61 protein-coding genes (2 of these 61 only partly in view) are annotated in these 55,943 nt (G+C 59.2%); 24 read left to right on the top strand and 37 right to left on the bottom strand.

What is annotated here, in order from left to right:
- Positions 1 to 836 carry the 5' portion of a helix-turn-helix domain-containing protein gene (locus FIU92_RS09200; protein ID WP_152458283.1) on the bottom strand. 370 nt of this gene lie to the left of the window's left edge, so 836 of the gene's 1,206 nt are visible here — the first part of the coding sequence; it begins with the start codon at positions 834 to 836; the stop codon falls past the left edge of the window.
- A gap of 129 nt (positions 837 to 965) precedes the next feature.
- Positions 966 to 2,189 (bottom strand): 5-aminolevulinate synthase, encoded by a 1,224-nt coding sequence (hemA, locus tag FIU92_RS09205; protein ID WP_152458284.1) that lies wholly within the window; start codon positions 2,187 to 2,189, stop codon positions 966 to 968.
- 325 nt (positions 2,190 to 2,514) lie between these two features.
- Between hemA and FIU92_RS09210 the strand changes: the two genes are divergently transcribed.
- Positions 2,515 to 3,900 carry a dipeptidase gene (locus FIU92_RS09210; RefSeq protein ID WP_152458285.1) on the top strand — a complete coding sequence of 462 codons (1,386 nt, stop codon included), beginning with the start codon at positions 2,515 to 2,517 and terminating at the stop codon, positions 3,898 to 3,900.
- Between the two features lie 153 nt (positions 3,901 to 4,053).
- Here the strand turns inward: FIU92_RS09210 and lpdA are convergent, their stop codons facing one another.
- Complete coding sequence (gene lpdA, locus FIU92_RS09215; protein WP_152458286.1) at positions 4,054 to 5,448, bottom strand: dihydrolipoyl dehydrogenase; 1,395 nt, start codon at positions 5,446 to 5,448, stop codon at positions 4,054 to 4,056.
- A 213-nt stretch (positions 5,449 to 5,661) separates the two neighbouring features.
- Here lpdA and FIU92_RS09220 point away from each other — a divergent pair, with 213 nt between their 5' ends.
- Complete coding sequence (locus tag FIU92_RS09220) at positions 5,662 to 6,096, top strand: hypothetical protein (protein ID WP_152458287.1); 435 nt, start codon at positions 5,662 to 5,664, stop codon at positions 6,094 to 6,096.
- A 44-nt stretch (positions 6,097 to 6,140) separates the two neighbouring features.
- On the opposite strand, the gene FIU92_RS09225 is transcribed toward FIU92_RS09220, so the two are convergent.
- From FIU92_RS09225 to FIU92_RS09240, 4 genes are all read right to left on the bottom strand, one after another.
- Positions 6,141 to 6,716, bottom strand: a complete 576-nt coding sequence (locus FIU92_RS09225; protein WP_152458288.1) for a DUF924 family protein — start codon at positions 6,714 to 6,716, stop codon at positions 6,141 to 6,143.
- Positions 6,717 to 6,825: 109 nt separating this feature from the next.
- Positions 6,826 to 8,097 carry an MFS transporter gene (locus tag FIU92_RS09230; RefSeq protein ID WP_152458289.1) on the bottom strand — a complete coding sequence of 424 codons (1,272 nt, stop codon included), beginning with the start codon at positions 8,095 to 8,097 and terminating at the stop codon, positions 6,826 to 6,828.
- Positions 8,098 to 8,208: 111 nt separating this feature from the next.
- On the bottom strand, positions 8,209 to 9,255 hold the full coding sequence (gene queA / locus FIU92_RS09235; protein WP_152458290.1) for a tRNA preQ1(34) S-adenosylmethionine ribosyltransferase-isomerase QueA: 1,047 nt from the start codon (positions 9,253 to 9,255) through the stop codon (positions 8,209 to 8,211).
- A 42-nt stretch (positions 9,256 to 9,297) separates the two neighbouring features.
- A complete protein-coding gene (locus tag FIU92_RS09240; RefSeq protein ID WP_254705282.1) occupies positions 9,298 to 12,684 on the bottom strand; it encodes a DUF3971 domain-containing protein in 3,387 nt (1,128 codons plus the stop codon).
- A gap of 68 nt (positions 12,685 to 12,752) precedes the next feature.
- On the opposite strand from FIU92_RS09240, the gene FIU92_RS09245 reads away from it, so the two are divergent.
- The 6 genes from FIU92_RS09245 to aqpZ all read left to right on the top strand — a co-directional run bounded on the left by FIU92_RS09245 (position 12,753) and on the right by aqpZ (position 17,847).
- Complete coding sequence (locus tag FIU92_RS09245; protein WP_152458292.1) at positions 12,753 to 13,214, top strand: peroxiredoxin; 462 nt, start codon at positions 12,753 to 12,755, stop codon at positions 13,212 to 13,214.
- Between the two features lie 84 nt (positions 13,215 to 13,298).
- A complete protein-coding gene (locus tag FIU92_RS09250; RefSeq protein ID WP_371419746.1) occupies positions 13,299 to 14,117 on the top strand; it encodes a ferritin-like domain-containing protein in 819 nt (272 codons plus the stop codon).
- Positions 14,118 to 14,291: 174 nt separating this feature from the next.
- Entirely contained in the window at positions 14,292 to 15,623 is a 1,332-nt protein-coding gene (locus tag FIU92_RS09255; protein ID WP_152458294.1) for a M23 family metallopeptidase, read from the top strand.
- Positions 15,613 to 16,113, top strand: coding sequence for a polymer-forming cytoskeletal protein (locus FIU92_RS09260; RefSeq protein WP_117868644.1), 501 nt, complete (start codon positions 15,613 to 15,615; stop codon positions 16,111 to 16,113). The genes FIU92_RS09255 and FIU92_RS09260 overlap by 11 nt, the downstream gene beginning before the upstream one ends.
- Before the next feature lie 121 nt (positions 16,114 to 16,234).
- A complete protein-coding gene (locus FIU92_RS09265) occupies positions 16,235 to 17,044 on the top strand; it encodes a zinc-dependent peptidase (RefSeq protein WP_152458295.1) in 810 nt (269 codons plus the stop codon).
- 113 nt (positions 17,045 to 17,157) lie between these two features.
- The gene (aqpZ, locus tag FIU92_RS09270; RefSeq protein ID WP_152458296.1) at positions 17,158 to 17,847 is read left to right on the top strand and encodes an aquaporin Z; all 690 of its coding nucleotides are present in this window, start codon (positions 17,158 to 17,160) and stop codon (positions 17,845 to 17,847) included.
- A gap of 62 nt (positions 17,848 to 17,909) precedes the next feature.
- Here aqpZ and FIU92_RS09275 read toward each other — a convergent pair whose 3' ends face one another.
- Together FIU92_RS09275 and FIU92_RS09280 are read right to left on the bottom strand one after the other, a co-directional pair.
- Positions 17,910 to 18,467, bottom strand: coding sequence for a peptidylprolyl isomerase (locus tag FIU92_RS09275; RefSeq protein ID WP_152458297.1), 558 nt, complete (start codon positions 18,465 to 18,467; stop codon positions 17,910 to 17,912).
- On the bottom strand, positions 18,460 to 18,966 hold the full coding sequence (locus tag FIU92_RS09280; protein ID WP_152458298.1) for a peptidylprolyl isomerase: 507 nt from the start codon (positions 18,964 to 18,966) through the stop codon (positions 18,460 to 18,462). The genes FIU92_RS09275 and FIU92_RS09280 overlap by 8 nt, the downstream gene beginning before the upstream one ends.
- A gap of 133 nt (positions 18,967 to 19,099) precedes the next feature.
- Between FIU92_RS09280 and pgk the strand changes: the two genes are divergently transcribed.
- The 7 genes from pgk (at position 19,100) to FIU92_RS22760 (ending at position 25,398) form a co-directional block, all read left to right on the top strand.
- Entirely contained in the window at positions 19,100 to 20,290 is a 1,191-nt protein-coding gene (pgk, locus tag FIU92_RS09285; RefSeq protein ID WP_152458299.1) for a phosphoglycerate kinase, read from the top strand.
- A 101-nt stretch (positions 20,291 to 20,391) separates the two neighbouring features.
- Positions 20,392 to 20,706: a lysozyme inhibitor LprI family protein gene (locus FIU92_RS09290; RefSeq protein ID WP_172978479.1), complete on the top strand. Its 315-nt coding sequence runs from the start codon at positions 20,392 to 20,394 to the stop codon at positions 20,704 to 20,706.
- Between the two features lie 140 nt (positions 20,707 to 20,846).
- Positions 20,847 to 21,146 carry a septum formation initiator family protein gene (locus tag FIU92_RS09295; RefSeq protein WP_171115419.1) on the top strand — a complete coding sequence of 100 codons (300 nt, stop codon included), beginning with the start codon at positions 20,847 to 20,849 and terminating at the stop codon, positions 21,144 to 21,146.
- 170 nt (positions 21,147 to 21,316) lie between these two features.
- The gene (pdhA, locus tag FIU92_RS09300) at positions 21,317 to 22,306 is read left to right on the top strand and encodes a pyruvate dehydrogenase (acetyl-transferring) E1 component subunit alpha (RefSeq protein WP_152458301.1); all 990 of its coding nucleotides are present in this window, start codon (positions 21,317 to 21,319) and stop codon (positions 22,304 to 22,306) included.
- A 15-nt stretch (positions 22,307 to 22,321) separates the two neighbouring features.
- On the top strand, positions 22,322 to 23,692 hold the full coding sequence (locus tag FIU92_RS09305; protein ID WP_152458302.1) for a pyruvate dehydrogenase complex E1 component subunit beta: 1,371 nt from the start codon (positions 22,322 to 22,324) through the stop codon (positions 23,690 to 23,692).
- Positions 23,693 to 23,706: 14 nt separating this feature from the next.
- Positions 23,707 to 25,005 carry a pyruvate dehydrogenase complex dihydrolipoamide acetyltransferase gene (locus FIU92_RS09310; protein ID WP_152458303.1) on the top strand — a complete coding sequence of 433 codons (1,299 nt, stop codon included), beginning with the start codon at positions 23,707 to 23,709 and terminating at the stop codon, positions 25,003 to 25,005.
- A gap of 222 nt (positions 25,006 to 25,227) precedes the next feature.
- On the top strand, positions 25,228 to 25,398 hold the full coding sequence (locus FIU92_RS22760; RefSeq protein WP_171231439.1) for a hypothetical protein: 171 nt from the start codon (positions 25,228 to 25,230) through the stop codon (positions 25,396 to 25,398).
- Between the two features lie 4 nt (positions 25,399 to 25,402).
- Here the strand turns inward: FIU92_RS22760 and cysE are convergent, their stop codons facing one another.
- Positions 25,403 to 26,212, bottom strand: coding sequence for a serine O-acetyltransferase (cysE, locus tag FIU92_RS09315; RefSeq protein WP_152458304.1), 810 nt, complete (start codon positions 26,210 to 26,212; stop codon positions 25,403 to 25,405).
- 62 nt (positions 26,213 to 26,274) lie between these two features.
- Here cysE and FIU92_RS09320 point away from each other — a divergent pair, with 62 nt between their 5' ends.
- On the top strand, positions 26,275 to 26,634 hold the full coding sequence (locus FIU92_RS09320) for a TraR/DksA C4-type zinc finger protein (RefSeq protein ID WP_254705283.1): 360 nt from the start codon (positions 26,275 to 26,277) through the stop codon (positions 26,632 to 26,634).
- Here the strand turns inward: FIU92_RS09320 and FIU92_RS09325 are convergent.
- The 16 genes from FIU92_RS09325 to FIU92_RS09405 form a co-directional block, all read right to left on the bottom strand.
- A complete protein-coding gene (locus tag FIU92_RS09325) occupies positions 26,615 to 26,911 on the bottom strand; it encodes a hypothetical protein (RefSeq protein ID WP_152458306.1) in 297 nt (98 codons plus the stop codon). The genes FIU92_RS09320 and FIU92_RS09325 overlap by 20 nt on opposite strands.
- Positions 26,911 to 31,026, bottom strand: coding sequence for a glycoside hydrolase/phage tail family protein (locus tag FIU92_RS22995; RefSeq protein WP_254705284.1), 4,116 nt, complete (start codon positions 31,024 to 31,026; stop codon positions 26,911 to 26,913). The genes FIU92_RS09325 and FIU92_RS22995 overlap by 1 nt, the downstream gene beginning before the upstream one ends.
- Positions 31,026 to 31,472: an NlpC/P60 family protein gene (locus FIU92_RS09340; RefSeq protein ID WP_152458307.1), complete on the bottom strand. Its 447-nt coding sequence runs from the start codon at positions 31,470 to 31,472 to the stop codon at positions 31,026 to 31,028. The genes FIU92_RS22995 and FIU92_RS09340 overlap by 1 nt, the downstream gene beginning before the upstream one ends.
- Positions 31,469 to 32,356 (bottom strand): DUF2163 domain-containing protein, encoded by an 888-nt coding sequence (locus FIU92_RS09345; RefSeq protein WP_152458308.1) that lies wholly within the window; start codon positions 32,354 to 32,356, stop codon positions 31,469 to 31,471. Before FIU92_RS09345 ends, FIU92_RS09340 begins: the two co-directional genes overlap by 4 nt.
- A complete protein-coding gene (locus tag FIU92_RS09350; RefSeq protein WP_152458309.1) occupies positions 32,356 to 32,988 on the bottom strand; it encodes a DUF2460 domain-containing protein in 633 nt (210 codons plus the stop codon). The genes FIU92_RS09345 and FIU92_RS09350 overlap by 1 nt, the downstream gene beginning before the upstream one ends.
- 15 nt (positions 32,989 to 33,003) lie before the next feature.
- Positions 33,004 to 33,666, bottom strand: coding sequence for a phage tail tape measure protein (locus FIU92_RS09355; protein WP_152458310.1), 663 nt, complete (start codon positions 33,664 to 33,666; stop codon positions 33,004 to 33,006).
- On the bottom strand, positions 33,653 to 33,862 hold the full coding sequence (locus FIU92_RS09360; RefSeq protein ID WP_152458311.1) for a rcc01693 family protein: 210 nt from the start codon (positions 33,860 to 33,862) through the stop codon (positions 33,653 to 33,655). Before FIU92_RS09360 ends, FIU92_RS09355 begins: the two co-directional genes overlap by 14 nt.
- Positions 33,859 to 34,179: a gene transfer agent family protein gene (locus FIU92_RS09365; protein ID WP_152458312.1), complete on the bottom strand. Its 321-nt coding sequence runs from the start codon at positions 34,177 to 34,179 to the stop codon at positions 33,859 to 33,861. Before FIU92_RS09365 ends, FIU92_RS09360 begins: the two co-directional genes overlap by 4 nt.
- Positions 34,180 to 34,183: 4 nt before the next feature.
- Positions 34,184 to 34,597 carry a phage major tail protein, TP901-1 family gene (locus FIU92_RS09370; RefSeq protein ID WP_152458313.1) on the bottom strand — a complete coding sequence of 138 codons (414 nt, stop codon included), beginning with the start codon at positions 34,595 to 34,597 and terminating at the stop codon, positions 34,184 to 34,186.
- A gap of 20 nt (positions 34,598 to 34,617) precedes the next feature.
- A complete protein-coding gene (locus FIU92_RS09375; protein ID WP_152458314.1) occupies positions 34,618 to 35,031 on the bottom strand; it encodes a DUF3168 domain-containing protein in 414 nt (137 codons plus the stop codon).
- The gene (locus FIU92_RS09380; RefSeq protein ID WP_152458315.1) at positions 35,028 to 35,366 is read right to left on the bottom strand and encodes a phage head closure protein; all 339 of its coding nucleotides are present in this window, start codon (positions 35,364 to 35,366) and stop codon (positions 35,028 to 35,030) included. Before FIU92_RS09380 ends, FIU92_RS09375 begins: the two co-directional genes overlap by 4 nt.
- Complete coding sequence (locus FIU92_RS09385) at positions 35,363 to 35,962, bottom strand: head-tail connector protein (RefSeq protein WP_152458316.1); 600 nt, start codon at positions 35,960 to 35,962, stop codon at positions 35,363 to 35,365. The genes FIU92_RS09380 and FIU92_RS09385 overlap by 4 nt, the downstream gene beginning before the upstream one ends.
- Positions 35,963 to 36,132: 170 nt before the next feature.
- A complete protein-coding gene (locus FIU92_RS09390) occupies positions 36,133 to 37,311 on the bottom strand; it encodes a phage major capsid protein (protein ID WP_152458317.1) in 1,179 nt (392 codons plus the stop codon).
- Between the two features lie 34 nt (positions 37,312 to 37,345).
- A complete protein-coding gene (locus FIU92_RS09395) occupies positions 37,346 to 37,891 on the bottom strand; it encodes an HK97 family phage prohead protease (protein ID WP_152458318.1) in 546 nt (181 codons plus the stop codon).
- Positions 37,892 to 37,917: 26 nt separating this feature from the next.
- Positions 37,918 to 38,136 carry a hypothetical protein gene (locus FIU92_RS09400; RefSeq protein WP_152458319.1) on the bottom strand — a complete coding sequence of 73 codons (219 nt, stop codon included), beginning with the start codon at positions 38,134 to 38,136 and terminating at the stop codon, positions 37,918 to 37,920.
- Positions 38,129 to 39,289, bottom strand: a complete 1,161-nt coding sequence (locus FIU92_RS09405) for a phage portal protein (protein WP_152458320.1) — start codon at positions 39,287 to 39,289, stop codon at positions 38,129 to 38,131. The genes FIU92_RS09400 and FIU92_RS09405 overlap by 8 nt, the downstream gene beginning before the upstream one ends.
- Before the next feature lie 179 nt (positions 39,290 to 39,468).
- On the opposite strand from FIU92_RS09405, the gene FIU92_RS09410 reads away from it, so the two are divergent.
- Positions 39,469 to 40,437 carry a cation transporter gene (locus FIU92_RS09410; protein ID WP_152458321.1) on the top strand — a complete coding sequence of 323 codons (969 nt, stop codon included), beginning with the start codon at positions 39,469 to 39,471 and terminating at the stop codon, positions 40,435 to 40,437.
- Positions 40,438 to 40,456: 19 nt separating this feature from the next.
- Here FIU92_RS09410 and FIU92_RS09415 read toward each other — a convergent pair whose 3' ends face one another.
- Positions 40,457 to 41,800 (bottom strand): DNA-packaging protein, encoded by a 1,344-nt coding sequence (locus FIU92_RS09415; protein WP_172978522.1) that lies wholly within the window; start codon positions 41,798 to 41,800, stop codon positions 40,457 to 40,459.
- Between the two features lie 479 nt (positions 41,801 to 42,279).
- A complete protein-coding gene (locus FIU92_RS09425) occupies positions 42,280 to 42,657 on the bottom strand; it encodes a VOC family protein (protein WP_152458323.1) in 378 nt (125 codons plus the stop codon).
- A gap of 205 nt (positions 42,658 to 42,862) precedes the next feature.
- Here FIU92_RS09425 and FIU92_RS09430 point away from each other — a divergent pair, with 205 nt between their 5' ends.
- A complete protein-coding gene (locus FIU92_RS09430) occupies positions 42,863 to 43,234 on the top strand; it encodes a winged helix-turn-helix transcriptional regulator (protein WP_371419747.1) in 372 nt (123 codons plus the stop codon).
- 326 nt (positions 43,235 to 43,560) lie between these two features.
- A complete protein-coding gene (locus FIU92_RS09435; RefSeq protein WP_152458325.1) occupies positions 43,561 to 44,826 on the top strand; it encodes a DEAD/DEAH box helicase in 1,266 nt (421 codons plus the stop codon).
- Positions 44,827 to 44,907: 81 nt separating this feature from the next.
- On the opposite strand, the gene mltG is transcribed toward FIU92_RS09435, so the two are convergent.
- The 7 genes from mltG to fabD form a co-directional block, all read right to left on the bottom strand.
- Positions 44,908 to 46,065, bottom strand: coding sequence for an endolytic transglycosylase MltG (gene mltG / locus FIU92_RS09440; protein WP_152458326.1), 1,158 nt, complete (start codon positions 46,063 to 46,065; stop codon positions 44,908 to 44,910).
- Complete coding sequence (gene fabF, locus FIU92_RS09445) at positions 46,066 to 47,331, bottom strand: beta-ketoacyl-ACP synthase II (RefSeq protein WP_152458327.1); 1,266 nt, start codon at positions 47,329 to 47,331, stop codon at positions 46,066 to 46,068.
- 183 nt (positions 47,332 to 47,514) lie between these two features.
- The gene (locus tag FIU92_RS09450; RefSeq protein ID WP_152458328.1) at positions 47,515 to 48,258 is read right to left on the bottom strand and encodes a HisA/HisF-related TIM barrel protein; all 744 of its coding nucleotides are present in this window, start codon (positions 48,256 to 48,258) and stop codon (positions 47,515 to 47,517) included.
- A 123-nt stretch (positions 48,259 to 48,381) separates the two neighbouring features.
- A complete protein-coding gene (locus FIU92_RS09455) occupies positions 48,382 to 48,921 on the bottom strand; it encodes a GNAT family N-acetyltransferase (protein WP_152458329.1) in 540 nt (179 codons plus the stop codon).
- Positions 48,922 to 49,059: 138 nt separating this feature from the next.
- Positions 49,060 to 49,293, bottom strand: a complete 234-nt coding sequence (locus FIU92_RS09460; protein ID WP_008756330.1) for an acyl carrier protein — start codon at positions 49,291 to 49,293, stop codon at positions 49,060 to 49,062.
- A 206-nt stretch (positions 49,294 to 49,499) separates the two neighbouring features.
- Entirely contained in the window at positions 49,500 to 50,237 is a 738-nt protein-coding gene (gene fabG, locus FIU92_RS09465) for a 3-oxoacyl-[acyl-carrier-protein] reductase (protein WP_152458330.1), read from the bottom strand.
- Positions 50,238 to 50,279: 42 nt separating this feature from the next.
- Positions 50,280 to 51,218, bottom strand: a complete 939-nt coding sequence (gene fabD, locus FIU92_RS09470) for an ACP S-malonyltransferase (RefSeq protein WP_152458331.1) — start codon at positions 51,216 to 51,218, stop codon at positions 50,280 to 50,282.
- A 174-nt stretch (positions 51,219 to 51,392) separates the two neighbouring features.
- On the opposite strand from fabD, the gene FIU92_RS09475 reads away from it, so the two are divergent.
- The gene (locus FIU92_RS09475; RefSeq protein ID WP_152458332.1) at positions 51,393 to 52,619 is read left to right on the top strand and encodes a cytochrome b/b6 domain-containing protein; all 1,227 of its coding nucleotides are present in this window, start codon (positions 51,393 to 51,395) and stop codon (positions 52,617 to 52,619) included.
- Between the two features lie 61 nt (positions 52,620 to 52,680).
- Here FIU92_RS09475 and FIU92_RS09480 read toward each other — a convergent pair whose 3' ends face one another.
- Complete coding sequence (locus FIU92_RS09480; protein ID WP_152458333.1) at positions 52,681 to 53,253, bottom strand: YceI family protein; 573 nt, start codon at positions 53,251 to 53,253, stop codon at positions 52,681 to 52,683.
- Positions 53,254 to 53,378: 125 nt separating this feature from the next.
- Positions 53,379 to 53,897, bottom strand: coding sequence for a hypothetical protein (locus FIU92_RS09485; protein WP_152458334.1), 519 nt, complete (start codon positions 53,895 to 53,897; stop codon positions 53,379 to 53,381).
- 283 nt (positions 53,898 to 54,180) lie between these two features.
- Between FIU92_RS09485 and rpsF the strand changes: the two genes are divergently transcribed.
- From rpsF to FIU92_RS09505, 4 genes are all read left to right on the top strand, one after another.
- Positions 54,181 to 54,534 carry a 30S ribosomal protein S6 gene (rpsF, locus tag FIU92_RS09490; RefSeq protein WP_152458335.1) on the top strand — a complete coding sequence of 118 codons (354 nt, stop codon included), beginning with the start codon at positions 54,181 to 54,183 and terminating at the stop codon, positions 54,532 to 54,534.
- A 28-nt stretch (positions 54,535 to 54,562) separates the two neighbouring features.
- On the top strand, positions 54,563 to 54,790 hold the full coding sequence (gene rpsR / locus FIU92_RS09495) for a 30S ribosomal protein S18 (protein ID WP_005608650.1): 228 nt from the start codon (positions 54,563 to 54,565) through the stop codon (positions 54,788 to 54,790).
- 12 nt (positions 54,791 to 54,802) lie between these two features.
- Positions 54,803 to 55,423: a 50S ribosomal protein L9 gene (gene rplI, locus FIU92_RS09500; protein WP_152458336.1), complete on the top strand. Its 621-nt coding sequence runs from the start codon at positions 54,803 to 54,805 to the stop codon at positions 55,421 to 55,423.
- Between the two features lie 156 nt (positions 55,424 to 55,579).
- On the top strand, positions 55,580 to 55,943 hold the 5' portion of the coding sequence (locus tag FIU92_RS09505; protein ID WP_171167611.1) for a lytic transglycosylase domain-containing protein. The gene runs 122 nt beyond the window's last position; only the first 364 of its 486 coding nucleotides appear in the window; it begins with the start codon at positions 55,580 to 55,582; the stop codon falls past the right edge of the window.

Here is a 55,943-nt window from a genome sequence, read left to right on the forward strand (position 1 = left end):
TCGACCACTTGCGGCAGGGCCGGTTTTTCGACCGTGTGCAGTTCAGCCACTTCGAACTGCGGCAATTCGGGCGGGCGGAAGGTTCCAACCTCGCGCGGATCAAGCGTTGAGATCGGAGCATCCCGCGAGACCAGCACCGGAACATCCAGCGCCTGCGGACGATAGAGACGGTCCAGTGCTTCGGCACTTGCTACTTCCGTAACATCATCTGACACGTTGCTGCGCGCCGCATCCAGCGGATCCAGATCAGACAGAACCACCGGTGCCTGTTCAACCGGGCTGACCTGTACTTGCTGAATCTTGTTCAAAACAGCCCAACCGCCATAGCCAATGCCACCGATCACCGCGAGCAATACCAGCGACGAGCCGATTGCGCGAGGTTCAATCTGACTGACCAGAGACTCCTTGCCCGGAATATAGGGCGTATTGGGCGAAATGAACGGATCCCGCCCCATCGGACCGCGCGCAGGCAGAGCCCCCGAAGGTTTCCGCACTACCGAGGCCTCTGCGGACATGCCATGCGCGACCTCAAATCCGCTTTCCTCACAGAAAGTCGCGAAGGTCTCATCGGGGTTCATACCCAGATAGCGCGCATAAGAACGCACATACCCGGCGATAAAGCCGGGTGTATCAAACGCATCAGGGTCGGCGTTTTCAATTGCAGCAATATAGTTGGCTTTGATCCGCAGTTCGCGCTGAACATCCAGAAGAGATTTGCCCATCGTTGCGCGTTCACCGCGCATCTTGTCGCCTAGGCGAACTTCGTAGTCGTCAAACCCTTTTGGTCTGACATCTACGTCCTCTTCGGATTCGCGCTGAGATCTGCGCCCAATCATCCCTGCTGCCCCATTCTGCCTGTCGCGTATTTCGCGTAAGTGGCGAATCATCCCCACAATGATTCGTCTACTCGTTTTGTTAGCGTAAGCTTAACACGCGGCAAACTCGTTGCACACTTTGGCGTTAGGTTATCCGGCAAGTTCGGCGCGATTTAGCGCACAATGTGACCAAAGTTCGTCCATCGCTTGCACCAGACGGTTCATTTCGTCGGGTCCATGCACCGGAGACGGGGTAAAACGCAGACGCTCGGTTCCGCGCGGGACGGTCGGGAAATTGATCGGTTGCACGTAAATGCCATAATCGTCCAGCAGCATATCGCTGAGCTTTTTGGTGTGCACCGGATTGCCGACGATCACTGGCACGATATGGCTGCCGTGGTCGATCAGCGGAAGGCCCATTCCCTTCAGCCGCAGCTTGAGGATCTTCGCCTGGGTCTGGTGCTGCTCGCGCAGCTCAGACGCGGTTTTCAGGTGCGCAACGGATGCAGCAGCCCCTGCGGCAACTGCCGGCGGCAACGATGTCGTAAAGATAAAGCCCGGCGCATAAGACCGCACGGCATCGCACATCTTTGCGCTGGCAGCGATATAGCCCCCCATGACGCCATATGCCTTGGCCAGAGTGCCATTGATGATGTCGATCCGATGTGCCAGCCGGTCACGCTCGGTCACGCCGCCGCCGCGCGGGCCATACATGCCCACCGCGTGCACTTCGTCGATATAGGTCAGCGCGCCGAATTCATCTGCCAGATCGCAGATTTCTTCGATCGGACCAAAATCGCCATCCATCGAGTAGACGGACTCGAACGCGATCAGCTTGGGTGCGGCGGGATCGTCCGCCTCGAGCAATTCGCGCAAATGCGCCACGTCGTTATGACGGAAGATGCGCTTGGCCCCGCCGTTTCGGCGCACCCCTTCTATCATCGAAGCATGGTTCAGCGCGTCAGAATAGATAATCAGCCCCGGAAACAGCTTGGGCAGCGTGCTGAGCGTGGCGTCGTTGGCAATATACGCGCTGGTGAACAAAAGCGCGGCTTCCTTGCCATGCAGATCTGCCAGCTCGGCCTCGAGCCGTTTGTGATAGACCGTTGTCCCCGAAATGTTGCGCGTACCGCCCGATCCCGCACCTGCGGCTTCGACTGCCTCGTGCATTGCGTTCAGAACAACAGGGTGCTGGCCCATGCCCAGATAGTCATTGCCGCACCATACGGTGATGTTCTGCTGCGAGCCGTCCGGGCGCGTGCGCACCGCGTGCGGAAAATGTCCGTTGCGACGTTCGATATCGATGAAGGTCCGGTAACGTCCTTCGTCATGCAGCCTGGCAATCGCTGAATCGAGCTGAGCAGTATAGTCCAACGGACCCTCCTTGAATGCCCGTTTCCGGTTTCCCTTGGGCAATTAGTCTGCCACATCCAACAGCTTAACCTGTATCAGCAGCTTTGTGTTACTTTATTCAGCTGGTTACAGCCGAACAGGTGAACCCAACTTTGATTTGCATCAAATATAAGTTTGCAATGCTCACGGCAAGTATAGTTCCGGCTATCGGACGCGTGGAAACGACGCAGCCCGCGCAACGTCATTCGCGGGCTTGTGATTGCATGAACAATTCAGATCAACCGCTCTGGACGGCGCTATCAACGCTGCTAGGGTTCGCGCGAACACAGACAAGCAGGAGATACCCATGTCGCTAGACACCGTGCTGGACCGGATTGACGAAGATCTGCAAACCTCGATCGACCGCCTGATGGAGCTGCTGCGCATCCCTTCGATCTCAACCGATCCCGCGTACAAGGCCGACGTCAGCCGTGCGGCCGACTGGCTGGTTGCCGACCTCAACAGTATCGGAATTGCAGCAGAAAAACGGGAAACCCCGGGGCACCCGATGGTCGTAGGCCATGTGGGCGAGGACTCGGATGCACCCCATATCCTGTTTTATGGCCATTATGATGTGCAACCTGTCGATCCATTGAACCTTTGGACACGCGACCCGTTTGACCCTGCCATCGAAGATACCGAGCACGGCCCCGTCATCCGCGGGCGCGGGGCATCGGACGACAAAGGTCAATTGATGACATTCGTCGAAGCCTGCCGCGCATGGAAAGCGGTGCACGGATCCCTGCCCTGCCGCATCACCTTCTTCTTTGAAGGCGAAGAGGAATCCGGCTCACCCTCGCTGGTCCCCTTCCTCGAAGAAAACGCGGCCGAACTCAAAGCGGATCTGGCGCTGGTTTGCGATACATCCATGGTGTCGCGAGGTGTTCCGTCGATTGCCGCGCAGCTTCGCGGCATGCTGAAGGACGAGTTCACGATCATCGGGCCCCGCATCGATCTGCACTCCGGCCATTACGGTGGCCCGGGGCTGAACCCGCTGCGCGAGCTGTCGAAGATCGTTGCCTCATTCTATGATGACGAAACCGGGCGTGTCGCGGTCGATGGTTTCTATGAAGGCGTTCATGAAGTGCCCCAGGACCAGCTGCGCCAGTGGCAGAATTGCGGTTTCGATGAAGCAGATTATCTGAATTCGGTCGGCTATACCCAGCCGCACGGCGAAAAAGCCTATTCGACGCTCGAACAGCAATGGGCGCGCCCGACACTTGAGGTGAACGGGCTGTGGGGCGGATACAATGGCGCAGGCTCGAAAACCGTTATCCCTTCGGAAGCGCATTGTAAAATCACGTGCCGACTGGTCGGCGACATGGACCCCGACGCGCTGCGCAACAAGATCCGCAAACATGTCGAGGATCGCCTGTCCCCGGATGCAAAAGTTGTCTGGGACAACGATCTGGAAGGTTCGCCCGCTTCGGTCATGAATATCGATCGCCCGGAATTCGAAGCCGCGCGCAAAGCACTGTCGGACGAGTGGGACCGCGAAGCGGTGTTTACCGGCATGGGCGGCTCGATCCCCGTCGTCGGGTATTTCAATACCGTTCTGGGGCTGGATTCGATGCTGGTCGGCTATGCCAACGAGGACGACGCCATCCATTCGCCGAATGAGAAATACGACGTCAAAAGCTTTCACAAGGGCATCCGTTCGTGGGCCCGCATTCTGGATGCTTTGAACAAGTAACGGATTTCAGCGAGGCTCTGCCTCGCGCTCCGGGATATTTGACGCCAGATGAATAAAGGATCCCTTGTTCATCTGGCCCAAAATATCCCGGGGGAGCCGCGCGCAGCAAGGCGGGGGCAGAGCCCCCTGTCCGACCGCAACACGCGTATGACGTTACATGTGGATCACGCGGCCATAAGCGTCCAACACGCTTTCATGCATCATTTCTGACAGAGTCGGGTGCGGGAAGACCGTGTTCATCAGGTCTTCTTCGGTGGTCTCCAGCTGCCGCCCAACCACATAACCCTGAATCAGTTCCGTGACTTCCGCGCCGATCATATGGGCCCCCAGCAGTTCGCCAGTCTTGGCGTCGAACACGGTTTTGATCAGACCTTCCGGTTCGCCCAGAGCAATGGCCTTGCCGTTGCCGATGAAGGGGAAGCGACCCACTTTGATGTCATAGCCCAGCTCTTTGGCCTTGGCTTCGGTATATCCCACCGAGGCCACTTGCGGCTGACAATAGGTACATCCGGCGATGCTTTCGGGCTTGACCGGATGCGCATGCTGGCCCGCGATCAGATCGGCAACCATGACACCTTCGTGGCTGGCTTTATGTGCAAGCCAGGGCGCGCCCGCGATGTCACCGATCGCATAAAGGCCATCGACGCCGGTGCGGCAATATTCATCCGTCACCACATGCGTGCGGTCGATCTTGACGCCCAGCGCCTCGAGCCCGAGGTTTTCGACATTCCCAACAATCCCGACAGCCGAGATAACGGTGTCGAACTCGTGCTTTTCAACCTTGCCCTTGACCTCGATATGAGCGGTGACCTTGCCCTTGCCGCGATCCAACTGCTTGACAATGGCTTTTTCCATGATGGTCATGCCTTGCTTGGTGAAGGCTTTCTTGGCCAAGGCACTGATTTCCGCATCTTCCACGGGCAACACGCGGTCCATCACCTCGACCACCGTCGTATCGGCCCCCAGCGTGTTGTAGAAACTGGCAAATTCGATTCCGATCGCGCCCGAGCCGATGACCAGCAGCTTCTTTGGCATCCGGGGCGGCTGCAGCGCGTGCTTGTACGTCCAGACCAGATCGCCGTCAGCCTCGAGACCGGGCAGTTCGCGGGCCCGTGCGCCGGTTGCAAGAATGATGTTCTTGGCCGTCAGTTCTTCGGTGCCCTTGTCGGTCTTGACGCTGACCTTGCCTTTTGCGGGGACTGTTGCCTCACCCATCACCACGGCGACCTTGTTCTTCTTCAGCAGATGGCCGATGCCACCTGAAAGCTGCCCGGCGACGCCACGGGATCTTTTGACGACCGCGTCCAGATCGTAACCGATCTTGTCGGCCTTCAATCCGAAATCCTTGGCGCGTTCCATCAGATGGAACACTTCGGAGGACCGCAGCAATGCCTTGGTCGGAATGCACCCCCAGTTCAGGCAGATGCCACCAAGGTGCTCCCGCTCGACCACGACGGTTTTCAGTCCAAGCTGGGCCGCACGGATGGCGGCGACATAGCCACCGGGGCCAGCCCCGATTACGATCAGATCATAGGATTGTGCAGCCATGTGTTCCTCTCGGCGCAGGTGGTGAAAATTTAGTTTACCGTTAAACTATTTTCAGAAACGCATCAACACGCGTTCCCGCGACAAATGAGACGCAGGGTAAACCTAACCTGAATATGCGGATTTCAGCCTATACGCAGGCCCATGCTATGGCTAGAACAGAAACGCCGACGCCGCTCGGACATTTGTGAACACATTGAATTCAAGGGGTTTACCATGGCCAAAACACTAAAAGATCTGGCGCTTGCTCTGCTAAACGCAACTTTGATACTTGTGGCGCTGTGCTTGTTTTTAGGCTGGAAGCTGGCATCGAAAGTCGAAAGCGTCTCGGCGGAATTCTCAGAGACAGTGCAAGTTCTTGCCCCTATTCGGGATGAGGCGAAGGGCATTCGGGGCGAGCTTTCCGCGTTGCGCGGTTATTTGACGACGCTGATGAGGGAAAACCAAGTTACGGACAGTCAAACCGCTCAAAATATTCAGGCAACATTGCGCCGCCTGAACGCAGTTGAACAAAAGCTACAAACTGCGCAGGAGCGATTCACAGAACTTGCAGAGACACCAGAGGTTTTGATCGCCCAAGCCATACAGACCGGAGCAGACATCGCGTCCGAACGGGTCTTGGCGCTCAAAGGATGCGAGCCGGGAGCCTGAAGCCCCACACGAACAACCGAGGCGCAAAACCTGTATCTGCGATCTCAGGCCATCGCTTGCAGTTCTCGCACGGTGCTGCCATAGCCGCCCATGTCGACGTAAGCCTCTTCATGGGGGGTCGAGCTGCGCGACAGTGCTTTGTTCCGGTAAGGGAAACGACCGAACTTGCGGATCACTTCACGATGCGCACGGGCGTGCAGCAGATTGCTTGTATCGCCGCTTAGGTTCTGACAGATCAGACGCACGCAGCGTTCCTGATCGCACAGATTCTCCGAATGCATCATCGGCAGGTAAAAGAACTGCCGGGCCGGTTCATCGATCTTCTTGTCCCAACCTCTGTCTACCGCGCATTTTGCAGCTGCCAGGGCCGCTCGGTCCGTCGCGAAAGCACGCGCTTGCCCGCGGAACATGTTGCGTGGAAATTGGTCCGTCAAAATTATGTAAGCCAGTGACCCGCTGGGATAGGTCAGCCAGAGCGAAAACTTGCCCTCGGCCGCAGCCTCCCACGTTGATTGAAAACGTGCGCGGATTTCTGAATCCAGCGCTTCATCCTCTATGTACCAGCCCTTTGGACCCACCTCATCTAACCAAAAACTCAATACTTCTTCAGGCGTTACCATTGCCTTAAACTCCGTCTTGTGCCCGTAGTTTGGACGTAACGTCATTTAAGGCCGTTTTACAGAACTGTTACAGTAACATATTGCAACACTTGCGACATATTCCTGTGTCCTAGGCATCTTCCTGCTCAGCCTGTTCGGCCTCGGCGGCTTCGATGGCGACTTCCTGTGCCACTTCAAACGCAACTGGCGAGGCTGTTGGATACAGCGTCGACATTGTGCCGGTTTCGTCCACAGGAATCGATGCCCGCTGCGTCGTCCGATACAGAGCGTAAAGTGCCATTGCGAGTAACAGTGCCGCAATAAAGAGAAAAAAGCCCGGTGGCCCGAATACGGCATCCCCCATCAGCCAGCCGGTGATCACCGGCCCGGCAATCGCGCCCAGACCGTTGATGAATACCAGCCCACCGGATGCGGCCGCCATGTCCTCGTGATCCAGAAAGTCATTCGCATGCGCGATCAGCAGTGAATATAGCGGGTTGGACATACCGCCGATCAGGAAAGCCGAAGCAAGCAGAATTGGAAACGATCCACCCATCATCATAGCGATCGTTGCGCCACCGGCACCGGCGAGCGCCACAAGCAGGATCAGAAAGCGGCGATCCATACGGTCAGAGAACCAGCCCAAAGGGTATTGCAGAACCACAGCACCGATATAAAACGCCGCAACGAAGGTCGAAATTTCAACAAGCGACAGCCCTGCCCGGGCGCCATACACCGCCGCCATGCCGAACTGCGCGGAAAACACACCCCCCAGAAGAAACATGCCCACGCAGCCTAGAGGCGAGGTTTCCAGTAGTTGCTTCAGGGTCATCGGTTTGGTGGTATCAAAGGCCGGTGTCGGCGAGATCGACAGCAAAATCGGTGCGAAGGACACTGAAACCAAGATCGAGGCGATCACAAACGTCTCGTAACCGGCCGGGTCGCCGACAAGAACAAGCGCCTGCGCACTGATGATCCCCGTCATCTGTACGATCATATAGAGCGACAGCGCCTGCCCGCGATTTTCATTGCTGGCCGCATTGTTGAGCCAGCTTTCGGCAGTGACATAGACGCCAGAAAAACAGAACCCGATCACCACCCGGCCCAAAGCCCACGCGATCGGGTTGGTCAGCATGGGATACATGATCATCACGGCCGAAATAAATGACGCAAGGGCCGCAAAGACCCGCACGTGGCCAACGCGCCGGATCATCTCGGGCGCAAGGCGTGAGCCGCCCAGAAAGCCCAGAAAATAGGCCGACATGACAAAAGACATCTCAAGGGTCGAAAAGCCTTCGATCTCACCCCGCACACCCAGAATCGTGCCCTGAAGGCCGTTTCCGACCATCAGCAACCCCATGCCGAGCAGCAGCGCCCATGCGCTGGAAAGGACCTGAATCATTGGGGCCTCCGACTAATGCCAACCTGATTTTAGTGTCGTTCTGCGATCAAAGACCGCCTACGTCGCGCTTGTCTACGACATTCCCGATCCGCGATGCTGTTTCCGCGCCTCTCAAGGGATCAAAAGCGACGCGTCGCCATAGGAAAAGAACCGGTAATTCCGGGCGATGGCATGCGCGTAGACATCGCGCATCCGATCCTGCCCCATCAACGCCGAAACCAGCATGAGCAACGTGGATTTCGGCAGGTGAAAATTGGTCATCAATGCGTCAGTGACGTGGAATTCAAAACCGGGATAGATGAAGATATCCGTTTCGCCTTCCCAGGGTTCGATCTGTCCTGACCGTGCCGCACTTTCGATCAGGCGCAAAGCCGTTGTCCCCACCGGGATCACCCGCCCGCCGGCGACCTTGGTTGCCTGTATCTCAGCGGCGGCGTCGGGGCTTACCTGCCCCCACTCAGCATGCATCTTGTGTGTTGTGACATCCTCAACCTTGACCGGAAGAAAAGTCCCTGCCCCCACATGAAGCGTCACATGCGTGAAGCTTACCCCCCGTTTTGCCAGCGCCTTCATCAGCGCCTCATCGAAATGCAATGATGCAGTCGGGGCGGCCACGGCACCGGAATGATTTGCCCAGATGGTCTGATAGTCCGTCTTGTCCCGTTCATCAGCCGGACGTTTGGCTGCGATGTAGGGCGGCAGAGGCATTGCTCCGGCTTGATCCAGCGCCGCGTCGAAATCCTCGCCGCTGAGATTGAAGCGCAGATAAGCCTGGCCATCCGCAACCCTGTCCAGCGTGGCGCTGAGATCATCCGAGAAGACAATCTCTTCCCCAAGCTTCACCTTCTTGAGCGGCTTGATCAACGCAGACCACGTGCCATCGGCCTGTGGATCAAGCAAAGTGGCCTCGATCCCTGCGGAAACCGGCCCCTGCGCGCTGTCCCGGTGGCGTCGGCCGTTCAGTCGCGCCGGAATGACCCGTGTGTCATTCAACACCAGCCGGTCACCCGGCCGCAGGAAATCGGGCAGGTCGAAAACATGGCTGTCCGTGATTGCATCCCCCTGCGCCACCAGCAGACGTGCAGAGGAACGCGGGCTGGCCGGCCGCGTGGCGATCAGGTCTTCGGGCAGATGGAAATCAAAATCGCTAAGTTTCATGCCCGCGCCTTACAACCCTGCATCAGATTCGGCCATATCCTGTCAGCGGTCACTTGGGGATGAGCCGAATGTGCGTTTGGGTTCATCCGGCTTCTGCGGCACTGCGTTCGGACCATCCTGAACTTTGGGTGCCGGCGCGCGCATCAGGTCGCGCAGGAACAGAGGTGCGAGACCGGACAACGGATTTACCGACACTTTGGGCGAGGCAAGCGGGCCGGTCAGGGTGTAGTTGAAGCCAAAGACGCCCTCGCCCTTGCGCGTGAACACGCTGCCGACCGCGTTGAGCAAGTATATGGGCGAGATCGCACCGCGCAGGTTCAGCAATCCGTTCACCGTATCGATGGTGCCATCAAAAGACAGGCCCATCGACGGGCCGACGGCACTGCCGCTTAGCACCTTGATGTCCGTGGGGGTGACACGCATCCGGCTGTCGATTGCTGCAAAAAAGATACCCTGCCCCGCCATTTCATCCAACAGGCCCACAAGGCTGATGGCATTCAGCAAGGCCGCCATGGCCGGGGCGTCGGTAATCCGTGTGTTGGTGATTTTCAGTATCACGTCATAGCTGCCCGGTGCCGTCACAGGTTCGAGCTTGAGATTCATTTCTCCGCCCCGCGCCTGTGTCAGTACTCCGGCCGATCGCAGCGCGGACCCCGCATCTTGCGACGTAAGGTCAACAGCACTTCGGTTCCCTCTGGGGCTGACCTGCCCCCTGACCGGCGCGCCGCCATTGACCTGCGCGGTGAAGTTCCCTTGTATTCCGCCGGTCGTCTGAAATGCGCCCCGGAACCCGGTCAGCGCGACGGTTTCCGTAACCTGTAGGCGATCCAGAGCCACGTCCAGTTTAGGCCCGGCGCCGCCCCCGCCGCCCGATCCGCCGCTTTCGCCGAAATTCGCGCGGCCCATATCAAGGACGCCGCCAAGCACACGGATGTCCGGCATGGCGTTTCCGCGCCCGATCAGCTCTGCCGGGACCGCCAGCCAGTCGCCGAGGTCGAAAGAGGTGAAGCGAACCCGGTCATATTCGCCGTTTTCACGAAACGTAATGGAGGCTGATGTACGCAATCCGGCTGCATTTATGCGCAGGCTATCCACCTTCAACTGCGATCCCAAAGTCGCTTCGGCCGTCAGAGAGCCGGTCGAATTGGCCCCCTTTCTCCAACCAAGTTCGGGTATGGCCAGCGCGACGCCCTGCAAATCGGACGTGACGGACAATTTCGGGGCAACCCCGGCGCCGAGCCCCAACGTGATATCTGCAATCCCTTTGCCGGTCAGCATACCCGGAGGCAGACCGGCGCCGATCTCATCCATCAATCGCGGCGACAGCTCGATCTGACCGGTCAGGGTGCTTCGCTGTTCAGACTTGCCGTCTATCGGCTGCCGCCAGAGCGCCGTCAGCGGCACGTCCCCGAACTGCCCCTGCCCCTGAATCTGAACGCCGGACTGATCACCAGAAAGGTCCAGAAGATCAGCACTAACGTCAAATCCGGGCACCAAGCGGTCACTGAACAGGTTGGCCAACCTTCCGTCGAAATGGAACTCGGTCTCGTCAAACTTGAGACCCTTTTTCAAAGGCAAGGAAAGGGTTCCCGCCAGCGACACCGTTCCTTTCGCTACGTCAACGGGCAACCCCGCCTTGCTGAGCAATTCCAGCGGAGGCCGGTCCAACAACGACAACGCGGCCGTCACGCTGCTTTTGGCCTTAATGCGCGCAATCGCAGGCGCGGATTTCTTGATATCCGTGTCGGGTATGATGAAGGACGTCCCCGACGCATCAACAGCACCGCCGTCATCCGCAATCACAACACCCTGCTGTGCAGTGACCGTGAACCTGCTGTTGATCAGGCTGGCCTGACCCTGCGCCTTTTCGATCGGCGGCAGCGTTTTGACAAACCGAATCTTCGCCTTTTCAAATCCGAAATCCAGATATAGATCCGGTTTCGATCCGGGCAGCAGGCGCAGGGCAAAGTCCATATCCGACAGAACCCCTTCGTACAGGTTTTCGGTCACCCACTCTCGCGGTTTCGGGGCCAGACGTTCGGGCCAGTATCCCAGAACCTTGTCCGACGTCATTTGATCCAGGTGTGCGTCCAGCTTGACGGCCCAGCCATCCGGCCGCCCGGTCAGGACGCCAAAGGCACGCACCGTGTGACCCGGATCTTCAATGGTCATCTGACCCAGATGCAGCTGGAACGGGTTGAGGACCATCTTGAAATCCAGGCTGGCCCGCGAAAGCTGAATAGGTTGCGGGAACAGGTTTGCCGGGTTCACGTTGATACCGGACAGCCGCAACTGTGCAGACAGGCTGTCCAGCACGCCATCTTCTGCACCTTCCAGATACGCCTTTCCGTCAGCCTGAACCTCCCCCCAGGCCGAGACCACCGAAACTTCGTTGAAATCCAGAATCTGACCTTTGGGATCATAGGTGAAATAGGTGCGCGCGGATTCGAAGGGAACCGGGCGTGTTTCCGGGTTTGGCTGCACCGCCCCCGCCCCCAGATTCAGCGTGGCGTACAAAGTTCCGATCGCTCCGTTTTCGTCGACACCACCGCGCAAGGCACCCGAGATCGGGGCCCGCAGAACCTGCAACCAGGCAAGGGCAGGCGTTTGGCCCGCGATGTCCTCGGCCGGAAGATCGGTGACCGAGATTCCGAATTGTGCGGCAGGTGTGCCCAGAACGCTTGTATAATTGGCCTCGATGGCACTGACATAGTCACGCCCCGCCAGAACCGAAAACCCGGTCGCCAAGCGCACTTCGTTGCCGGCTCGGTTGGCTTGAATATGCCCACCGTCCAGAATCCAGGACCGCCCCTGCCGAAGATCGCGATAATCCAGTGTGATCGCATCAAGCTCGACCGAGGTCAGCGCCGACAGCGCCGGAGACAGGAAGACCTGATCCGAAGCCTCGATAAGCTGTGCCAGGTTCGGGGCCTCCTGCACCGGTGCGCTGCCAGACCCGACCGTAAGGCTCAGCGCCCCGTCCTTGTCCCGGGTCACGGCGATCTGCGCACCCCTCAGAATTATTCTTTTGGGGCGAACGTGCCCACGCAACAAGGGGCGCATGGCCAGACTGGCGCGCATGTCGGACACCTGCGCAATTTGCCGACCCTCAGCGTCGCTGATGGCAACATCCGTCAGGCGCAGACGGGGTCGCCATCCCTCGTGAATGATGAAACTGACATCGCCAAACCGGATTTGGAGCCCGCCCAAAGCCTGCTCAAGCCGCGCTTCGACCCTGTCCCGCAGCCAGACGGGTGCGTGCATTCGTTGTCCGACAACCATGAAACCGGTGAACAGCGCCAGAAGTAACAGCACGAAAGTGCCGCGCATGGCCCACAGACCAGCGGCCCGGCGGCGAGACCGACGGCGCGCGGGCTTAACGGGCTGTGCTCCGTCGTCGTCTTCGTGCTGCTTCAAATTGCTATCCACGCCTTCCAACCCGCACGCGTTGCCCTATGATATCAGGCAGCCTTTAAAAACCTTTAGCGGAGTTTCCAATGCCCGACGTTTCAGACATCGCCCCTGACTTCACTTTGCCGCGCGACGGCGGCGGCGAGGTGACGCTTTCGGCGTTGCGCGGTAGCACCGTGGTTCTGTTTTTCTACCCCCGCGATGATACGCCGGGCTGCACCAAGGAATCCATCGGTTTCTCGGAACAACTTCAGGCCTTTGCCGATGCCGGCGCTCAAGTTTTCGGCATCTCGCGCGACAGCGTCGCCAAACATGACAAATTCGTCGCCAAGCATGGGCTGACCACACCGCTGTTGTCGGATGAGAGCTCGACCGTCTGTGAAGACTACGGCGTGTGGGTCGAAAAGAACATGTACGGGCGCAAGTCGATGGGGATTGAGCGTTCGACCTTCATCATCGACCCCGAAGGCAAAATTGCCCGCGTTTGGCGCAAGGTCAAAGTTCCCGGCCACGTGGATGAGGTGCTGGAAGCCGTGCGCGCGATGTAACGCCCTCGACCACGGTCGGCATCCGGTTTAAGAGCCACAGGATCAACCAGGCGGAGAATAATGGTGTCCAAATCGCTGACCCAGATGGCGACTGAAGTTCTTGCAACGGCAGAAGGTCGGGAAAAGACCGCCCTGTCCAAACAGCACGCCGCCGCGTGGTTTGCGTCGCGCAAGGGCGACGCGCCCCCGATCGAGATCGGGACGGCGTCACCCCCGCTGCAACCCGCGCGCCCGGAACGGCCAGAACTCCTGTCTCCGCGCGAGGTACCAAAGCGCAAACCGGGCACCGAAGCGGGCCGCATCGCCCTTTTGCACGCCGTGGCGCATATCGAACTGAACGCCGTCGATCTGCATTGGGATATCATTGCCCGCTTTGGCCATGTGCCGATGCCGATCGGGTTTTATGACGATTGGGTAAAATGCGCCGAAGAGGAATCGCGCCATTTCGAGATGGTCTGCGATTGTCTGGAACAAATGGGCAGCCATTACGGCGCCTTGCCCGCCCATGCGGGAATGTGGCGCGCGGCCGAGGACACTGCAGACGACCTGATGGGACGGCTTGCGGTCGTGCCGATGGTTCTCGAAGCGCGTGGTCTGGATGTGACCCCCGGCATGATCGAGATTTTTCGCAAGGCCAAGTCTGAGCAGGCCATCGCGGCACTTGAGGTGATCTATGCCGAAGAAGTCGGCCATGTCGCTTATGGGTCTAAGTGGTTTCACTTCCTATGCGGCCGGGAAAACACGGACCCCAAGGATGTGTTTCACGCATTGGTACGCCGGTATTTCCACGGCGTCCTCAAACCACCCTTCAACGAGGAAAAACGGGCTGAGGCCGGGTTGCCGCCCGATTTCTACTGGCCGCTGACCGAAGACCTACCCGCGCCCGGCGATATCACCAACTGACGCCTCAACATGCTTTTCGGCAATTTCCCGCCGATCTTTGGGGGGATTTCTACGCAGTTGGCGCCAGACTGATCAACAAACTTGCCCGAACGCTGCCTGCCCTTTATGCAGTCGGCCCAAGGAGCGGCCGGCACTCACAACCGGTCCCGATCTTGGGGATGAGAGGTAGGACGCGTGCGAACACGTCTGGCAATAAAAATACACTCCGCATTTGAACGGTACTTTCCGGAACGCCGGGTTTTTCTGAAGTCTGACAAAGATACACGTTTTATCCGTCTCAGCTCGGAAACGCAGGTGGTCGCGGTGGCCGGTGTTGCCGTCATGGTCGGATGGACCGCGGTCGCAACTGCCATTCTGCTTATGGACAGCATCGGTTCGGGCAACTTCCGGGAACAGGCGAAACGCGACCAGGCAACCTATCAGGAACGATTGAATGTCCTGTCCGCAGAACGCGACGCCCGTGCGCAGGAAGCCCTCGCCGCTCAGGATCGATTCAACGCCGCGCTGGAACAGATATCCGCCATGCAGTCCGAACTGCTGGCTTCGGAAAACCGCCGTCGCGAACTTGAGACGGGGATCGAAGTCATTCAGACCACGCTGCGCACAACCATGAAACAGCGGGAAGATGCGCGGGCGGAACTGGCGGCGCTGAAGCAGGAAAACAGCAACACAGACATGTACGTAACGGCCTCCAGCGCGCCGGTACAGATGGCCTTCATGACGGACGCTCTGGCGCGTACGGCCGAGGAACGCGATCAGATCGCCGCCGACGCCCGCGAGGCACTGGACCAGCGCGATGATCTTGAGCTGGAAATTCGCCTTATGCAGGAACGCAGCGACGAGATTTTCCGGCAGTTGGAAGAGGCCATGGTGATTTCGGTCGAGCCGTTGGACAAGATGTTCCGTCAGGCGGGAATGCCAACAGACCGTATCATCGAAGAGGTCCGGCGCGGATACAGCGGTATGGGCGGTCCGCTGACCCCTTTATCCCTTAGCACGCGCGGTGAGGTGGACGAGTTGTCCGCCGAGGAAGCCCGCGCGAATACATTGCTGAAACAGATGGATCAGTTGAACCTTTACCGACTTGCGGCGGAAAAGGCCCCCTTTGCCAATCCTGTACATTCGGCCGTGCGTTTCACCAGCGGCTATGGCAGCCGGCGCGACCCCAAAACCGGTGGTCGCCGGATGCATAACGGGGTCGATTTCGCAGGGCCGCAAGGCACGGATATCTTTGCGACCGCAGACGGCGTCGTTACCCATGCAGGCTGGCAATCCGGTTTCGGACGGCTTGTGAAAATCAAGCACGCATTCGGAATTGAGACACTTTACGCTCATAACACCAAGATCAACGTGAAGGTTGGTCAAAGGGTCTCGCGCGGGGATCATATTGCTGATATGGGTAGCACCGGACGGTCGACCGGCACGCATCTGCACTATGAGGTGCGCGTGAACGGAAAACCCGTAAACCCAATGACTTACATCAAGGCTGCGAGAAATGTTTTCTAAAAGCAAAATCAACGAGCCCGCATCCAAGGCACCCGAGGCGGCCAAACCAGCCGCTCCGGCGACCCCAGCGGCCCCTGCACCGACCGAGTCGAAACCTGCCACCGCACCCAAGCCCAAGCCGCCTGCGTCGGTTCTGTCTTCGGATCTGCACATCACTGGCAATATCAAAACCTCTGGTGACATACAGGTGGAAGGCACAGTCGAAGGCGACATCCGCGCTCACCTTCTGACAATTGGTGAATCGGCAACGATCAAAGGTGAAGTCACCGCAGATGACGTCGTGATCAACGGACGTATTGTGGGTCGCGTACGTGGTCTCAAGGTGCGTCTGACATCGACCGCACGTGTCGAAGGCGACATCATCCACAAGACCATCGCCATCGAAAGCGGAGCGCATTTCGAAGGGTCTGTACAGCGCCAGGACGATCCGCTGAATCCGGGCCGCAGCGCCAAAGCCGGATCGAACCCGGCAGCAGACGTCAAACAGTAATTCGACCCATCAGGTCAGATCGGAAACGCCGCTGGGAGACCAGCGGCGTTTCTTTTTTGCACCGCAGCCTATACCCGGGAAACTTGTTTTGATCCCGCCGGGATCACGTTAGGGTCGGGCCATGTTGATTTTTCTGACACTTATTGCGGTGATCGCCGCAGGTCTGGTCTTTTACTTCTGGTCCAAACGACAGGCGCGCCACGCCCTGTTGGCCGCGCCGTTGACTGACAAACAACGGCAGCTTGTCGACGCTCAGGTCCCGATTTTGCGGAAACTGCCGCAAGGCCTGCGCGCAAAGCTGGAGGGCAAGATCAACCTGTTCCTTGATCAGGTTGAATTCATTGGGTGTGACGGCCTGGACGTTACCGAAGACATGCAACTGTCCATCGCCGCGCAAGCCTGTCTGCTGGTTGTGAATACCGATCTCTGGTATGACAATCTGACCACCATCCTGATCTATCCCAGCGCATTCAAATCCAGGCAGAGCCGGCACAGCGGCTATGTCGTCACCGAGAAGGAAATCGTGCGCACAGGGGAAAGCTGGAACCGCGGCCCGGTGATCCTGTCCTGGGCGCATAGCCAGCGCGGGGCCATGAACGATCATGACGGCCAAAATGTTGTGTTTCACGAATTTGCCCATCAGATCGACGATCTGACAGGGTCGGCCAACGGAGTGCCCGTACTTAGCGACGACCAAAGCTTTTCAGAATGGGAATCCGCATTCCTGACAGCCTATGACGCGCATGTCCGCGCCGTCGATTCCGGGCAGCCAACCGTAATCGACCCCTATGGCGCGGAAGGGCACGAGGAGTTTTTCGCCGTTTCGGTTGAAGTGTTTTTTGAGCGACCAAAGGCCCTGCGCAGGTCGGACCCGGAGGTTTACAAGCAACTCTCCAAGCTGTTTCACCTGGACCCTTCTCAATGGCACTAAGGGCTTTTCGACACCTGGTGCGAGGGTGCCGGGAAAATTCCCCGTTCGGCACAATTTAACAAAAGTTAATTTATGAACTACGCTTAAGCGCATTGCATTGTGGAGGAAATTTCATGTCATCAAAACTACTGGCCGAGTTCTTCGGCACCTTCTGGCTGGTTCTCGGAGGTTGCGGCAGTGCCGTATTGGCAGCGGGCGTTGCAGATGTCGGCATTGGGTGGCTTGGCGTTTCCTTCGCCTTCGGCCTGACGGTTCTGACAATGGCTTACACGGTTGGCCATATCTCGGGCGGGCACTTCAATCCGGCGGTCAGCCTGGGTCTGATGATCGGCGGGCGGTTTCCGGCAAAGGATCTGCTGCCCTACTGGATCGCTCAGGTCATCGGCGCCATCGCCGCCGCAGTGGTTCTGTATCTGATCGTCAGCGGTGCGCCCGACTTCGCCGGCGTCGGGGGATTTGCGTCCAACGGATATGGTGAGGCCTCGCCCGGCGGGTATTCTTTGATGTCCGCTCTGGTGATCGAGATCGTGATGACCGCTTTCTTCATCCTGATCATCCTGGGTGCAACCTCGGACAAGGCGCCGGCTGGTTTCGCCCCCATCGCAATTGGTCTGGCCTTGACCCTGATCCACCTGGTATCAATTCCGGTCACCAACACTTCGGTCAACCCGGCCCGGTCCACAGGCGTCGCCCTGTTTGCCGACGGCCCTGCCCTGTCACAGCTGTGGCTGTTCTGGGTGGCCCCGCTGATCGGCGGCGCGATCGGTGCGGTCATCTGGAAAGCGATGTCAAAAGACGATTGAGTTTCGTTCAATCTACCAAAAGGAACAGCCCGGCGCTCTTTGAAACGCCGGGCTGTTTCGGTTCATTCGGTGACGGTGACTTTTTTCATCACGTCGGGCTGTCCCGTAACCGCTCCGGTCTGGGAATGCCCCCGTTTGATTGCATCCACCACGTCCATCCCGTCGGTCACCTGACCGACCACGGTGTACTGGCCATCCAGAAACGGGCCGGGTTCGAACATGATAAAGAACTGCGAATTGGCTGAATCCGGGTTTTGCGACCGGGCCATGCCGACCACGCCACGATCAAAGGTCAGATCAGAAAACTCAGCCGGCAGATCCGGGCGGTCTGACCCACCACGCCCGGCATACCGCATGTCAAAGCCGTTCGCGGTGGAATTGCCGTATTGAACATCGCCGGTCTGGGCCATGAAACCTTCGATCACGCGGTGGAACACCACACCATCATACTTGCCGTCCGCAGCCAGTACCGTGATCTGTTCCACGTGCTTCGGCGCGACATCTTCGAACAGATCGATGGAGATCGTGCCATTGGCCCCTTCCCCTTCGACCTCGATCTGCAAACCGCTGGCCAGCGCCGGGCTTGCCAGCAAGGCAAAGGTGGCGGCAAGCTTATACATCTGCGGCCACCTTGACGCTGATCATGCGGTCGGGGTTCGCAGGCGGCTCGCCACGTACGATCGCGTCCACATGCTCCATGCCTTCGATGACACGGCCGTAAACGGTGTATTGACCGTTCAGGAAGTGGTTGTCCTTGAAGTTGATGAAGAACTGAGAGTTGGCTGAATCCGGGTTCTGCGACCGGGCCGCGCCCAGCGTACCGCGATCATGGGGCAGCTTGGAGAACTCTGCCGGTACGTTCGGCAGCGACGAACCGCCGGTCCCCGCCATACGCAGGTTGAACCCATCTTCCATGTCGCCATGCTGCACGTCACCGGTTTGGGCCATGAAGCCGTCGATCACTCGGTGAAAGGCCACGTTGTCGTATTCTCCGCTGCGGGCCAGTTCTTTCATCCGCGCGCTGTGCAAAGGCGCCACATCCGGCAGCAGCTCGATGACGACATTGCCGTCTTTCAGCTCGATGATGATCGTGTTTTCGGGATCCTTGATCTCGGCCATGAGGCCCTCCTGTCGTTTATCTTGCGCAAATACCTATGACGCACGCGTACGAATGCCAAGTGACGCATTGACCTGAGGGCAAATTGCAGGAAAAGAACCGCCTAAATCATTTGCCAATGACAAGGATCGCACAATGGGCTGGAAAACACTGGACGATATGGACCTGAACGGCAAACGCGTACTTGTGCGTGTGGATATCAACGTGCCCGTGGTTGACGGTGTTGTGACCGACGCCACCCGCATCCAGAGAATCGTGCCGACGGTGCGCGATATTCTGGCCGCAGGCGGCAAACCGATCCTTCTGGCCCATTTCGGTCGCCCCGGAGGAGAGCGGCGCGAGAACCTGTCGCTCAAGCAACTGGTTCCGACCCTCGAAAGCGCTTTTGACGCCAAAGTCCTGTTTGCCGCCGACTGTGTCGGAACCGAGGCCGAACTGGCGGCGCAGGCGTTGCAGCCCGGCCAGGTGCTGTTACTTGAGAACACGCGTTTTCACGCTGCGGAAACCAAGAACGATGCCGATCTGGCCGCAGGTATGGCCAGGCTGGGTAACGTGTACTGCAACGACGCGTTTTCAGCGGCGCACCGGGCCCACAGCTCGACCGAGGCCATCGCGCGCCTGCTGCCCGCCTGTGCCGGTCGTTTGATGCAGGCCGAGTTGCAGGCACTGGAAAGCGCGTTAGGCGCGCCCGAACGCCCCGTAACAGCGGTTGTGGGCGGGGCCAAGGTTTCGACCAAGCTGGAATTGCTGGGCAACCTGATCGACAAGGTCGATTATCTGGTGATCGGTGGCGGCATGGCCAATACGTTCCTTGTCGCGCAAGGTGTCAGTGTCGGAAAATCGCTGGCCGAAACTGCGATGAAAGACACCGCAGCCGAAATTCTGACCAAAGCCGAAAGCACCGGCTGTCAGATCGTTCTGCCACGTGACGTCGTGGTTGCCGAAACGTTTGAAGCCAACGCCCCTCATCAGGTTTTGCCTGCGGATCAATGCCCCGAAGATGGCATGATCCTGGACGCTGGCCCCGAAAGCGTGGCCGCGATCATCGAGATATTCGAAAAAAGCAAAACCCTGATCTGGAACGGACCGCTGGGCGCATTCGAACTGGAACCGTTCGACGCCGCCACCAATGCCGCCGCCTTGAAGGCGGCCGCGCTCAGCCGTTCGGGCCAGCTGATCTCGGTCGCCGGAGGTGGAGACACGGTTGCTGCCCTGAACGCCTCGGGTGCCGCCAAGGACTTCACCTATATCTCGACCGCGGGTGGCGCGTTTCTGGAATGGATGGAAGGCAAAACGCTGCCCGGTGTCGCAGCGCTGGATCAGTAAGCACCACTTGCCGCCTTTGATCGCCTGACATGGTCCATGGTAGTATCCCCTTTTGAACGGGGGATATTGCGGTGAAGCCAATTTACCTTCTTGTCCTAATAATGCTGCCCTGCTCTGCCGCTGCTCAATCCAGTTGCAGCGGCCAAACCCAGCTTGACGCCAATTTCTGCGCCAAGGAACAATGGGAGGCCGCAGATCGCGAACTCAACCGGTTGTGGGCACAGATCAAACCCGCAGCCGATGCGCGCGGCGACGGTGATGCCCTTCTGACCGAACAACGCGCCTGGCTGAAGGCCCGAGACGCAACCTGCGACAAGGAATGGTCGGGCGGCGGCAGCGCTGCACCGATGTTCTACTGGACCTGCATGAAAGAACAGACCGTCGCGCGAAATCAGGCGCTGGAATCATGGCGCTGACGCGGATCAGGACGCGCTTAAATAACTCATGAAAAAATCGAAACAGGGGATTCACAACCCGAATCACCTGTGACATAGTGTGTTCAGATGCTCGCAAAGGGCACGTTTTTGAGGCTAGTTTTCATACGGCGGTAAACAGAGTGTCCCGTTCCCATCGGCCCGGTTTGGGCTCAATCATCTTCTTCTCGGTGGCTTTCATGCTTGGTGTGTATTTCACCTTTGCCGCCGTACAAGGTGACTATGGCCTGTTTCGGCGGGTCGAAATTGCTGCGGAACGGGACGCCCTGTCACAGGACCTGGAAAAGCTGAATGCCCAAATCGCCGAATTGGAAAACCTGACCCGGCGCCTGTCCGACACCTATCTGGATCTTGACCTGCTCGATCAGCAGGCGCGTTCGGTTCTTGGCATGATCCGGGCAGATGAGATCGTGATCCGCTGATCCTTTTTGGGCTGCCGGACGCCTTCGGACCATCGTCGCATCGCTTTGCCTGTCGGCTGCGCCACGCCCGCGCGGACGCTGCGTCACATTTCCCCTCGCCAGAAAGCCCCAAATGCTTTATGAGATAGTTTAACGCTAAACTATCTTGCCGAAAGGGGGAGATCGCCACTATGGCTGCGCGAAAAACCACAAAGAAACCAAATGTTTCTGCGGAAGAACTCAAGACATACTACCGCGAGATGCTTCTGATCCGTCGATTCGAAGAAAAGGCGGGTCAGCTTTATGGCATGGGCCTGATCGGCGGATTCTGCCACCTGTACATCGGTCAAGAGGCGGTTGTTGTCGGGCTCGAAGCGGCAGCACAGGACGGCGACAAGCGGATCACCTCGTATCGTGACCACGGCCATATGCTGGCCTGTGGCATGGACCCGGGCGGCGTGATGGCCGAACTGACCGGGCGCGAAGGCGGCCTGTCCAAGGGCAAGGGCGGCTCGATGCACATGTTCTCGAAAGAAAAGCATTTCTATGGGGGCCATGGCATCGTTGGTGCACAGGTTCCGCTGGGCGCAGGTCTGGCCTTTGCTGACAAATACAAAGAGAACGGTGGCGTGACATTCACCTATTTCGGTGATGGCGCGGCCAACCAGGGTCAGGTCTATGAGACGTTCAACATGGCCGCTCTCTGGGATCTGCCAGTGGTCTTTGTGATCGAAAACAACCAATACGCCATGGGTACAGCGCAGGCGCGATCAACATCGTCGCCAGACATCTACGTGCGCGGCGAGGCGTTTGGCATTCCCGGCGAGATCGTCAACGGTATGGATGTGTTGGCGGTTAAGGCCGCAGGTGAGAAAGCCGTGGCCCACTGCCGTGCGGGCAAAGGCCCTTACATCCTTGAGGTTAAAACCTACCGGTATCGCGGCCACTCGATGTCTGACCCGGCCAAGTACCGCACCCGCGAAGAAGTTCAGAAGGTCCGCGAACAAAGCGATCCGATCGAACATGTGCGCGAGCTGCTGCTGACCGGCAAACACGCAACCGAGGATGATCTGAAGGCGATCGATAAAGAAATCAAAGAGGTCGTCAATCAAGCCGCCGAATTCTCGAAAGAAAGCCCCGAGCCTTCCGTCGAAGAGCTCTGGACTGACATTTACGCCTGAGAGGACGAATAAGACATGGCAACCGAAATTCTCATGCCCGCCCTTTCGCCCACAATGGAAGAGGGCACCCTGGCCAAATGGCTGGTCAAGGAAGGCGACACTGTAAGCTCTGGCGATATCATGGCCGAGATCGAAACCGACAAGGCGACGATGGAATTTGAAGCCGTTGATGAAGGCATCATTGGCAAGATCCTGATCGCTGAAGGTACCGAAGGGGTCAAGGTGAACACCCCTATCGCGGTTCTGGTGGAAGAAGGCGAAGACGCCTCTGCCCTGCCAGCGGCTGCCCCCGCAGCCGCAGCGGTGACCGAGGCCGCCCCTGCGGCGGTTGAGGCCCCCGCTCCTGCCGCTGCCCCCGCTGCTCCGGTCGTTGACCTGTCGCCCGATTGGCCCGCAGATGCAGAGATGAAGTCCGAAACCGTCCGTGAAGCGCTGCGTGACGCGATGGCCGAGGAAATGCGTGGTGACGAAGACGTCTACCTGATGGGTGAAGAAGTCGCCGAATATCAGGGCGCGTATAAAATCAGCCAAGGTCTGCTGGACGAGTTTGGCCCCAAGCGCGTTATCGATACGCCGATCACCGAGCACGGTTTTGCAGGCATCGCCGTTGGTTCAGCCTTTGGAGGTCTGAAACCGATTGTCGAGTTCATGACCTTCAACTTCGCGATGCAGGCGATCGACCAGATCATCAACTCGGCCGCCAAGACGCTGTACATGTCCGGCGGTCAGATGGGTTGTCCGATCGTCTTCCGCGGCCCCAACGGCGCCGCCGCGCGCGTGGCTGCCCAGCACAGCCAGGACTATGCTGCCTGGTACATGCAGATCCCCGGCCTGAAGGTGGTGATGCCCTATTCCGCAGCCGACGCCAAGGGCCTGCTGAAATCGGCGATCCGCGACCCCAACCCGGTTGTCTTCCTGGAAAACGAAATCCTCTACGGGCGTTCTTTCGACGTGCCGCAGGTGGATGATCTGACCATCCCGCTGGGCAAGGCACGTATTTGGCGCGAAGGTTCGGATGTGACCATCGTCAGCTTCGGCATTGGCATGCAATACGCACTCGAAGCCGCCGACAAACTGGCGGAAGAAGGCATCAGTGCCGAAGTTATCGACCTGCGCACAATCCGCCCGATGGACACTGGCGCAATCATCAACTCGGTGATGAAGACGAACCGTCTGGTGACTGTGGAAGAAGGTTGGCCGCAAGGTTCGGTCGGCAGCTACATCAGTTCGGTCGTGATGCAGGAAGCGTTCGACTATCTCGACGCCCCGGTCATCAACTGCACCGGCAAAGATGTACCGATGCCCTACGCCGCGAACCTCGAAAAGCTGGCCCTGATCACCACCGATGAGGTGATCGCCGCCGTCAAACAAGTGACCTACCGGTAAGGAGCGACAGACAGATGCCCACCGAAATTCTGATGCCCGCCCTTTCACCCACCATGGAGGAAGGCACGCTTGCCAAATGGCTGGTCAAGGAAGGCGACACCGTTTCCTCTGGCGACCTGCTGGCCGAGATCGAAACCGACAAGGCCACGATGGAGTTCGAAGCCGTTGATGAAGGCACCATCGGTAAGATCCTGATCGCCGAGGGAACCGAAGGCGTTAAGGTCAACACCGCCATTGCTGTTCTGCTGGAAGACGGCGAAAGCGCAGATGACATTGGTGCGACGCCTGCCGCCGCGCCTGCGGCTGCGCCCGCAGCAGAAACTGCAGCGCCAGCGGCGTCCGAGACGCCAGCCTCTGCCCCTGCCCCGGCTGCTCCGGTCAAGGCTGATGGCGGTCGTGTTTTCGCCTCACCACTGGCCCGTCGCATTGCGGCGCAAAAAGGTCTTGATCTATCGCAGATCGCCGGCTCTGGCCCGCATGGTCGCATCGTCAAGGCGGATGTGGAAAGCGCCACAGCCGCACCGGCTGCAGCTGCTCCAGCGCCTGCTACCGCTGCTCCATCTGCGCCTGCGGCACCAACCGGGCCGTCGGCAGACATGGTCGCTCGGATGTATGAAGGGCGCGAGTACGAGGAAATCCAGCTGGACGGTATGCGCAAAACCATCGCCGCGCGCCTGTCCGAAGCCAAACAGACCATCCCGCATTTCTATCTGCGTCGTGACATCAAGCTGGACGCGTTGCTCAAGTTCCGCAGCCAGTTGAACAAGCAGTTGGAAGGCCGTGGCGTGAAGCTGAGCGTCAACGACTTCATCATCAAGGCCGTCGCCAACGCGCTTCAGCAGGTGCCCGAATGCAACGCCGTCTGGGCGGGTGACCGCGTGCTGCAACTCAAGCCGTCGGACGTGGCCGTAGCGGTCGCGATCGAGGGCGGGTTGTTCACCCCGGTTCTTCAGGACGCCGACATGAAATCTCTGTCGGCGCTTTCGACCGAGATGAAGGATCTCGCCGCCCGCGCCCGCGAACGCAAGCTGGCACCGCACGAGTATCAGGGTGGCACGTTTGCCATCTCGAACCTCGGCATGTTCGGCATCGACAATTTCGACGCCATCGTGAACCCGCCTCATGCCGGCATTCTGGCGGTGGGTACCGGCGTGAAAAAGCCCGTTGTCGGGGATGATGGAGAACTGACGGTGGCAACCGTAATGTCCGTTACCATGTCCGTCGATCACCGCGTCATCGACGGCGCGCTGGGGGCAGAACTGCTCAAGGCTATTGTCGACAACCTGGAAAACCCGATGGTCATGCTGGCCTGACGACCCGAATGATGCCCGCGCCCCGGACAGCCGGAGCGCGGGCAGCCTCAAGTGTTTGCACTGAGTTGAACTTGCGTGATCGGGGCACCGATTGCCCGATCCATCCAAACGCCCCACTTCCTTCAGAAGCAGACGGAAGGCAGGTGCGCGATGCTCTCAAGAAATCTCATTCTCAGCCTGACTGTTTTGGCGATACCCGCAGCCACGGCACCTGAATGTGCCATGGCAAAGCCCAACGGCTATCCGGGTGAGCATTCAAAGTTTAAGCCAAACGATCCGGCCGCGATTGCCCGGCACAAAGCCGCACAGGACAGACGGCAGGAGCTTCGCAAACAAAAACGGGAAGAACGGCGGCGCAAGCGGTTGGACAAACGCGCCAACCGCTCTCGCTGAACTGTTACTGATCCTTACCCAGCATATGATCCATCGAGATCGAAGGCTGGTCGCACCCGGCTTCCCCCACGATCTTGGCGGGGATACCGGCGACGGTCTTGCAGGGCGGCACCTCTTGCAGCACCACCGAACCGGCCGCGATGCGGCTGCAATGGCCAATGGTGATATTGCCCAGCACCTTGGCCCCGGCTCCGATCAGAACACCGTCTCCGATTTTTGGATGACGGTCTTCTTCTTCCTTTCCGGTTCCGCCCAGTGTCACCGAGTGCAGCATCGACACGTTGTCACCCACCACTGCCGTCTCGCCAATCACGATGGAATGGGCATGGTCAATCATGATGCCCTTGCCGATTTTGGCTGCCGGGTGAATGTCGATCCCGAAAATTTCGGATGAGCGCATCTGGAAGAAATAGGCCAGATCATAGCGCCCCTTGCGCCACAACCAATGGGCCACGCGATATGCCTGCATGGCCTGGTACCCTTTGAAATACAGGATCGGCTGCAACAGCCGATGACAGGCCGGGTCACGTTCGTAAACGGCCATAAGGTCCGCCCGAGCAGCTTCGAGCAAACCCGGATCGTCGGCATATGCCTCATCCACGATTTCACGCAGAACCATCATCGACATTTCGTTCGAGCACAGCTTGGCCGCCACCCGATATGAAAGCGCCCGTTCAAGGCTGCGGTGATGCAGGATACAGGCGTGCACGAGCCCCCCCATGAGGGGCTCTTTCTCGACGGCCGCATGGGCCTCGGATGTGATACGGGTCCAGACCGGATCAACCGGTGTCACATGGCTGCGCTTTTCGAACATGGCTTTGATCCTTTGCTGCGCCTAGAATGCCATTTAGTGGCAAAAAGACCAAACGCAAACCCATGATCGGTCATGTAACGAAAATGAATGAGTCAGAGCGCACCCATTTCGAAACACGAATTCGCGAACGATTGGCGGAATTGCAGCAGATGTCAGCGTCGGGGCAGCAGGCTCAGGCTGTTGTCGAGCTGGATCAACAGGCCGTTGGACGGCTGAGCCGCATGGATGCGCTGCAAAATCAAGCCATGGCCAAGGCACAGCAGGCCAATCGCGACATGGAAACACGCCGGCTTCTGGCCGCGTTGGAACGGCTTGACGACGGCGAGTTCGGATATTGCGAAGACTGCGGAGAGCGCATTCCGGATGGGCGGCTGAATCTGGATCTGGCTGCCAGCAAATGCGTCAGCTGCGCGTCCGGCTAGCCTGAAATCTGGCAAGCTGGTGCAGAACCATCTCAAAACACTGGCAATATTGCAGATCGTCAAACCCGGGTTCATCGGCCAGGGCCCTGTTTCGCGCAACAGCCATGAGAGAACCATTGCCGTAAACCGGGTGGAGCTTGCCCGTGCGCTCCAAATGCCTGTCGGCCAATTCCGCCTCGTGGATCATCCGCACACACAAAGCCCCCCTGTCCGGCTGCGGCACGGCCAGCAAGGCGCGCGCCGCAGCACTGACATCCCCATGCAGAACCGGCCGCATCAGGCAGCTTGCCCAACCGCAAGACGCGACCAAGCACCCGGTCCGAATACAGCAGATACTTGGGCCACTTCGACCTCATAGCTCCCGGACAGACCATCCGCAGCTTTCATGGCAGTCGAATAGGTCCACCTTGGTTCGGATATCAGTTCTTCGCGCAGAACGGTTCCAACCGAAATGACACGGACCAGGTAGGATTCGCTTTCTTCGCCCAGGGGAATCTCCAGCCCCGACCAGTCATCCGCATCCGTTCGGGCACGTCGGATCCACGTAAGCTCATCCCCGGCGGTACCAGACCGAACCCGCATGTGCACAGGCGCATAGGGGCGCAATCCGTTGCCTGCAAACGAGGCAATCAGGTGTTGATAGGACGGGTCATCATAGCCGCGGGTCGCAGGCCCAATGCGATAATGTTTGGCAAGACGCCTTTCGTTTCGCAGCAGGCTGATCTGTTGCACCCTGTCATTCAACAGAACGAATACTGATCCGTCCGGCCAGACATCAGGCATCAAGGCGTCTGTTCCCAGTTGACCCCTGAGCCGCCCGGACAACGCGTATACATCCGGGGCCTCGAGCGCCGCGTCAGCGAACTGAAAAACCTCCCAGTTACCGGGTGTTCCGTCTCCGATTGCAGCCAGATTGACGCCATTCATCACCGAGCTGCGTGGGCGGGATTCCAACTGACCCGTAAGCAGTTTGACCTTCATGGCAGGGCCCTCATCCCAGACACCGACATTGGCGCGTCTCAGCGGTGTTTCGGTCACGCCGACCACGGCCCGCTGGGCAATGACGTCGCTCAGGCGATAGCTATCGTCGCTGGACGAGGAATAGACCGCTGCCGCCCCGGGCCATGGATCTCCGGTAACGGCCAGATAGGGCGCATGAGGGGCCTCGGCCCCCGTGATCAAGGGCAGGTCCAGAAAAACCGGCAGCACGGGGACCGGCGCCGCATATGGTTTGACCGTTGCCAGGTCGTCATTCAATTCGGACGCTTTGTACACGCCCTGTTCGATCCGGACCGCTTCAACCAGTTGCAGGTCGGCGGATTCCAACCGGTCGATCCGGTACACCGGCCCGGTTTCAGCATCTGTCAAACGAACCAGATCCCCTGCCCCCAGATGCATTTGAGACGGCGGAAGCGCAAACCGAACCGTATCACGGGAAACTCTGGCTTCGCTCAACCAGCGTTCGGCCGTTTGCCGCCCTTCGGTACGGGTCATGGACAGAGGCATCTCATTCACGGATACGGAATGGGTGCGATCATCGGGCAAAACCGCCTCTTCCGCGACGACATCATGATCCGCGTCCGACTGAACAAAGCGCAGACGAACGCGCCCGGTCATTTCGGCCTCGGCCTCACGCCGGTGTTCGACCGTCCCTTCAAGATCGCGGCTGATCGCCAGATGATCGGGGTTCAAGGCAACCGCGCCATACCCGTCGCGCATCTGGAACTTCAACACTCCATCCCTTTCGATCGCATCAAACCCATAGCGCAGCATCAGCGGCTGCAAGGCGGAACGGGCATTCGTCACGTCTTCGATGACATACCCGCGGACCACACCGTACAGACCAGAGACGTCTATATCCGTGACACCCGCACCGTGGCAGATTTCGGTCACCACGGAGGCCAACGTGCGAGACCCGGACCGACCGTTCAGCCAGTGCCCTCTGGGATAGTTCTCGCCATCGTCCCACTGGCTTTTCAGGTTCGGAAAGGTCGGAAACGGACGGGTATCCCATGCCCAGACATACGCGTTTGCCATGTCCAGCATCGGCGCGCCATAGATGTCCGAGATCGGATTGACCTTCGGATCGCTCCAATAGCCAAGCATCGCGGTCAGATACTGAACCTGAATGAAGTCGTCGCGCAGCCCGTTTGAATACGCGGGCAACAGCGATTCCGATGACTTCGGGTCCAGGAATTTGTTCGGCTGATTCGTGCCCTTGTCGATTGCCGCACACCCCAACTCGGTGAACCAGATCGGTTTCGATTCGGGCACCCAATCGGTCGGGTTGGGTTGACGCATACCTCCGATCCGTTCGTGATGCGAATTCGACCACCAGTTGCGCAGGTCCTTGTATCTCCAGATCCACGGCTCGTCATACCCCTGATCTTTGATCGGAGTCCTGATCTGCGCTTCCGCCTCTTCCGGAGAGGCGTAGTACCAGTCATACCCTTCACCGCCTTCGATATTGCTGCGAAGATACCCCAGGTCGTAAATCGAAGGCGCGCCGGCCTCGGCGTCCAGATGATGTTCACCGTCACGCCAATCGGACAACGGCATGTAGTTGTCGATGCCGATGAAATCGATGTTGTCGTCCGCCCAAAGAGGGTCGAGGTGAAAATACCTGTCGCTGGTGCCCTTTGGCTGGTATCCGAAATACTCGCTCCAATCCGCTGCATAGCCGATTTTCGTGTCCGGCCCCAGAATCTGACGCACCTCGGCCGCCAAGGCGCGAAGCTGCGCAACGGCCGGAAAGCCCGAAGCCCCCCTGATCTGCGTCAGGCCACGCATCTCGGACGAGATGCAGAACGACGAAACGCCGCCGGCAGCCTTGCACAGCATGGCATAGTGCAGAATGAAGCGCCGCAGGCTCCATTCCTGAGGGCCGGAATATGTGATGATTTCTTTGGCCGTGACACCGCTGTCCCCCAGCAGCCCGCCAAAGCTACCGCCCCCGGAGACCCAAGTTAAACCGGTATCCCCTCTGTCGTCAGGCCGACCACCCGGTCTGGGCCTGACCAGACCACCCGAGCCACTGCCGGTGCCGCCCGATCCGTTCGTACCCTGGTTGATCGCAAAATCTTGCGCACGTGCTGTTCCGAAGAACGCGGCGACCTGTGCATCGGCCGATGCCGTCTGGTCCGCAGAACCCGGACGCCCCGGCGCCACATCGAGGGTGATCCGCCCACGCCATGGCAGGTGATGCTGACTTGACGCATCCGACCAGGGATCAGGTAGCCCGTTCCCCGGCAATTGCTCCATCAGGATGAATGGGTAAAACATCACCCGTTTGCCGGATTGGTTCAGATGCCGGATCGCCTCGACCACGGCCGCATCAGCCGGAGTCCCCCCATAGACCGGGCGGCCGTTCTGTCGCACCACAAGCCCGGCGTCGCTTCGGGCCTGATCAGATACGATCCAGGGCATATCGCTGCTGTCGTTCTCACGCTGTTCGATCTTTGGCCGGATCTTGCAGTGTCCGCATCTCAGGTCATCGCCGAACCACGACACCACCAATGATGCAGCATCGCAATTGGGCAACTCGCTTTCCAGCGCTCGGGTCGAGGAGACAATATCCGAGGTGCCTGACGCGGAATGTGCGTTTGCAGGCCAGCTCTTGCCAGATTGTGAATAATTCACCTGAGAGCTGGCCAGAGCGTATTCTCCGGTCCCAGGTATCATGGCGACCCCGCGCACGATCTGAGGCAATGCACTGTCGTGATCGGGCATGTCCCGCTGCGTGGGGCGCACAACTTCAAATGAAAACTGCGGCACCCGGTTGCCGAAAGCGCCGAGCGGGAAATCCTCGATCACGACATAGGCGGTTCCGCGATATGCTGGAACCGTTCCAGCGCCTTCAATCGCCTCGATCAGAGGATCCGGCAACTGATCCCACGTGCCATGGTAAACCCGCATGTTGAGGCTGGATCGATCTTGTTCCTCTCCATCCGCCCAAATCCGCGCGACATCGGCAATCTCACCGGCGCCAACCGCAATCGCCAGCGAAATCGAGTAACTGTACGTGACGGTAGTCACCTCAGGGGTCTTGGGTTTCCCCTTGCCCCCGCCGCCGCCACCCTCTGTGGTGGTCGTCTGGGTCTCGAGAAAATCCGAAGCCCAAATGACCTGACCACCCACACGCATACGGCCAAACACGGTGGTCACCGGCACACCTTCGCCGGTTTCCGTCAACCGAAACCTATCCATACGGCCGGTTTCAACGACTTCACTGCCGCTGCCCATAACGGACTGGTTAAAGAACTTCTGATCAAGGACCCGCCCGACCGTCGCACCAACGGCCCGACCGATAATTGCGGTTGAAAGGCCCGCAACCGTGCCCCCGATCGAACCGCCCAGCGCGGCCCCGGCTGCAGAAAGAAGAATAGTGGCCATCAATGCATCTCCATCGGGAATTCGAAACAGGAAACGATACGGCGGCACCAAGGCCTGCTCAGTGCGTTCTCCACGACGCCGTGGCCGGAATACGCGTGAATAAAGCGCGGCTCGGGGTGCGTGGTACTGACGATGCCCAGATGCTTGGCGACGCTTGCATCGCGCATCCGAAACAGCAGAACATCCCCCGATGCCATCTCGCCTATTGGTTTTTCGACCAGATGCCGTCTGGCAGCCACCCACATCCGTTCCTCACCCTGCGGTTCGGACCAGTCCATGCTGTAGGCCGGAACAGATTCAGGTTCCCGCCCGATCACGGCGCGCCAAACGCCGCGCAACAGGCCCAGACAATCCGCACCGGCACCTTTGACCGAGGCCTGATGCATATAAGGCGTTCCAAGCCAATTGCGCGCCTCTGTCACAATATCCTCTCTACGTATCGTCATCGTAAGCTGCCTCCGCTATTGGCTTTGCTTTTCTTGGGAACAGCCATGACCCAGTCTTCGCCCGGAAGATCTGGAAACCCTTGAAAATTCAGAAAGTTGTTGAACTTGAACTGGCAGGTTTCCATGCGTTTGTCGCATCCTGCCCGCAGTTTCACACTGTCGCCGATCGCCAGGCTTGCCCCGAAACCGGACCAAAGCGTGATCTCGCGCCCGGTTGCCGTCTGCCTGTCATTCTTGATCGAAGACCACAACCCCTTGGCAGAACCGGACAAAACATCCACGCGCCCCCGTTCGAACCAGCCTTCTTCAATGGTCTGGCCTCCTACAACATGCAAAAGGGTGCCGCCATCGAAACCCGAGATCACACCGTCGAACCAATACCCCGGCGTGTCGGTGTTGAACCGGCAGGCCCGATCCCCCAACACAGCCGTGCAAGGCTTTTGGTAAACGCGCCCCAAAGGGCGGTTCAGCAAGTCGGTCAGGCCACGCAATTCCGCATGGAACGCGCCGCCAGAGCGGCGCAATTCACCGATAGAACCACGGAACTGAAGGACGCGCTGATCCAGATCTGCCCAATTGACAAGCCAGGCGCGCACTTCGGCCCCGTCAAAACGCCCCGCTTCGATATCCTCGTCGCGAATGGCCGCGTCAGACAGGGCGCCCATCGCTTCCGTGTTGTCGATGGACAGGCCCGTGGCCTGCTCGATGGCGGCGGCCGTCAGGCCGGTACTGGCCTTGAAGGTCAACCCGTCAAAACTCAGCTCCATGTCGTGGTCGGTGAAACCGTATTCCTGCCCGTCCGTGCGTTTGATCGCCCAACAGCGGCAGACCGTTGTCAACCCGCTTTGCAGATGCGCGTGCAGACCCTTAATATCTTCAGCCATCAGATGCGCACCTCGACCACTGGAACATTAGGTACGTCGCCGGCCTGGAAACTGGCCACACTGGTCTGGATTTTGTCGGTGTCAAAACGCACCGGCACATCAAATTCAAAACCCGCGGTGATATCGACCTCTTCCGGCGGCGGGTCCGCAAACGTGACCCTGCCCGTCGTCAGATCAACGTCAAAATCCACGCCCTCGCGGACCTCATCCTGATCCAGCCCCAGACGCACCGTCCCCAATACCGGTTTCACGATGGGGCGCGCATAGCTTACCCCGCCCGATTGGTAGGTCTTGATCAACTGGAACTCGGTGCGTGTTCCGTCGCCTTTGGCGATCACCTGATCTCCGAAATTGATGTCCGCCGTGGCCTTGCCGGATTTGAAATCCGACCAGTCTTTCCAGCGAAAGCCGAACATCTGACCCTGCCGCGCTTCGAAGAACGAAATCAGTGTCTCGATATCGTCCAGCGACCGCATCCCCAGCCCCGCATCATATCGGCGACGCGAATGGGCCCAAGGCGTGTTGCGCTCTTCAAAACCATTGGCCAGCGTCACGATGTCCGTGCGCCGTTCCGGCCCCCCGACCGAGCCAAAGCTCAGGCTGGCGGGAAATCTCACCTCGTGGAAATTCATCTGCTGCTTCCTGATTTACCTGTTGCGATTGCCGCGCCCCAGCGCGCGGCTCATCTGGGCCGCAATCTGCCCCTGAGAGCGGCGGAACCCCTGCACGTCCGGTGTCGAAATGTTCATCACCACATTCACGGCACGCCCGGCGCCCTGCGTCCGCACGCCCAGCTTGCCATCGGCCCCGCGCGCAAGCGGCATGATCGCCTCTGGCCCGGCTTCTCCCATCAGCCCGGTGCCGCCGCGCATGGGAAACATGGTCGGGCCGCTGACCACACCGCCATTGGCGAAGGGCATCACCCGACCCTGGCTGAAGCTGCCGCCATCGGCAAAGGGCAGAATTCCCTTCACCAACCCGCCGACCGCGTTGGCCAGCATGCCGCCAAAGTGGTCCGTCACCGGCTTGATCGCAGCCGCATAAGCCGTTTGGATCAACGAGTTCCTCAGGATATCCAACGCACCGGAAAGGCTCATCCCATCCAGAACGACACCATCGAAGGCCTTGCGCAATCCACTGGACATGCCGCGCTCCAGCGTGGCGACATCCTTGCCGGTCTCTTCAAATGCGGCGCTGATGCGCTTCATCTGGCTGTCAAACGCCGCCGCCATAGTCGCAGCATCGCCGAGGGAATCGCCCAGCGCTTCGCCTCGTTCTTGCAGGTCCTCAAACCCGTCACGATCTGTCATCACGCTCTCCTTGTGTCTTGTCCGGATAGGCGGCCAGCAAAGCGTCCAACCCCGCCCGGTTCATTGCGGGCGCTCCGGAACCCTGCCCCAGCATCAGCCGCAGCTCTGCCGGGGTCAGACGCCAGAATTGATCCGGCGTCAGTCGCAGCCCCAGAAATCCGGCCCGCATCAGGGCAGGCCAGTCGAACCCGCTCATGCGCCCTCCGGCACCATGAAGGCGCGCGCCAACAATTCGGCTGCTGTTCTGGCGGCCGCCATGGGGCCGCCTTCGATCTCGGCATGCATCAGGTCGGCCCGGGCAATGTTCCAGCCACCGCCCCGCAAACCGGCAACGATCAGCGCCAGAACATCCGCACTGGAATACGCACCGCCCTCAAACCGCTGCACCAGCTCAACCAGCGACCCAGCATTCAGCTCCTGCTCCAGCTCCGCCAAAGCACCAAGCGTCAGTTTGAGCACCCGCTGCTCGCCATCGATGGTCAGCGCCACCTCGCCTGTCCACGGATTGGCCATCGGATCAAAGCGCCGTAAAGGTCAGAGCACCGGCACTGGCCAGGCTCATCTCGTAGGTCGCTTCCCCGTTGTGCGAGCCCGCATACTCGATGCCGGTCACCTGAAACGGGCCTTCTACAATCCCGAAATCAGGGATGATGACCTGAAAGGCCGGAGTTTCGCCATCAAAGAACAACTGCCGCGCGCGTTCATCCGTGCCAGCATCCCTGAACACGCCCGAGCCAGAAATCGAAGCCGATTTGACCCCCGCCCCGGACAAAAGCTCGCGCCATCCACCCTGGCTTTCCAGACTGGTGACATCCACACTTTCAGAATTGAAACTTATGCGCGTGGCCCGCAGCCCCGCGATGGTCTGGAACAGGCCGGTACCGTTCATATCCATTTTGACCAACAGGTCTTTTCCGTTCTGGGCAGCCATGTGCTCTCTCCGTTGATTGCTTAGTCATCTTCCACGCGGGCGCGGAACTTCAGGTCGATCTGGCGGATGGTGCCGCCGGTCCCGGTGCGCCGGGCTGAGGCCCGCTCGAACCACAGCCCCACCAAACGCCCGCGAACCAGGTTGAGTGGCGCGTTTTCCAGCGCGTCACACACCGCGCCGGCCAGTGTTTTGGCAGCACCGAACCCTGCCTCCTGGGACACCACCGAAACGGTGAAGCGGTGTATCGCGCCCGCGCCTGTTCGGTCCGACGCGTCACGCACCTCTTCGGGGCCCAGCGTCACATAGGTCTGCGGCACGGTTCCCGCGGGCACCGCATCATAGATCGCGCCCCCCGATTGGCTGCTGACTGCTGCGTCCGCTGAAAGCTGTTGATACACGGCCGCCTGCAAAGCGGCAGAAACGCCATAGCTCATGCCGCCACCTCTTCATCTGCGAAACAGGTCAGGAACTTGCCGCGCGGATCATGTTCGGCCACGGCCCGGATTACGAAACAGCGATTTCCCTCGCGAAACCGCTGATCTGGCGCGGGGCGCATCGAAGACCCCATGGGCGCACCACGTACCACGATGCGGTACCCAACACGCGACACGGACGCTCCGGCGATCTGCTGTTCGGCGCCACTGCGCGCCGTCACCTCGGCCCATAATGTCCCCATCGCAGCCCATGTTTCGGTATAGCCCCCCGCCCCATCAGCACTTCGCATCGGCGCCTCCAGCACCAATTTACGGTTCAGATGCGGCGTATTCATTGCGATACCCCCGCCCCGAAACGCACCATGCGATAGCGCTGGATCAGGCTGGTGACACCAAAGGGCATACATCCAGCGCCCAATGAGGTTTCATCCCGGTATTCATAGTAATGCGCGGCCAGCAGCAGCACCGCTTGCCCAAGATCGGCGGGCAACCCACCCCAATCCTGCGCCATCCCCGCGACAAACGAAATCTTTACGGAACCACCCGTTTCGATGGCAGGCAGGCTGGATCCCAATGGGCGGATCCGGGGCCGCTGACTATCATGCTCCAGGCGATAGGTCGCGGCGTCCGCAACCGTTTCGGCTCCTTGCTTGTCTGTCAGCGTCACGGCCTGCACTGAAACCACAGGGGCCACAGGCAGCACTTCGCCCGACGGGTCGCGCCACCTGTTCAAACTCCACGAGAATTCCCGTGTGATCAGAACCGTGCCAGTGCGCGCCTCGATCGCCGCGATGGCAGCCCGCAGGAACCCCTTCAACACTTCATTCTGCACATCATCTTCGGCAAAGCCCGTGCCCAACCTCAGATGCGCCTTGAACTGATCCACCGGCAGCGCCGCATCCGCGATGGCGGTCTCTTCGATCAACATCATCCACTCACTCCGCAATCTCGGACCCCTCCAGGGCCCCATCCTTGGAAAATGGCGGGCACGCGCCGCCCCACGTTGCTCGGACGGAGGGGAGCAGCTAGACAACGCAGAGGATCTCACTCCGGCCCGCGCCCGCCGTCCGAGGGGCCAGGGCCCCCCGGATTCAGCCCGCGTCAGGCGGTGCCGAATTTCACCAGCTTGATCGCAGCAAAGTCGCTGACATCGCCGCCGACGCGCTTGGTCGCGTAGAACAGGACATGTGGCTTGGCGCTGAACGGGTCGCGCAGCACGCGCAGATCAGGACGTTCGGCAATGGTGTAACCAGCCTGGAAGTCACCAAAAGCAATCGAGAAACTGTCGGTTGCCACATCCGGCATGTCCTCGGCAATCAGAACCGGATACCCCATCAGACGCGCCGGCTCACCTGCGGCCAGACCATCGGACCACAGGAAGCGGCCATCGCTGTCCTTCAATTTGCGGATCACACCTGCGGTCTTCGAATTCATCACGAAGGTCCCGTTGACCCGGTACTGCGCGCCCAGCGCATAAACCACATCGACAATCGCATCCGCATCAATACCCGCATCAATACCGGTCGCGACATAGCCAAGGCTGCCCCAGGACCAGCCATCATTCGGCACCGCTCGGTGGATCATCAACCCCTTGGGCTTGTCGACGCCATCGCCGTTGATGAATGCCGCCGCCTCGGCGCGTGCAAACTTGTCGGCAATGCGCCCGGCCAGCCAGCCCTCGACGTCGAAGGCGCTGTCATCCAGCAGACGCTGCGACGCTTTGGGCAGCGCGCTCAGCTCGTGCAGCGGGATCGAGATGCGATCGATCGAAGGTGTTCCGGTTTCCGCTGTGGCCGAGTTTTCGTCAGCCCAGCCCGCACCTACATCGGTGTGATCGATCAGCACGTCGAACGAATTTGCCTCGACATTCACGACCGATGCAATCGAACGGATCGAGGCGGTCGAGTTCAAAACCGACTTGATCGTCTCGGCAGTCTGCGGATCAACCAGATAGCCACCATCGCTGTTGACCGCTGTTGACAGGGACTTGGCCTCCATCTCGAGGCCACGCAGCCCGTCATCTTCGCCGGACCGCACATAGGCGTCAAATGCCTTCTGATGCGGGGCTCCGTCTTCGATCGAAGCGGCAAGATGCGGGCGTGCCGCGATGGTTGATTTACGATCCAGCATGGTCAGTCGCTCTTCTGTTTGTTGCAGTTTGGTGTTAACTTCGGCTTTCAGGCCCTTGAATTCATTCACGAAGCCAGCCATCGCCCGCTTCACCTCATGAACCAGGGGCGCACCCTCTCCGGTCAAGGCCGGGGTTTCGGTCTTGCTCATCAGCATGTCCTGTTCTGAGTGGTTTTGAGGCGCGCTAGTTCCGCGCCAGCTCCTGCCGGGCATCGTTGAATACGTCGGCAATACAGCGCAGGGCTTCCTCGGCGTCAGGTGTCTTTCCCTTCGCCGCCACCCGCGCACTGGGCAGCATCGGGAAGGTCACCAATGACACCTCCCACAGCTCCAGTTCGGTCAGGACCCGCTGGCCCTTGTCATTTTTCACGGCCCGTTTGGTGCGGTAGCCGATCGACAGACCATCCATCGCACCTGCCCGGATCAATTCTGCCGCCTCGCGGCCTTTCTGCGTGCTTTCCAGCAGACGCCCCTTGACCCACAGGCCCTTGTCGTCCTCGCGTACTTCGTCCCACACGCCGATGGGCTGGGCCGGATCATGCTGCCACAGCATCTTGACGCGCTGCCCCGCCTTGACCAGCCTGTCAAGCGAGCCGCGATAGGCGCCACGCTGCACCACGTCACTGCCCTGATCGACCTGACCAAACAGGCTGGCATAGCCCTCGATTACCGCATCATCCGTAACCGACAAACCGTCGCCGAACCGTGCGAACTTATGTTCCAAATCCATGAACTTCTCCACGTAACTCATTGAACTCATGGCGCTACCACCAAGAGAGATTGAAACGCCTGCGCCAGAATGACCGCCGCCACGCCATAAACCGTCAGCCACAGCCGACGCTCCAGCCGTTCCATCATCTCTTCGATCTGATCCAGACGCCGACACAGATGCGCATGCTGGATCTCGGCCACCCGTTCATGCGCGGCCAGACGCAGACCCGGCGCGCACTCGAACGAGGGATACCCCTCACCCATCCGCACGCTCCGGCAGGCCCAGCAAGGCGCGCTTCTCGGCGTTGGTCAGGAAGTCGGCCCCATTGACCCGCGCCCATTGCGCATCCCGTTCTGCGGACAGCGCAGGCACCTGATCCAGGTCAGGCTTCAAAACCAGCTCCTCGCCGGTAAAGCCCGCCAGCCAGTCCGCCAATGCCGCCGCCACCCGCGTCACCAGGGGCAGAACGGTCAGGCGATAGAACGCTCGGTTGGCCTCCTGATAGTTCGAATAGGTCGCGTCACCCTGAATCCCCAGCAGCATCGGCGGGACCCCAAAGGCCAGCGCGATCTCGCGGGCGGCGGCTTCCTTGGTCTTCTGAAACTCCATGTCCGAGGGCGAAAAGCCCATCGGCTTCCAGTCCAATCCCCCCTCCAGAACCATCGGCCGGCCCGCATTGCGTGCCCCGCGATAGTTCGCCTTGATCTCGTCTGACAGGCGCCGGAACTGTTCTTCGGCCATCACCCCGTGGCCATCGCCTTTCCAGACCAAAGCCCCCGAAGGCCGCGCCGCATTATCCAGCAGCGACTTCGACCACCGCGACGCGCTGTTATGTACATCAATCGCCATCGCCGCCGCCTGCATCGGCGAGAACCCATAGTGGTCATCCTGAGGGTGGAACGATTTGATATGGCAGATGGCTTCCGCCGCAAACCGATGTTTCTTGCCGCCAACCGCATAGTCATACGCCTTGGGCCATCCATCCGCCCCCGGCACGACGCTCATCCGGTCCGAGCGCAACACATGCAGCTCAACCGGCAGGCCTTCCTCTGCCTGAACCGCCTCGACATAGGCATTGCCCGACAGCAGCAACTGCCCGAACAAGGCCTCCATCAACTCCGCTTGCCCCTGCGCCGCATTCGGACGACGCATCAGGGACAGGATCGGATGGGTCTCATAGCGCTGCGCCTGATCCTGCAACACCAACGGCAAAGCCGCCGCCGCCTCGGCAATCAGCTTGACGGAACGAAACCCCACCGGGTTCCCTGAAAACCCCGTCCGCGTCAGCGACACCGTGTCCCTCGGGCTCCAGGCCACGCGCCCGCCCGTCTGCCACGCCACCACCGGCCCAGCCGCGCTTGCTTTTGCCTCGGGCGCCGCTTCAGCCGATCCACGACGCAAGAAATCGAATACCATCTGTGCTCCTTTCTGCCGCCGCTCTGCCCGGCTTGTTGAAGGGAGTTATGACGGAAAGAAGTTTAAGCCTCGGGAATGGGGCGTACGGGGGTTGGGCAACACGAGCAACCAAAGTGGGTGGCCAATTCCGAATGGATGGCTATTGGTAGAAGTACCGAAAGCAAAGCGGGACCGATCGAATGACCCAGCCAGAATTGGCCATCAGAAAACGACTGGAAAGCCGCGCACTCGTGGTAGCAATGGGGGGAAATCTCTTCATGGGTGCCGCAGGAATCCTGGCCAGCATTCTGTCGAATTCGAACGCGATCATGATGGACGGGCTGTTCTCACTGATCGGTTTTACTTCAGCCGTTCTCGGCCGAAGGATCAGCCAACGAATTGATGCCGGACCCGACAAGCTACGACCATTTGGCTATGCCGCAGACGAGGCCATCTTTTCAACACTCCGCTCTCTATCCCTGTTGGGTCTTGTGTTGTTTGCGATCACCAGCGCCCTCAAAAGCATCTACAACTATCTGAACGGCCTGCCCCCCGAGCCTCTGAGCTTTGCGCCAATGATCCTCTATTTCTCAGGGATTGGGCTGACCTGCACCTTGCTTTGGGCCTTTCATCATTTCACCTGGCGTCGCATCGGACGAAACAGCGCAATCCTGCGACTGGAGGCCAAAGCGGCGCTTTTTGACGGGATGATCACTGCGGCGGCAGGCATCGGCCTGGCTGCCATCTACTTTTTCAGGGAAGGACCACTTGCCTTGATCGCTCCGATCGGGGATTCCGTGATTGTCCTACTGCTTTGCCTGCTGGCCCTCGGGGCGTATATCCGTGAATTCAAAGGCGGATTGGGCGAGCTTGCAGGATTAAGCGCCAGCCCCGCCACTATTGCGACCGCGCGCCGCGCCGTACGCGCAACTCTCATTGAAGATGGCGGGCGGATCCGGGATCTGTCTGTTACCAAACTGGGCCGATCCCATTTAGTGACTGTTTACTACGACCCATGTCGTTCCGTTTTCGCGCACGAAATCGACCGCCTCAATCTGGATTTGATACGCGATGTTCGAACCGTATTGGCCGGGGCTGACGTTCTGCTGATTGTCTCTGAACACCCCAGACGATGGCCAGATGAACTCGCCCCTGTCCAAAGCGCTTGATGTGTTTGCCGCACTGGGCTTACAAAATCCGCACCCTCGGCCGCCGATACGCCCCCGCGGGCCCCACGACCAACTCATGCAGCGCCCAGACCAGCGCGTCGACGCGGTCGGGCGAGCCCTGCCCCTCGAACCCGCGCGCGGTCATCTGGCACATCTGCTCCTCCAGCGCGTCCAGCCCGGCCACATGGAACACCCGCCCCTGTTCGTACAGCGCCGCCACCGGCTCAGCCCGCGCAACCTTGCCACGTGAGGCCCGCACCGCCCGGAACGGGACCAGAGGGTCCACCTGCCGCACCACCTCTTCCACCAGTTGCCCACCTTGGTTGACCTCGGCCACCAGCCGTTCGGCCCCGAATTCGTCCATCGCATCAATCGCCGCCTGCGCCCAGCCCGCCGGGCCGACGCCCTGCACCGTCCGATCAGCCAGCACATAGGCCCGCCACTCCTCGGGCGGGCCTTGCAATTGCGCGCCCGCCACCACGATCCCGCAGGCATCGGCGCTTGATCCCGCCGTCACCGCCGGGTCCAGCGCAACGACGATGCGATCCAGCTCGGGCACTGCCTCGACCCGCGCCGCATCAAGCATCGAGCCTGTCCATAACGCCCCCTCGGCATCCGACAACAATACCCCGTCCAGCTCCTGCCGCCCCAGCCGCGTGCCCGCATAACGCGCACGCACCTCTTGCAGGAACGAGTCCGCCAGATTGGCCCGGTTCGCCTCGGTCGGCGCGTGGGTCATCACCGTGGACGGCGAGGCCAACAGATCCTTCAGCACCTTCACGTTGCGCGGCGTCGTGGTCACGCAGACCCGCGGCCGCTCGCCCAGTCGCAACGCGAATTGCAGCATGTCCCAGGTCTCGTCGGCCTTCTTCCACTTGGCCAGTTCATCCACCCATGCCGCATCGAATTGCGGGCCGCGCAGCCCCTCGGGATCATGCGCCGAAAACGCCTGCGCCTCGGCCCCGTTGGGCCAGATCAGCTTGCGCTCGGATGCCTTCCACACAGGTCGCCGATCCGGCGGTGAACATTGCAATATCCCGCTGTCGCCAAAGATCATCACATCGCGCACTTGATCAAAGGTCTCGCCGACCAAGGCCACCCGACAGGCCTGGCCCTTATCCAAGGGCAATGACCCCTCGACCATCGACCGTACCCACTCGGCCCCGGCGCGCGTCTTGCCCGCACCGCGCCCGCCCATGATCACCCAGGACCGCCAGTCGCCCTCGGGTGGCAGCTGATGCGGCAGCGCCCAGAATTCGAACAGGAAAGGGAGGGCACACAGCCCTCCCTCCCCGATCTCACTCAGAAATCTGTTCTGTACCGCAACAGGCGCGGAGGCGAGCCAGCCTGCACCCGACTTCAAACCGAGCTCGGTCAAGATTGAGCGCGTACCCTCCTTGGGCAATTCCGGCTTGTCTGTGATGTTGTTCGACAAAGCTTGTCTCCACTTTCTGACAACTTCGGATCAGCCCCTCTAACTGCCCGAGTTGCTTGGCTGAACCAGCAAGATCTGCATCCTCCCCGGCTCCGATCTGTTTGCGCAGTTCTTCCGCCGCTTGCCGCAGATCGCGAATGGACCTCTCAAGCGACTGCAACAATTCAGCCGTCTGGGAAATCCGCTCTTCCGGGGTAATCAAAGTCATGTTTGCCTGTGACCTCATGCGTGAGTTTTCTCCGCACGAGAGAAGCAAAAAACGGCCACCGGGTCGCCCCGGGGCCGTTGCCCACTTCTTCTAGCATGACACAAGCTATACGGTATTAAGTGCGCAAAGTCAATGAGTTGCGCAACGCCGACGCAACACGTAGCGGTCGCTGTGTTGAGTTTTCCTTTTCCTCTTACTCTCAGCTCTGGCCTGTCAAATCCTGCGCCAGCATCAGCGCATTCCTATCCGGATCATAAAACGTTGCCGTGCTGACCATCCCCTCAATCGTGTCCGTTTCACCGTCAAATTCCACCCCCGCAAGTTCCAACTTTCCGCGCGCTTCCGCGATATCCGCGACTTCGAAGACAGGCACGCAATTCCCCGGAGAAGCTTCGGCCTGTTCGCCCAGTCCCAAAGTGACACGGTCGACATTGGTTCGCAATTCGCTCCATCCCGCTTCATCAATGTGGTGGATAAGCTCAAATCCCAACTTGGCGGTATACCATTCCGCACTGGCGTGTCGGTCCCGAACGGACATCGCAAGTGTGATGGTGTTTTTCAATGAAACGAGCGACATAAGGCTTTTCCTTTGTTAAAAAATATATTTACTATACTTTATGGACATAAATACACTTGTCAAGCTGACGTCGCGGGCTTGGTCCCTGAAAATTCTTGCTCTGCTGCACGCCAAAGTTCCGGGCCGGCAAGCCCCGCTTTTGGCAGCGACCGACGCAAGCCGAACGGCCTTTGCAGCCAGCCTTTCTCATCTTATTGAACTTGGAATGATCGAAAGAAACCCCGGCCATGGGCACCCTCTGCGTCCAGAATTTCGACTTACGCCATTCGGAACCGAGGCTGCCGCGATCGCCAGCAAGATAATTACTACTGCCCGCTCTGAGGATGAAATCAGACTGCTAAGAAAATCCTGGACTGTGCCAGTTCTGGCGTTGACAGGTACCCCTCATCGTTTCTCGGCCATCAAATCAGGTCTTACGATCATTACAGATCGGGCGCTGTCCTCATCCCTTCACCAGTTGGAAGCACAAAACTGGATCCGACGCGACATTCACACAGCCGAGAGGATGCCATTTCCAACCTATCAGGCCGTGAATACTGGAATGGCGATCAACAGGGCCGTTGGTTTAACGCACTAATTCAATGGCAGTCCGGTGCCGCGCACAGTGGCTTATTCGACTCAGTAGACCACCGGAAGGTTTGCCAGCGCTTGACATTCCATGGCGAAACCCTCATTTGCCCCACATCACAGCGCTGATGCGTGAGTTCAAGCGGACCTCGTCCGCCCCACAGCGCCAACTCATCATTTCAGTTCCCCATCACGCAGGGTTCTTGACGCGGCGGCCGGATGGCGCAGGATACGCCTGCTCGTCCCGAGGTCTCGCACAACCCCTGCCGGTCGCCAACGCGCGACCCTTCATGACCTGTCCGCGGGCCAACGCTCCGGGCTGTAAAGGATAGTTATTTGTTCGACTTTGATATGCTGGGCCTTGCCCCGGCACTGAACGAGGCACTCAAACGTGCCAATTTCACTCAACCCACCCCGATTCAGAACCAGGCGATTCCGCTTGCCCTGAATGGTCACGACATTCTGGGACTGGCGCAAACCGGTACCGGAAAGACCTTGGCTTTTGGCCTGCCTCTGATCGATCACCTTCTGGCCCAACCCGGCAAGCCCGACCCGAAAACCGCCAAGGCACTGATCCTGGCGCCCACCCGCGAACTTGTGAATCAAATCGCCGACAGCCTCCGCTCCTTGACGAAAGGCACCAAGCTGCGCGTGGCCACCGTTGTCGGCGGCCAATCGATCAACAAGCAGATAATGTTCCTTTCCCGTGGCACCGACATTCTGGTCGCCACGCCGGGCCGCCTGATAGATCTTATGGACCGAGGCGCAGTCAACCTCGGAGCGGTGCGCCATCTGGTGCTGGACGAAGCAGACCAGATGCTTGACCTGGGCTTTATCCATGCACTGCGAAAAATCGCTCCGGCACTGGGCACCCCACGCCAAACCATGTTGTTTTCGGCCACCATGCCGAAGCAGATGGAAGAGCTCAGCCGCGCTTACCTGACCAACCCGCAACGGGTGCAGGTCTCGCCTCCGGGCAAAGCCGCAGACAAGATTACGCAATCTCTGCACTTCGTCTCCAAACCCGGGAAACCAGCCAAGCTGCGTGAAATCCTGTCGAAGGACATGGATGCCCTGACACTGGTCTTTACCCGCACCAAACATGGCGCGGAACGGCTGATGAAAGGGCTTGTGGCCGATGGCTACAACGCCGCATCCATCCACGGCAACAAAAGCCAGGGTCAGCGTGATCGCGCGATCAAGGCGTTCCGCGCGGGTGACATCAACATTCTGGTGGCCACCGACGTTGCCGCCCGAGGCATCGACATCCCGGGCGTCGCCTACGTAATCAACTTCGACCTGCCCGAGGTACCTGACAACTACGTCCACCGTATCGGGCGCACTGCCCGCGCAGGGCGCGAGGGCGAAGCCATCGCATTCTGTTCCGCGGAAGAAGTTGATCTGCTGCGCCAGATTCAAAAGCTGATGAAGATCGAGATTCCAGTTGCCAGTGGCGCGATGCCCGAAGCTGTGCAACCTGAAAAACCGGCGCGCCGCCCGAACAACCGTCGCCGGGGGTTCAAACCCAAATCCGCCGACGCGGGGTCAAAACCCGCAGCAAACAAACGGCGTCGCCCACGCGGCAAACGTCCGGCGGCCTAAGATCGGAACACAAAAAAGCCAACGCCGGTTCAATGACCGGCGTTGGCGCAACACGATGAACGAAACCATTTTTCGTTCAGATCAATTCCCCGAATTCTGCTCTGCCTCAATCTCGCGCCATTTGGCGACATTGCGATTATGCTCCTGCAAGGTTTCGGCAAATGCATGGCCGCCCGTGCCATCGGCAACGAAGAACACGAAATCCGTGTCATCCGGCGCAACAGCAGCTTCAAGGCTGGCCAAGCCCGGATTGGCAATCGGCGTCGGCGGCAAACCGTCTATCTGATAGGTGTTCCACGGCGTTGGTCGGTTCAGCTCGCTGCGGCGCAGACCACGCCCCAACGTGCCTTGCCCGTTGGTAACGCCATAGATGACGGTCGGGTCCGTCTGCAACCGCATCCCCTGTTTCAGCCGGTTCACAAAAACACTGGCCACTTGCCCGCGCTCTTCCGGAACTCCGGTTTCCTTTTCGATGATCGACGCAAGGATCAGCATTTCTTCGGGACTTTGCAGCGGCAACCCGTCCTGACGGCTTTCCCAAACGGCATTGATCCGCAATTGTTGCTTGTCCTGCATCGCCTGCAAAATGTCGTTACGGTCCTGGCCCGCCACAACATCGTAACTGTCAGGCGCCAGCATCCCTTCGGCCGGGATCTCGGTCACCTCACCTGTCAAAGCGTCGAACGCCTTCAACGCCTGGACCACCTGCCACGAGGTCACACCTTCGGCAAGTGATACGCGGTAACGGGTGTCCGCCTCGTTGCGTTTCTCGTTATAGGCCTCGGGCACCTCGTCTCCCGACGGATCAAACGACGTGATTTCGACGAAATCCAGGGTCGCCGGGTTCAACTCGCGCACACGGGTCTGAGCACGCGTCACACCGATACGATACTCAATCTCGGATCCGCAGGTGCTGGCACCGCTGCTGGTAATTTCGTCGATGATTTGCTCCATCGACGCGCCTTCCCGCACCAGGAAGCTGCCGGCTTTCAACTGCTGTGCCCGATCCGTGTAATCGGCGGCCATCCGAAAGATCGTGGCACTGCGGATCGCGCCCTGATCTTCCAGTTCCTGACTGACACGTGTCATGTTCGATCCGCTTCTGACCTGAAGGCAGATCGCGGTTTCAAGCGGGCCTTCGGCCTTGTACTGGGTCTGCCCCCAAAGGATCAGTCCACCCATCAGGAACAGGCCGACCACCAGAATGGTCAGCGCGTTCGAAGCAATGGCCCGCCACATTTAGTTGGCCTTTCCAAAGATCACGCTGGCATTGGTGCCGCCAAACCCGAACGAGTTCGACAGGGCCACGTTGATCTCGCGCTCACGCTTGGCGTTCGGGGCCAGATCAATCGGTGTCTCCACCGCGGGGTTGTCCAGGTTGATCGTCGGAGGTGCGACCTGATCGCGGATCGCCAGAATCGAGAAGATTGCCTCGATCGCCCCCGCTGCACCCAAAAGGTGCCCGGTTGCCGATTTGGTCGACGTCATGGTGGCGTTCGCGGCGTGGTCTCCCAGCAGACGTTCGACCGCACCCAGTTCGATCGTATCCGCCATAGTCGAAGTGCCATGGGCGTTGATGTAGTCCAAGTCCTTCGGCTCCAGCCCGGCGCTGCGCAACGCGGCTTTCATCGAACGTTCTGCCCCGTCACCATCCTCGGACGGTGCCGTGATGTGATATGCGTCGCCCGACATGCCATAGCCCAGCACCTCGGCGTAGATCTTTGCACCGCGGGCCTTTGCGTGTTCATACTCTTCCAGGATGACGATGCCCGCACCTTCGCCCATGACGAATCCGTCGCGGTCAACGTCATAGGGTCGGCTGGCCGCCTTCGGGTTGTCTGCATATTTGGTCGACAACGCCTTGCATGCGTTGAACCCGGCGATGCCGATTTCGCAGATGCAGCCTTCGCCGCCACCTGCAACCATGACGTCTGCGTCACCTGCCCGAATGATACGGCTGGCGTCACCGATTGCATGGGCACCGGTGGAACACGCCGTCACGACCGAATGGTTCGGCCCTTTGAAGCCGTGCCGGATCGACACCTGACCTGATGCCAGGTTGATCAGAGCGCCCGGAATAAAGAACGGTGAAACCCGGCGCGGGCCCTTGTCGCGGATCAGATTGGCGGTATTCGCGATCGAACCCAACCCCCCGATGCCCGAACCGATCAGAACACCTGTTCGCAGGCGGTCCTCTTCATCTTCCGGCAACCAGTTCGCATCCTTGCAGGCCATTTCCGCGGCTGCGATGGAATACAGGATAAAGTCCTCGATCTTGCGCTGCTCTTTCGGCGGCATCCAGTCATCGGGATTGAAGGTCCCGTTGGTTCCGTCCCCGCGGGGCACTTCACAGGCGTAGGTCGTGGCGACACCACTGCCTTCCGCATCAAAATGCGTGATGGGACCAGCGCCGGACTCTCCGTCCAGCAGCCGCGACCAGGTTTCCTCGACCCCGCTGGCCAAAGGAGTGACCAATCCAAGACCGGTTACAACGACTCTGCGCATGAAGTGCCTCTTGCCTGCTTCCTGTTATGAGAACCGCTCTTACCCCGGCCCGGGGTGCGGGGGCAAGAGCAACGGCGATTTCAGGCGGGCTTCCCGCCGCCGGGCAACCGAAGCAGTACCGCTGTGGGTTACGGAAATCGGTGCCCGCCCTTTCACGGATCCGGTTGAAAGGGCGAAGCGTATTTATTGGAACTGTGCCACCGGCTCATGCGCCGATTTTGCCATTTCCAGTGCATCCGTCAGATCAAGTGTCTTGCGAAACAGTGCACGCCCCACGATTGCACCCGAGATATTGGGAATATAGGCCAGCCGCGAGATGTCATCCGCGGTACGTACAACCCCGCTTGCTATCACCGGGGTGCGCGAATGGCTGGCAAGTCCCGAGATCAGGCCAAGCTGAGCCTCGACGTCCTCCATATCGCTGTCGATATCCGTCACAACGATAGCAGCAAATGGCGCTCCTTCGAATGCATCGATAAACGCTTCGGGCGTGAATACGCTTTGGCTGCGCCAGCCATCCGTCATCACATAACCTTGCCAGACATCGACCGACAGCACGATTTGATCCGGGTAGAGTGTGGCCAATTCCTTGACCAGTTTCGGCTCGCGCGCTGCCAGCGTCCCGATCACGACGCGACCGACGCCCTTGTCGATCCAGCGTTCGACCTGTTCGCGGGTCCGCATACCCCCCGCCAACTGAACCGGGATTTCGGCCGCGCGGATAATCTCTTCAATCAATTCGACGTTGGTATCCTTGCCTTCGATCGCGTCGAAATCGGTCAGATGCATCCATTCGGCACCCGCTTCGGCCCAGCTTCGCGCTGTTTCGACTGGGTTTACGTGCCAAATCATAGCGTTGTCCAAACGACCTTTGTCTAACGTGACACACCGGCCGTTCTGCAATTCCATAGTGGGGTATATCCTCATGAGCTCGGTCCTCCGCTCAATCGCTCTGAAAATCCCCGGAAGCATACACCTTGAACGCCCTCCCAATATCACCGGGATCGGCACAGTTTGGCCATTTTGCGGCATAGTGTTAAGTTGGCGGATTTACGCGAGCGCAGGTGGGCCGTTGCGCCGAAGCAAATGCACCGGGGTTTGATTATACACCCCTTCCCGCATCAATACATAGCCCAGCTTTTTGGCAAGCTTCTGCGACGAGGCGTTGGACGCATTCACCATCGCAACCAAAGGCCCGGGAATCACCCGGTCAAACCAGTCATGCGCTGCCTTGGCCGCCTCATACCCCAGGCCCTGCCCCTGCGCCTCGGGCGCCAGAACCCAGCCCGCCTCGGGAAAGCCGTCGAAATCATCGCCCATCTCACGGTTTCCGTAAAAGAAACCGGCCTGTCCGATCAGCTTTCGATTCGATTGTTGCAGCACACCCCATTGTCCAAACCCGGCCATGTGCCAATGCCCGGCATTGCGCAAAAAGGAATCCCATGCCTCTCCGCGCGATCGGGGTGAGCCGCCAACATGCTGAACGACGCACGGATCTCTCCAGATCTCGGCGAACCGGTCAAAGTCCTCCGGGCGCATGGCACACAGCGTCAAACGCGCGGTATTTATCATGGGAGTGGATCTTATCATGCCCTGTCCACTTTGAATTTTGCCTCAATGGAAACAGTGCGCATCCGAAAATGCACGCGCAAGCATGAATTTTGAGCGGGCATAAAAAAACGGCGCCTCCGTTGCCCGGAAGCGCCGCTTTTGATCAGAAGGAAACGCTTAGGACGCTTCGCTGATGAATTTGACCGCGTCGCCGAAGGTCTGGATGGTCTCGGCTGCGTCATCGGGGATTTCGATGCCGAACTCTTCTTCGAAGGCCATGACCAGTTCAACGGTGTCCAGGCTGTCTGCGCCCAGATCATCGATGAAGGACGCGTTTTCCGCGACTTTATCTTCTTCAACACCCAGGTGCTCAACAACGATCTTCTTAACGCGATCTGCGACGTCGCTCATGTCTATTCCTCATTCCTTTACAGGGCGGTCTGCCCGATTCTGCCCTTGCCCGCACGGGTTGGCTTTGATTTGCCCGTTTCGGGCGGTTTGGGTACCGGCGAACCGGGAAGTCGAAGGCCGACCTGAACAACCGGCCCCGCTTAGATGCGCCGCCTATAGCATAGTCGACGCAAGAGGCAAACGCTTTCGCGCTGCCCCTGTGGCGATCACAACATGGCCATACCACCGTTCACATGCAAGGTGCTTCCGGTAACATAACCCGCTTCGGGGCTGGCAAGATACAGAACAGCCGCTGCAATTTCTTCGGGTTCACCCATGCGGCCCGCCGGAACCTTGAGCAACAGACCCTTTTTCTGCTCCTCGGTCAGCTTCTCGGTCATTGCAGTCGTGATAAAACCCGGTGCCACGGCATTCACGGTAATTCCGCGCGTTGCCACTTCGTGAGCCAAAGCCTTGGAAAACCCTATCATCCCGGCTTTTGACGCAGCATAGTTGGCCTGCCCCGGGTTGCCAATTGCGGCCACCACGGACGAGACATTCACGATCCGGCCCCACCGTGACTTCATCATGCCGCGGATCACACCTTTGCACAGTTTCATCGTCGAGGTCATGTTCACGTCAATAACGCTCTGCCATTCCTCATCGGACATGCGCATGAACAGGTTGTCGCGCGTGATACCCGCATTGTTCACCAGGATATCCACCGATCCCATCGCCTCGGCCGCTTGCTTTGGCAACGCTTCTACGGCTTCCGGATCGCTCAGATTGCAAGGCAACACATGCGCGCGTTCGCCCAGTTCGTCTGCCAGAGCCTGCAATGGCTCGACTCGTGTACCGGACAATCCGACCGCTGCGCCAGCACCGTGCAACGCACGTGCAATGTCGCCTCCGATACCGCCCGAAGCACCGGTGATCAGCGCATTCTTACCTGTCAAATCAAACATTCGGTTTTCCTCTTGGTGCGTCGGCCACGACGCTTTTTGAGCTTACGATTCGGCCTGAATGGCCTTTTGAACATCTTCCGGTGTGCCCACAGCCTTGCCTGCAATGGCACGATCGATCTTGCGGATCATGCCAGACAACGCTTTGCCAGCACCGATTTCCCACGTTTCAGTCACGCCCTGCGCGGCCATGAACTGAACGCTTTCACGCCAGCGAACCGACCCCGTCACCTGTTCCACCAGCAACTGACGTATCAGATCCGGATCACTGACGGCTTCGGCGCGCACATTGGCCACCAAAGGCACGGAAGGCGCCTTTATCTCGACGGCAGCAAGCGCTTCCGCCATGACATCTGCCGCAGGCTGCATCAGCGCACAGTGAAATGGAGCACTTACAGGCAACATAACAGCACGTTTTGCGCCTTTTTCCTTGGCAATCTCGGCGGCACGCTCGACAGCGGCCTTGGAACCGGACACAACGACCTGGGTTGGATCATTGTCATTGGCAGCCTGACAGACCTGCCCCTGCGCGGCTTCTTCTGCAACGGCGCGCACCGCCTCCAGATCCAATCCAAGAATGGCCGCCATTGCGCCCTCTCCCACCGGTACGGCACTTTGCATTGCCAGACCGCGGGTGCGCAGCAAGCGCGCGGTATCCGCAACCGACAAAGCCCCCGCAGCCGCAAGGGCCGAGTATTCACCCAAGGAATGACCCGCCACGAAAGTCGCCTGACCAACCGAAACGCCTTCGGCTTCCAGCGCACGCATTGCCGCCATGGATGTCGCCATAAGAGCAGGCTGGGCGTTCTGAGTCAGCGTCAAGTCGGCGATGTCGCCTTCCCAGATCATGCTGCTCAGCTTCTCTCCCAGTGCCTCGTCCACCTCATCGAAGACGGCCTGCGCCGCCGGATAGGCATCGGCCAGTGCTTTGCCCATACCGATGGTCTGGGCGCCCTGCCCCGGAAAAACGAACGCGAGTGTCATTGCAACCTCATGGATGATGTCAGGTTGCGGCGGGGTGTAAACTGACTGATCGTCTGGCACAAGCATTGCCTGTGTTCTGCATTCTGGCACCTTGGCTGTGCACAAGCGCTTACTTGTGCCGACTTCCGATAACCTTAACTTGGGCGCAGCAAAGAATCTCGGAGCGTTGCACCCATGGCCTCGACCAATTCCTTCTCAAGCTACGGAAGTGTCGCAAAGACGTTTCACTGGCTCACCGCGTTGCTGATCTTCACGGCCCTGCCGCTCGGCTGGATCGCGGACAATCTGGCCCACGCCGTGTTACATGCCTCCACAGCCCCAAGCGAGGCCGAAATCGCACGCGCGGCGCGCCTGTTCTCATTGCACAAAACCGTAGGCGTCACCGTGTTCTTCGTTGCTTTGGCTCGGATAATGTGGGCCTTCACGCAAACCAAGCCCGGCCTGCTGAATGCCGACAACAAGCCCGAGGCTTTTGCCGCCGAAACTGTCCACTGGCTTCTTTATGGGTCACTGGTGCTTGTGCCACTGACCGGTTGGGTGCACCACGCCGCAACCGAAGGGTTTGCTCCAATCCTCTGGCCCTTCGGCCAAAACCTGCCTTTTGTACCGAAATCAACCATTGTGGCCGAGGTGACAGGCGTTCTGCATTGGCTGTTCATGTGGACGCTTGTCGGCGCGCTGGTCCTGCACGTTGCCGGAGCGTTGAAGCATCACATCATAGACAAAGACAGCACGTTGCGCAGGATGTTGCCGGGTGGGTCAGATGCACCGGAGCCTCCACACCAGCATCATTCCCTTGTGCCCGCAGTCGCCGCGGTGGCCGTTTGGGCGCTTGTCCTCACCGGTGGCTGGGTCTCTGGCGAATTTGCGCGTGAGGCCGACGATGATGACGCCGACGTCCAACTGGCCGAGGTGCAATCAGACTGGCAGGTTCAGAACGGCACCCTGTCCATCACGATTTCCCAATTGGGCAGCCCGGTCACCGGCTCGTTTTCCGACTGGACAGCCGCAATTGCTTTTGACGACCCGGCCGAGCCTGGCCCGGCCGGGTCCGTCGAGGTCACGATCGCAATAGGTTCTCTCAGCCTCGGAACCGTAACCGAACAGGCCATGGGTGCGGATTTCTTCAACAACGCCCAGTTTCCGACGGCCCAGTTCACGGCTGACCTTTTCAAAACCGAAAGCGGATATGAGGCACGCGGACCACTGACAATCCGCGACAAGACGATCGATATTATACTCCCGTTTTCACTGGAGCTTGAGGACGACACCGCGACCATGACAGGCTCGGTTGATCTAAACAGGCTGGATTTCGGCATCGGCGCATCGCAGCCCACCGAAGATTCGCTCGGCTTCACCGTCACCGTCGCTGTGGAACTCGCCGCGTCCCGCAGTCAGTGATGCCAAATAAACACCGCCGGTGACAGGATCACCGGCGGTTTTCGTGTTCGCCGTCTTGCGCTTATTCGGCTTTTTGCGCTTCGACCGAGATCTGCACCTGCACTTCGTCACTGACAAACGGTGCGAACTGGCCCAGATCAAATTCACTGCGGACAAGGGTCGTGGTGGCGTCGAAACCGGCCCATGGCTTGTTCGCCATTGGATGGGTATCAACCTTGTTCAGTTTGGCATCCAGAACAACGGATTTGGTCACGCCGTTCATGGTGAGGTCGCCGGTGATCTTGGCAGTGTTTTCACCGGTCACTTCGATACCCGTCGAGGTAAAGGTGATCAGGTCGCCCTCGGTCGCACCAAAGAAATCCTCGGTCATGAAGTGATCTTCACGCGGCTTCCAGCCGGTGAACATTTCCAATACCGGCATCGACACGCTCACGCTGGAAGCGGCGGGATTTTCCTGATCAAACATGATCTCGCCCTCAAAGCCCGAGAACATGCCGGTTGTGGTTGAAAAGCCCAGGTGGTCATAGCTGAAGACAACCTGGCTGTGGCTCGGGTCCAGCACGTATTTCTCGGCGCTGGCGAATGCCGTGGTCGCCGATACGGCCAGTGCAGCAGCAAGAAGGGTGGATTTCATAACAATCTCCGCGTTTTTGTGAACGCAACCCGGCAGGGTTGCTCACAAACAAAATGTGCCGCCTGTCGGCGGCACACAACCTTTTTCGAGTCACAACATCTGTTCCTTTTTGAACAGAACAAAGTTCAGCCGAAAATTGTTACGCTCTTGCTCAGTTGCCCTTTCAGCGCTCGGCTGACATCCGCCGATTCAAGGGGCAGCTTCATCAAAAGGCTCCCGTCCACATCAAACAAGTGGACTTCGTTTTCTTCAAAACGTGCACCACCCAGCGAGTCATAGCTGCGGCGAAGCACCGTCTGAGGGCGTCCGTCTTCGTTCTTTTGCAGAACACGGACTTCGCGGCGGATCGGGTCGAAATAGGCATCCGGGCGCTGATCAAGAACTTCAATTGTCAGCAAACTGACACCGACGATCAGAAACAGCATGGATGCCACCATCTTGATCGGCCAGACATCTGCACCCACGATCGAACCCGGCATCAGCCACATCGAAAACGCCGAAAAGATCAGGAACGCTCCGACCAACCGCGCCAGGATCAAACGGGCCTTCCAGTTTGGCGCGAAGGCAATCATTACCGGCACCGAATGCTCAAAGCGCGAGCCTGCCGCCTCTTCCCGGTATGTGTTTGTATTGGTCGCGGTCATAACACTTCACCTTTTATCAGGTTACTGTCGAATTTCTGTTTGGTCCGGGTAACGTCCGGTATGCAAAACAACTTTGAGCCGAAAAGCGTCAGCATTTGGGCGGCCCAAAGGAAATTGGGCGGCGTCTCAAAGGCATATGTGGCGGGGCTTGCTCCTGCGGTTCAAACGTGTATACGGGGCCATCCTTCGCAATCAGATGAATCGCGCAGCCTCTCGTGGCAGGGTCGCGGAGGACCGGATGGCCCCGCCTATGAAATGCGCCTTGACATAAACAGGAGTGCACATGCCACTGTATGAGCATGTAATGATCGCGCGTCAGGATCTGTCCAACGCGCAGGCGGAAAGCCTCGTCGAACATTTCGGCACCGTTCTGGCTGACAACGGCGGCAAGCTTGTCGACAGCGAGTACTGGGGCGTCAAGACGATGGCCTACAAGATCAACAAGAACCGCAAAGGCCACTACGCCTTCCTGAAAACCGACGCGCCCTCGGGTGCGGTTCAGGAAATGGAACGCCTGATGCGCCTGCATGATGACGTCATGCGCGTTCTGACCATCAAGGTTGACGGTCACGAAGACGGCCCGTCGGTTCAGATGCAGAAGCGTGACGAACGTGGCGACCGCCGCGAGCGTCGTTGATCACCGCCTGAGGAAAGGACACTAAACCATGGCCGCAAAACCATTTTTCCGCCGCCGTAAGGTCTGCCCGTTCTCGGGTGAGAACGCGCCGAAAATCGACTACAAAGACACTCGTCTGCTGCAGCGCTACATCTCTGAGCGTGGCAAGATCGTACCTTCGCGCATCACCGCCGTTTCGGCGAAAAAGCAGCGTGAACTGGCCCGTGCTATCAAGCGCGCCCGCTTCCTCGCCCTGCTGCCCTACGCCGTGAAGTAAGGAGAGACTGACATGCAAGTTATCCTTCTGGAACGCGTTGCGAAACTGGGTCAAATGGGCGACGTCGTTGACGTCAAGCCCGGCTACGCCCGCAACTTCCTGCTGCCTCAGGGCAAAGCTCTGAGCGCCTCGGACGCCAACATCGCGTCGTTCGAAGCCCAGAAAGCGCAGCTTGAGGCACGCAACCTGGAAACCAAGAAAGAGGCTGAAGCACTGGCTGAAAAGCTGGACGGACAGCAGTTCATCGTGATTCGCTCGGCATCGGATGCTGGCGCTCTGTACGGCTCGGTCACCCCGCGTGACGCCGCAGAGGCTGCAACCGAAGCCGGTTTCACCGTCGACAAAAAGCAGGTTGTTCTGGTCAATCCGATCAAGGAACTGGGTCTGCACTCGGTTGCAGTCAAGCTGCACCCCGAAGTCGAAGTTGAAATCAAGATGAACGTGGCGCGTTCGGAAGAAGAAGCCGAACTTCAGGCCTCGGGCAAATCGATCCAGGAACTGGCCGCCGAAGAAGAAGCAGCCGCTGAATTCGAGATCGCCGAACTGTTCGACGACATCGGCTCGGCCGCATCCGAGGACGAAGAGCTGGCTGCGGAAGCCGCTCCTGCCGAGGAAGACGAAGCCAAAGCCTGATCCGGCAAGGTTTCAAGCAAAACAAAGGCCGTGCTTCAGCGCGGCCTTTTTTCTTGTCTCCGAGCCAAACCAGCAAATTTTAGCCCAACTCCATCCATAATCTTGCAGCCAAATACTCAGGCCATATCATTGCAACTCGAAACCCCGGAGAAACGTATGCCCCTGTTCACCCGTCGCAATCTCATGGCACTCTTACTGACAGCCCCGTTGGTTGCCTGCGGTGCAGGAGAAGTATCCAAGGCGGAGACACAACAATTCAATCCTCCGCTCTATCCAAACGAAACGCCGGAACTTCGCGCGTCGATCAACAAATGGGCGGACCACTACGAGCTTCCGCGAGAGCTTGTTCACAAGCTTGCTATTCGTGAAAGCACGCATCGCCCCTGGGCGGTCAACCGACCCTATTATGGGTTGTTGCAAATCCTCCCGGCCACCGCGCGATCCATGGGATACACCGGAAACGCCAAAGGCTTGTTGGACGCGGACACCAACCTTGAGTTCGCCGGGAAATACCTTCGTG

It is taken from the genome of Ruegeria sp. THAF33 (assembly GCF_009363615.1).
Lineage (GTDB): Bacteria > Pseudomonadota > Alphaproteobacteria > Rhodobacterales > Rhodobacteraceae > Ruegeria.

Coding starts and splice junctions, on each gene's coding strand:
- FIU92_RS09210 (WP_152458285.1), top strand. CDS start 2,515: ATGTCGCTAGACACCGTGCTGGACCGGATTGACGAAGATCTGCAAACC.
- lpdA (WP_152458286.1), bottom strand. CDS start 5,448: ATGGCTGCACAATCCTATGATCTGATCGTAATCGGGGCTGGCCCCGGT.
- FIU92_RS09220 (WP_152458287.1), top strand. CDS start 5,662: ATGGCCAAAACACTAAAAGATCTGGCGCTTGCTCTGCTAAACGCAACT.
- FIU92_RS09225 (WP_152458288.1), bottom strand. CDS start 6,716: ATGGTAACGCCTGAAGAAGTATTGAGTTTTTGGTTAGATGAGGTGGGT.
- FIU92_RS09230 (WP_152458289.1), bottom strand. CDS start 8,097: ATGATTCAGGTCCTTTCCAGCGCATGGGCGCTGCTGCTCGGCATGGGG.
- queA (WP_152458290.1), bottom strand. CDS start 9,255: ATGAAACTTAGCGATTTTGATTTCCATCTGCCCGAAGACCTGATCGCC.
- FIU92_RS09245 (WP_152458292.1), top strand. CDS start 12,753: ATGCCCGACGTTTCAGACATCGCCCCTGACTTCACTTTGCCGCGCGAC.
- FIU92_RS09250 (WP_371419746.1), top strand. CDS start 13,299: ATGGCGACTGAAGTTCTTGCAACGGCAGAAGGTCGGGAAAAGACCGCC.
- FIU92_RS09260 (WP_117868644.1), top strand. CDS start 15,613: ATGTTTTCTAAAAGCAAAATCAACGAGCCCGCATCCAAGGCACCCGAG.
- FIU92_RS09265 (WP_152458295.1), top strand. CDS start 16,235: ATGTTGATTTTTCTGACACTTATTGCGGTGATCGCCGCAGGTCTGGTC.
- aqpZ (WP_152458296.1), top strand. CDS start 17,158: ATGTCATCAAAACTACTGGCCGAGTTCTTCGGCACCTTCTGGCTGGTT.
- FIU92_RS09275 (WP_152458297.1), bottom strand. CDS start 18,467: ATGTATAAGCTTGCCGCCACCTTTGCCTTGCTGGCAAGCCCGGCGCTG.
- FIU92_RS09280 (WP_152458298.1), bottom strand. CDS start 18,966: ATGGCCGAGATCAAGGATCCCGAAAACACGATCATCATCGAGCTGAAA.
- pgk (WP_152458299.1), top strand. CDS start 19,100: ATGGGCTGGAAAACACTGGACGATATGGACCTGAACGGCAAACGCGTA.
- FIU92_RS09290 (WP_172978479.1), top strand. CDS start 20,392: ATGCTGCCCTGCTCTGCCGCTGCTCAATCCAGTTGCAGCGGCCAAACC.
- pdhA (WP_152458301.1), top strand. CDS start 21,317: ATGGCTGCGCGAAAAACCACAAAGAAACCAAATGTTTCTGCGGAAGAA.
- FIU92_RS09305 (WP_152458302.1), top strand. CDS start 22,322: ATGGCAACCGAAATTCTCATGCCCGCCCTTTCGCCCACAATGGAAGAG.
- FIU92_RS09310 (WP_152458303.1), top strand. CDS start 23,707: ATGCCCACCGAAATTCTGATGCCCGCCCTTTCACCCACCATGGAGGAA.
- FIU92_RS22760 (WP_171231439.1), top strand. CDS start 25,228: ATGGCAAAGCCCAACGGCTATCCGGGTGAGCATTCAAAGTTTAAGCCA.
- cysE (WP_152458304.1), bottom strand. CDS start 26,212: ATGTTCGAAAAGCGCAGCCATGTGACACCGGTTGATCCGGTCTGGACC.
- FIU92_RS09320 (WP_254705283.1), top strand. CDS start 26,275: ATGATCGGTCATGTAACGAAAATGAATGAGTCAGAGCGCACCCATTTC.
- FIU92_RS09325 (WP_152458306.1), bottom strand. CDS start 26,911: ATGCGGCCGGTTCTGCATGGGGATGTCAGTGCTGCGGCGCGCGCCTTG.
- FIU92_RS22995 (WP_254705284.1), bottom strand. CDS start 31,026: ATGGCCACTATTCTTCTTTCTGCAGCCGGGGCCGCGCTGGGCGGTTCG.
- FIU92_RS09340 (WP_152458307.1), bottom strand. CDS start 31,472: ATGACGATACGTAGAGAGGATATTGTGACAGAGGCGCGCAATTGGCTT.
- FIU92_RS09345 (WP_152458308.1), bottom strand. CDS start 32,356: ATGGCTGAAGATATTAAGGGTCTGCACGCGCATCTGCAAAGCGGGTTG.
- FIU92_RS09350 (WP_152458309.1), bottom strand. CDS start 32,988: ATGAATTTCCACGAGGTGAGATTTCCCGCCAGCCTGAGCTTTGGCTCG.
- FIU92_RS09355 (WP_152458310.1), bottom strand. CDS start 33,666: ATGACAGATCGTGACGGGTTTGAGGACCTGCAAGAACGAGGCGAAGCG.
- FIU92_RS09360 (WP_152458311.1), bottom strand. CDS start 33,862: ATGAGCGGGTTCGACTGGCCTGCCCTGATGCGGGCCGGATTTCTGGGG.
- FIU92_RS09365 (WP_152458312.1), bottom strand. CDS start 34,179: ATGGCCAATCCGTGGACAGGCGAGGTGGCGCTGACCATCGATGGCGAG.
- FIU92_RS09370 (WP_152458313.1), bottom strand. CDS start 34,597: ATGGCTGCCCAGAACGGAAAAGACCTGTTGGTCAAAATGGATATGAAC.
- FIU92_RS09375 (WP_152458314.1), bottom strand. CDS start 35,031: ATGAGCTATGGCGTTTCTGCCGCTTTGCAGGCGGCCGTGTATCAACAG.
- FIU92_RS09380 (WP_152458315.1), bottom strand. CDS start 35,366: ATGAATACGCCGCATCTGAACCGTAAATTGGTGCTGGAGGCGCCGATG.
- FIU92_RS09385 (WP_152458316.1), bottom strand. CDS start 35,962: ATGATGTTGATCGAAGAGACCGCCATCGCGGATGCGGCGCTGCCGGTG.
- FIU92_RS09390 (WP_152458317.1), bottom strand. CDS start 37,311: ATGAGCAAGACCGAAACCCCGGCCTTGACCGGAGAGGGTGCGCCCCTG.
- FIU92_RS09395 (WP_152458318.1), bottom strand. CDS start 37,891: ATGGATTTGGAACATAAGTTCGCACGGTTCGGCGACGGTTTGTCGGTT.
- FIU92_RS09400 (WP_152458319.1), bottom strand. CDS start 38,136: ATGGGTGAGGGGTATCCCTCGTTCGAGTGCGCGCCGGGTCTGCGTCTG.
- FIU92_RS09405 (WP_152458320.1), bottom strand. CDS start 39,289: ATGGTATTCGATTTCTTGCGTCGTGGATCGGCTGAAGCGGCGCCCGAG.
- FIU92_RS09410 (WP_152458321.1), top strand. CDS start 39,469: ATGACCCAGCCAGAATTGGCCATCAGAAAACGACTGGAAAGCCGCGCA.
- FIU92_RS09425 (WP_152458323.1), bottom strand. CDS start 42,657: ATGTCGCTCGTTTCATTGAAAAACACCATCACACTTGCGATGTCCGTT.
- FIU92_RS09430 (WP_371419747.1), top strand. CDS start 42,863: ATGATCGAAAGAAACCCCGGCCATGGGCACCCTCTGCGTCCAGAATTT.
- mltG (WP_152458326.1), bottom strand. CDS start 46,065: ATGTGGCGGGCCATTGCTTCGAACGCGCTGACCATTCTGGTGGTCGGC.
- fabF (WP_152458327.1), bottom strand. CDS start 47,331: ATGCGCAGAGTCGTTGTAACCGGTCTTGGATTGGTCACTCCTTTGGCC.
- FIU92_RS09450 (WP_152458328.1), bottom strand. CDS start 48,258: ATGAGGATATACCCCACTATGGAATTGCAGAACGGCCGGTGTGTCACG.
- FIU92_RS09455 (WP_152458329.1), bottom strand. CDS start 48,921: ATGATAAGATCCACTCCCATGATAAATACCGCGCGTTTGACGCTGTGT.
- FIU92_RS09460 (WP_008756330.1), bottom strand. CDS start 49,293: ATGAGCGACGTCGCAGATCGCGTTAAGAAGATCGTTGTTGAGCACCTG.
- fabG (WP_152458330.1), bottom strand. CDS start 50,237: ATGTTTGATTTGACAGGTAAGAATGCGCTGATCACCGGTGCTTCGGGC.
- fabD (WP_152458331.1), bottom strand. CDS start 51,218: ATGACACTCGCGTTCGTTTTTCCGGGGCAGGGCGCCCAGACCATCGGT.
- FIU92_RS09475 (WP_152458332.1), top strand. CDS start 51,393: ATGGCCTCGACCAATTCCTTCTCAAGCTACGGAAGTGTCGCAAAGACG.
- FIU92_RS09480 (WP_152458333.1), bottom strand. CDS start 53,253: ATGAAATCCACCCTTCTTGCTGCTGCACTGGCCGTATCGGCGACCACG.
- FIU92_RS09485 (WP_152458334.1), bottom strand. CDS start 53,897: ATGACCGCGACCAATACAAACACATACCGGGAAGAGGCGGCAGGCTCG.
- rpsF (WP_152458335.1), top strand. CDS start 54,181: ATGCCACTGTATGAGCATGTAATGATCGCGCGTCAGGATCTGTCCAAC.
- rpsR (WP_005608650.1), top strand. CDS start 54,563: ATGGCCGCAAAACCATTTTTCCGCCGCCGTAAGGTCTGCCCGTTCTCG.
- rplI (WP_152458336.1), top strand. CDS start 54,803: ATGCAAGTTATCCTTCTGGAACGCGTTGCGAAACTGGGTCAAATGGGC.